At 60.6% G+C, this 54,294-nt stretch carries 49 protein-coding genes, 3 tRNA genes and 3 pseudogenes (1 of these 55 only partly in view); 39 read left to right on the forward strand and 16 right to left on the reverse strand.

The annotated features are described in order from the left end of the window. The 9 genes from ADIAG_RS05110 to thiL form a co-directional block, all read left to right on the forward strand. Positions 1 to 133, forward strand: partial view of a fumarylacetoacetate hydrolase family protein gene (locus tag ADIAG_RS05110; RefSeq protein WP_007270252.1) — the end only. It extends 629 nt beyond the left edge of the window; only the last 133 of its 762 coding nucleotides appear in the window; its start codon lies beyond the left edge, outside the window; its stop codon occupies positions 131 to 133. Positions 134 to 361: 228 nt separating this feature from the next. Continuing rightward, a complete protein-coding gene (gene gltX / locus ADIAG_RS05115) occupies positions 362 to 1,867 on the forward strand; it encodes a glutamate--tRNA ligase (protein WP_007270253.1) in 1,506 nt (501 codons plus the stop codon). A 20-nt stretch (positions 1,868 to 1,887) separates the two neighbouring features. Next, positions 1,888 to 2,640 carry an HAD family hydrolase gene (locus ADIAG_RS05120; protein WP_007270254.1) on the forward strand — a complete coding sequence of 251 codons (753 nt, stop codon included), beginning with the start codon at positions 1,888 to 1,890 and terminating at the stop codon, positions 2,638 to 2,640. Between the two features lie 133 nt (positions 2,641 to 2,773). Continuing rightward, positions 2,774 to 2,845: transfer RNA gene (locus ADIAG_RS05125), tRNA-Gln, on the forward strand. Positions 2,846 to 2,913: 68 nt separating this feature from the next. Beyond that, a tRNA-Glu gene (locus tag ADIAG_RS05130) sits at positions 2,914 to 2,986 on the forward strand. Positions 2,987 to 3,035: 49 nt separating this feature from the next. Next, a tRNA-Glu gene (locus ADIAG_RS05135) sits at positions 3,036 to 3,111 on the forward strand. A gap of 172 nt (positions 3,112 to 3,283) precedes the next feature. After that, positions 3,284 to 5,035 (forward strand): dynamin family protein, encoded by a 1,752-nt coding sequence (locus ADIAG_RS05140; protein WP_007270255.1) that lies wholly within the window; start codon positions 3,284 to 3,286, stop codon positions 5,033 to 5,035. Then, positions 5,032 to 6,672 carry a GTPase gene (locus ADIAG_RS05145; RefSeq protein WP_007270256.1) on the forward strand — a complete coding sequence of 547 codons (1,641 nt, stop codon included), beginning with the start codon at positions 5,032 to 5,034 and terminating at the stop codon, positions 6,670 to 6,672. Before ADIAG_RS05140 ends, ADIAG_RS05145 begins: the two co-directional genes overlap by 4 nt. Next, entirely contained in the window at positions 6,659 to 7,678 is a 1,020-nt protein-coding gene (thiL, locus tag ADIAG_RS05150; protein ID WP_007270257.1) for a thiamine-phosphate kinase, read from the forward strand. Before ADIAG_RS05145 ends, thiL begins: the two co-directional genes overlap by 14 nt. 81 nt (positions 7,679 to 7,759) lie before the next feature. Here thiL and ADIAG_RS05155 read toward each other — a convergent pair whose 3' ends face one another. Beyond that, entirely contained in the window at positions 7,760 to 8,479 is a 720-nt protein-coding gene (locus tag ADIAG_RS05155) for an IclR family transcriptional regulator (protein ID WP_007270258.1), read from the reverse strand. Between the two features lie 112 nt (positions 8,480 to 8,591). Between ADIAG_RS05155 and leuC the strand changes: the two genes are divergently transcribed. The 6 genes from leuC (at position 8,592) to ADIAG_RS05185 (ending at position 15,139) form a co-directional block, all read left to right on the forward strand. Beyond that, complete coding sequence (gene leuC, locus ADIAG_RS05160) at positions 8,592 to 10,049, forward strand: 3-isopropylmalate dehydratase large subunit (protein ID WP_007270259.1); 1,458 nt, start codon at positions 8,592 to 8,594, stop codon at positions 10,047 to 10,049. 9 nt (positions 10,050 to 10,058) lie between these two features. Then, entirely contained in the window at positions 10,059 to 10,661 is a 603-nt protein-coding gene (gene leuD, locus ADIAG_RS05165; RefSeq protein ID WP_007270260.1) for a 3-isopropylmalate dehydratase small subunit, read from the forward strand. Positions 10,662 to 10,870: 209 nt separating this feature from the next. Next, entirely contained in the window at positions 10,871 to 12,199 is a 1,329-nt protein-coding gene (murA, locus tag ADIAG_RS05170) for a UDP-N-acetylglucosamine 1-carboxyvinyltransferase (protein WP_007270261.1), read from the forward strand. Between the two features lie 19 nt (positions 12,200 to 12,218). Then, positions 12,219 to 12,986, forward strand: coding sequence for a lysophospholipid acyltransferase family protein (locus ADIAG_RS05175; protein ID WP_007270262.1), 768 nt, complete (start codon positions 12,219 to 12,221; stop codon positions 12,984 to 12,986). Further along, positions 12,987 to 14,018, forward strand: a complete 1,032-nt coding sequence (locus ADIAG_RS05180; protein WP_007270263.1) for an NAD(P)H-dependent glycerol-3-phosphate dehydrogenase — start codon at positions 12,987 to 12,989, stop codon at positions 14,016 to 14,018. After that, on the forward strand, positions 14,015 to 15,139 hold the full coding sequence (locus ADIAG_RS05185) for a D-alanine--D-alanine ligase family protein (RefSeq protein ID WP_007270264.1): 1,125 nt from the start codon (positions 14,015 to 14,017) through the stop codon (positions 15,137 to 15,139). The genes ADIAG_RS05180 and ADIAG_RS05185 overlap by 4 nt, the downstream gene beginning before the upstream one ends. An 86-nt stretch (positions 15,140 to 15,225) precedes the next feature. Here the strand turns inward: ADIAG_RS05185 and ADIAG_RS05190 are convergent, their stop codons facing one another. After that, positions 15,226 to 15,690, reverse strand: coding sequence for a DUF3515 family protein (locus tag ADIAG_RS05190; RefSeq protein WP_007270265.1), 465 nt, complete (start codon positions 15,688 to 15,690; stop codon positions 15,226 to 15,228). A 149-nt stretch (positions 15,691 to 15,839) separates the two neighbouring features. On the opposite strand from ADIAG_RS05190, the gene ADIAG_RS05195 reads away from it, so the two are divergent. The 4 genes from ADIAG_RS05195 to rsmD are packed head-to-tail and all read left to right on the forward strand — an operon-like array spanning position 15,840 to position 20,681. Continuing rightward, the gene (locus ADIAG_RS05195; RefSeq protein WP_007270266.1) at positions 15,840 to 16,886 is read left to right on the forward strand and encodes an LCP family protein; all 1,047 of its coding nucleotides are present in this window, start codon (positions 15,840 to 15,842) and stop codon (positions 16,884 to 16,886) included. A gap of 22 nt (positions 16,887 to 16,908) precedes the next feature. Further along, positions 16,909 to 17,871 carry a DAK2 domain-containing protein gene (locus ADIAG_RS05200; protein WP_007270267.1) on the forward strand — a complete coding sequence of 321 codons (963 nt, stop codon included), beginning with the start codon at positions 16,909 to 16,911 and terminating at the stop codon, positions 17,869 to 17,871. Then, positions 17,861 to 20,074, forward strand: coding sequence for an ATP-dependent DNA helicase RecG (locus tag ADIAG_RS05205; RefSeq protein WP_007270268.1), 2,214 nt, complete (start codon positions 17,861 to 17,863; stop codon positions 20,072 to 20,074). The genes ADIAG_RS05200 and ADIAG_RS05205 overlap by 11 nt, the downstream gene beginning before the upstream one ends. Positions 20,075 to 20,081: 7 nt before the next feature. Then, entirely contained in the window at positions 20,082 to 20,681 is a 600-nt protein-coding gene (gene rsmD / locus ADIAG_RS05210; RefSeq protein ID WP_007270269.1) for a 16S rRNA (guanine(966)-N(2))-methyltransferase RsmD, read from the forward strand. On the opposite strand, the gene ADIAG_RS05215 is transcribed toward rsmD, so the two are convergent. Both ADIAG_RS05215 and ADIAG_RS05220 read right to left on the reverse strand, forming a co-directional pair. Then, the gene (locus tag ADIAG_RS05215) at positions 20,643 to 21,422 is read right to left on the reverse strand and encodes a spermidine synthase (protein ID WP_007270270.1); all 780 of its coding nucleotides are present in this window, start codon (positions 21,420 to 21,422) and stop codon (positions 20,643 to 20,645) included. The two genes, rsmD and ADIAG_RS05215, sit on opposite strands and share 39 nt — an antisense overlap. 2 nt (positions 21,423 to 21,424) lie before the next feature. Continuing rightward, positions 21,425 to 22,636, reverse strand: coding sequence for an aminotransferase class I/II-fold pyridoxal phosphate-dependent enzyme (locus tag ADIAG_RS05220; RefSeq protein WP_007270271.1), 1,212 nt, complete (start codon positions 22,634 to 22,636; stop codon positions 21,425 to 21,427). A 117-nt stretch (positions 22,637 to 22,753) separates the two neighbouring features. Here ADIAG_RS05220 and coaD point away from each other — a divergent pair, with 117 nt between their 5' ends. The 9 genes from coaD to ADIAG_RS05265 all read left to right on the forward strand — a co-directional run bounded on the left by coaD (position 22,754) and on the right by ADIAG_RS05265 (position 30,480). After that, positions 22,754 to 23,230 (forward strand): pantetheine-phosphate adenylyltransferase, encoded by a 477-nt coding sequence (coaD, locus tag ADIAG_RS05225; RefSeq protein ID WP_007270272.1) that lies wholly within the window; start codon positions 22,754 to 22,756, stop codon positions 23,228 to 23,230. A gap of 48 nt (positions 23,231 to 23,278) precedes the next feature. Continuing rightward, entirely contained in the window at positions 23,279 to 24,175 is an 897-nt protein-coding gene (gene galU / locus ADIAG_RS05230; protein ID WP_007270273.1) for a UTP--glucose-1-phosphate uridylyltransferase GalU, read from the forward strand. Between the two features lie 143 nt (positions 24,176 to 24,318). After that, the gene (locus ADIAG_RS05235; protein ID WP_007270274.1) at positions 24,319 to 25,380 is read left to right on the forward strand and encodes an LCP family protein; all 1,062 of its coding nucleotides are present in this window, start codon (positions 24,319 to 24,321) and stop codon (positions 25,378 to 25,380) included. A 103-nt stretch (positions 25,381 to 25,483) separates the two neighbouring features. Further along, positions 25,484 to 26,356 (forward strand): ABC transporter permease, encoded by an 873-nt coding sequence (locus ADIAG_RS05240; RefSeq protein WP_007270275.1) that lies wholly within the window; start codon positions 25,484 to 25,486, stop codon positions 26,354 to 26,356. Then, on the forward strand, positions 26,340 to 27,203 hold the full coding sequence (locus tag ADIAG_RS05245; RefSeq protein WP_007270276.1) for an ABC transporter ATP-binding protein: 864 nt from the start codon (positions 26,340 to 26,342) through the stop codon (positions 27,201 to 27,203). Before ADIAG_RS05240 ends, ADIAG_RS05245 begins: the two co-directional genes overlap by 17 nt. Further along, positions 27,200 to 28,243 carry a glycosyltransferase family 2 protein gene (locus ADIAG_RS05250; RefSeq protein ID WP_007270277.1) on the forward strand — a complete coding sequence of 348 codons (1,044 nt, stop codon included), beginning with the start codon at positions 27,200 to 27,202 and terminating at the stop codon, positions 28,241 to 28,243. Before ADIAG_RS05245 ends, ADIAG_RS05250 begins: the two co-directional genes overlap by 4 nt. Then, positions 28,243 to 29,067, forward strand: a complete 825-nt coding sequence (locus tag ADIAG_RS05255) for a CDP-alcohol phosphatidyltransferase family protein (protein WP_007270278.1) — start codon at positions 28,243 to 28,245, stop codon at positions 29,065 to 29,067. Before ADIAG_RS05250 ends, ADIAG_RS05255 begins: the two co-directional genes overlap by 1 nt. Before the next feature lie 4 nt (positions 29,068 to 29,071). Further along, complete coding sequence (locus tag ADIAG_RS05260; RefSeq protein WP_007270279.1) at positions 29,072 to 29,965, forward strand: glycosyltransferase family 2 protein; 894 nt, start codon at positions 29,072 to 29,074, stop codon at positions 29,963 to 29,965. Between the two features lie 53 nt (positions 29,966 to 30,018). Further along, entirely contained in the window at positions 30,019 to 30,480 is a 462-nt protein-coding gene (locus ADIAG_RS05265; protein WP_007270280.1) for an adenylyltransferase/cytidyltransferase family protein, read from the forward strand. Between the two features lie 15 nt (positions 30,481 to 30,495). Here the strand turns inward: ADIAG_RS05265 and ADIAG_RS19965 are convergent, their stop codons facing one another. Then, on the reverse strand, positions 30,496 to 31,704 hold the full coding sequence (locus ADIAG_RS19965; RefSeq protein ID WP_007270281.1) for a CDP-glycerol glycerophosphotransferase family protein: 1,209 nt from the start codon (positions 31,702 to 31,704) through the stop codon (positions 30,496 to 30,498). A 130-nt stretch (positions 31,705 to 31,834) separates the two neighbouring features. On the opposite strand from ADIAG_RS19965, the gene ADIAG_RS05275 reads away from it, so the two are divergent. The 3 genes from ADIAG_RS05275 to istB all read left to right on the forward strand — a co-directional run bounded on the left by ADIAG_RS05275 (position 31,835) and on the right by istB (position 35,500). After that, positions 31,835 to 33,196 (forward strand): stealth conserved region 3 domain-containing protein, encoded by a 1,362-nt coding sequence (locus ADIAG_RS05275; protein WP_007270282.1) that lies wholly within the window; start codon positions 31,835 to 31,837, stop codon positions 33,194 to 33,196. A 217-nt stretch (positions 33,197 to 33,413) separates the two neighbouring features. After that, positions 33,414 to 34,685, forward strand: coding sequence for a Mu transposase domain-containing protein (locus ADIAG_RS05280; protein ID WP_200859362.1), 1,272 nt, complete (start codon positions 33,414 to 33,416; stop codon positions 34,683 to 34,685). Further along, a complete protein-coding gene (gene istB, locus ADIAG_RS05285) occupies positions 34,682 to 35,500 on the forward strand; it encodes an IS21-like element helper ATPase IstB (RefSeq protein ID WP_007270284.1) in 819 nt (272 codons plus the stop codon). Before ADIAG_RS05280 ends, istB begins: the two co-directional genes overlap by 4 nt. A 139-nt stretch (positions 35,501 to 35,639) precedes the next feature. Here istB and ADIAG_RS22625 read toward each other — a convergent pair whose 3' ends face one another. Genes ADIAG_RS22625 through ADIAG_RS22635 form a run of 3 tightly spaced genes read right to left on the reverse strand, consistent with a single transcriptional unit; the run spans position 35,640 to position 36,450 of the window. Beyond that, positions 35,640 to 35,795, reverse strand: coding sequence for an IS3 family transposase (locus ADIAG_RS22625; protein WP_161623936.1), 156 nt, complete (start codon positions 35,793 to 35,795; stop codon positions 35,640 to 35,642). 12 nt (positions 35,796 to 35,807) lie between these two features. Then, positions 35,808 to 36,146, reverse strand: coding sequence for a DDE-type integrase/transposase/recombinase (locus tag ADIAG_RS22630; protein WP_407636050.1), 339 nt, complete (start codon positions 36,144 to 36,146; stop codon positions 35,808 to 35,810). Next, positions 36,028 to 36,450 (reverse strand): IS3 family transposase, encoded by a 423-nt coding sequence (locus ADIAG_RS22635; RefSeq protein ID WP_083873942.1) that lies wholly within the window; start codon positions 36,448 to 36,450, stop codon positions 36,028 to 36,030. The genes ADIAG_RS22630 and ADIAG_RS22635 overlap by 119 nt, the downstream gene beginning before the upstream one ends. Between ADIAG_RS22635 and ADIAG_RS22035 the strand changes: the two are divergent. After that, positions 36,449 to 37,486, forward strand: a pseudogene (locus ADIAG_RS22035) (IS4 family transposase); the annotation flags it as partial. The gene ADIAG_RS22635 and the pseudogene ADIAG_RS22035 overlap by 2 nt on opposite strands. A 182-nt stretch (positions 37,487 to 37,668) precedes the next feature. On the opposite strand, the gene ADIAG_RS05300 reads toward ADIAG_RS22035, so the two are convergent. The 3 genes from ADIAG_RS05300 to ADIAG_RS05310 form a co-directional block, all read right to left on the reverse strand. Further along, complete coding sequence (locus tag ADIAG_RS05300; RefSeq protein WP_007270288.1) at positions 37,669 to 38,766, reverse strand: acyltransferase family protein; 1,098 nt, start codon at positions 38,764 to 38,766, stop codon at positions 37,669 to 37,671. Between the two features lie 423 nt (positions 38,767 to 39,189). Beyond that, entirely contained in the window at positions 39,190 to 40,176 is a 987-nt protein-coding gene (locus tag ADIAG_RS05305) for an IS110 family transposase (RefSeq protein WP_007270289.1), read from the reverse strand. A gap of 480 nt (positions 40,177 to 40,656) precedes the next feature. Further along, positions 40,657 to 42,093 (reverse strand): IS1380 family transposase, encoded by a 1,437-nt coding sequence (locus ADIAG_RS05310; RefSeq protein ID WP_007270290.1) that lies wholly within the window; start codon positions 42,091 to 42,093, stop codon positions 40,657 to 40,659. 275 nt (positions 42,094 to 42,368) lie between these two features. Between ADIAG_RS05310 and ADIAG_RS22040 the strand changes: the two genes are divergently transcribed. Both ADIAG_RS22040 and ADIAG_RS05315 read left to right on the forward strand, forming a co-directional pair. Continuing rightward, positions 42,369 to 42,893, forward strand: a complete 525-nt coding sequence (locus ADIAG_RS22040) for a helix-turn-helix domain-containing protein (RefSeq protein ID WP_007270291.1) — start codon at positions 42,369 to 42,371, stop codon at positions 42,891 to 42,893. Then, the gene (locus ADIAG_RS05315) at positions 42,805 to 43,524 is read left to right on the forward strand and encodes a transposase (protein ID WP_235045834.1); all 720 of its coding nucleotides are present in this window, start codon (positions 42,805 to 42,807) and stop codon (positions 43,522 to 43,524) included. The genes ADIAG_RS22040 and ADIAG_RS05315 overlap by 89 nt, the downstream gene beginning before the upstream one ends. A gap of 485 nt (positions 43,525 to 44,009) precedes the next feature. On the opposite strand, the gene rfbA is transcribed toward ADIAG_RS05315, so the two are convergent. Beyond that, on the reverse strand, positions 44,010 to 44,885 hold the full coding sequence (rfbA, locus tag ADIAG_RS05320; protein WP_007270293.1) for a glucose-1-phosphate thymidylyltransferase RfbA: 876 nt from the start codon (positions 44,883 to 44,885) through the stop codon (positions 44,010 to 44,012). Between the two features lie 55 nt (positions 44,886 to 44,940). Here rfbA and rfbB point away from each other — a divergent pair, with 55 nt between their 5' ends. Further along, positions 44,941 to 45,939 (forward strand): dTDP-glucose 4,6-dehydratase, encoded by a 999-nt coding sequence (gene rfbB / locus ADIAG_RS05325; RefSeq protein ID WP_007270294.1) that lies wholly within the window; start codon positions 44,941 to 44,943, stop codon positions 45,937 to 45,939. A 60-nt stretch (positions 45,940 to 45,999) separates the two neighbouring features. Then, positions 46,000 to 47,415, forward strand: a complete 1,416-nt coding sequence (locus ADIAG_RS05330; RefSeq protein WP_007270295.1) for a sugar nucleotide-binding protein — start codon at positions 46,000 to 46,002, stop codon at positions 47,413 to 47,415. Positions 47,416 to 47,660: 245 nt separating this feature from the next. Here ADIAG_RS05330 and ADIAG_RS05335 read toward each other — a convergent pair whose 3' ends face one another. Continuing rightward, positions 47,661 to 49,013: an IS4 family transposase gene (locus ADIAG_RS05335; protein WP_007270297.1), complete on the reverse strand. Its 1,353-nt coding sequence runs from the start codon at positions 49,011 to 49,013 to the stop codon at positions 47,661 to 47,663. Positions 49,014 to 49,067: 54 nt separating this feature from the next. Then, positions 49,068 to 49,292: pseudogene (locus ADIAG_RS21350) on the reverse strand (IS1380 family transposase); the annotation flags it as partial. 274 nt (positions 49,293 to 49,566) lie between these two features. Here ADIAG_RS21350 and ADIAG_RS05340 point away from each other — a divergent pair. From ADIAG_RS05340 to ADIAG_RS05350, 3 genes are read left to right on the forward strand one after another with little or no spacing between them, the layout of a single operon-like run. Beyond that, positions 49,567 to 50,643, forward strand: a complete 1,077-nt coding sequence (locus tag ADIAG_RS05340; protein ID WP_235045835.1) for a tyrosine-type recombinase/integrase — start codon at positions 49,567 to 49,569, stop codon at positions 50,641 to 50,643. After that, positions 50,622 to 51,578: a tyrosine-type recombinase/integrase gene (locus ADIAG_RS05345; protein ID WP_007270299.1), complete on the forward strand. Its 957-nt coding sequence runs from the start codon at positions 50,622 to 50,624 to the stop codon at positions 51,576 to 51,578. Before ADIAG_RS05340 ends, ADIAG_RS05345 begins: the two co-directional genes overlap by 22 nt. Continuing rightward, positions 51,575 to 52,564 (forward strand): tyrosine-type recombinase/integrase, encoded by a 990-nt coding sequence (locus tag ADIAG_RS05350; protein ID WP_007270300.1) that lies wholly within the window; start codon positions 51,575 to 51,577, stop codon positions 52,562 to 52,564. Before ADIAG_RS05345 ends, ADIAG_RS05350 begins: the two co-directional genes overlap by 4 nt. A gap of 108 nt (positions 52,565 to 52,672) precedes the next feature. Here the strand turns inward: ADIAG_RS05350 and ADIAG_RS05355 are convergent. Both ADIAG_RS05355 and ADIAG_RS20770 read right to left on the reverse strand, forming a co-directional pair. Then, positions 52,673 to 53,890 (reverse strand): annotated as a pseudogene (locus ADIAG_RS05355) (IS1380 family transposase); the annotation flags it as partial. A gap of 87 nt (positions 53,891 to 53,977) precedes the next feature. Next, a complete protein-coding gene (locus ADIAG_RS20770; RefSeq protein WP_007270302.1) occupies positions 53,978 to 54,205 on the reverse strand; it encodes a transposase domain-containing protein in 228 nt (75 codons plus the stop codon). Positions 54,206 to 54,294 lie beyond the last annotated feature (89 nt).

Here is a 54,294-nt window from a genome sequence, read left to right on the forward strand (position 1 = left end):
GGCCTTCACGCTGCTTCCCGGCGACGTGATCCTTACCGGCACCCCCGCAGGTGTTGGCCTCGTCACCGAGGGCCAGCGCGTGGAGGTCGAGATCGAAGGCATCGGCACGATGAGCAACACGTTCCGCCGTTAATGAAGTAAACAAGGTCGAATATCCACCTACTATTTATCCCTCATTTTGACGAGTGACTCCCTTACGCTACAGTTTCCGAGTCAGCTTCTTTCTTGCCATCGAAGTTGACACCACACTGTGATTGGCCCCGGTTAGCCGGGGCCAATTGCGTTTAATAGCAGGAAATCGTTCGTTAGCGATTGTCTGCTTGCCGGTTGATCAGGCGCGACGGCATAGAATGGATACATCATGACTGATGTATCCCTCATTCCCACCGTGACCGATGAAACCCCCGTCCGCGTACGTTTTTGCCCGTCTCCGACCGGCACACCGCACGTTGGCCTGATCCGCACGGCCTTGTTCAACTGGGCCTATGCGCGCCACACCGGCGGAAAGATGATTTTCCGCATCGAAGACACCGATGCCAAGCGTGACTCCGAAGAGAGCTACCACCAACTCCTTGACGCGCTGGACTGGCTCGGCATCACCTGGGATGAGGGTGACAACGTTGGCGGACCGCACGAACCCTACCGCCAGTCCCAGCGTGGAGAGATCTACCAGGACGTCATTGCCAAGCTCCGCGCCGGTGGCCACGTCTATGAATCCTTCTCCACCCCCGAAGAAGTTGAAGCACGCCACAAGGCCGCGGGCCGGGACCCCAAGCTGGGCTACGACGGTTACGACCGCACCCTGACCGCGGAACAGATCGCCGCCTTCCGCGCCGAAGGCCGCGACCCGGTGCTGCGCGTGCGCATGCCGGACGAGGATCTGACCTTCACCGACCTGGTGCGCGGCGACATCACCTTCAAGGCCGGCTCGGTGCCCGACTTCGTCGTGGTCCGCGCCAACGGCCAGCCGCTCTACACGTTGGTCAACCCGGTTGATGATGCGCTGATGGGCATCACCCACGTACTGCGCGGCGAGGACCTACTCTCCTCGACCCCCCGGCAGATCGCCTTGTATCACGCGTTGATAGCCATTGACGTTGCCAAGTACATGCCGCTCTTTGGCCACTTGCCTTACGTGATGGGCCAAGGAAACAAGAAGCTTTCGAAGCGTGATCCGGAAGCAAGCCTGTTCCTGCACCGCGACCGCGGCTTCATCCCCGAGGGCCTGTTGAACTACCTGTCCCTGCTGGGATGGTCACTGAGCGCCGATGAAGACATCTTCACCCGCGAGCAGCTCATCGAGGCCTTCGATGTCAGCGATGTGCTCTCGAACCCTGCACGCTTTGACCTCAAGAAGGCCGAGGCCATCAACGGAACCCACGTGCGCATGCTTGAGGCCGCAGACTTCCGTGACCGCCTGGTTCCCTACTTGCAGGCCAAGGGCCTTGTCGGGGAGGAACTAACCGACCGTGAGAACGAAATCCTGAGTGAGGCGGCACCGCTGGTCCAGGAACGCATCACGTTGCTGGGGGAGGCGCCGGAAATGCTCGAGTTCCTCTTCACCGACGACGCAGCCATCAGCCCGGCAGCCGACGCACTGAAGGGCCTTCCGGAAAACACCGCCGAGGTGCTGGATGCCGGACTTGCCGCGCTGGAAGCGGCACCCCAGTGGGACGCCGAGACCATCCAAGAAGTCTTGAAGTCGGCTCTGGTCGAGGGGCTGGGCATCAAGCCACGCCATGCCTTCGGTCCGATCCGCACAGCAGTGGCGGGCAAGCGCGTTTCCCCGCCGCTCTTTGAATCGATGGTGATTCTTGGCAAGGAATCCTCGCTCAACCGCGTGCGCGCTTTCCGGGCCACCAGGTAACCAGGAGCTAGCCAAGCATCGTGAACAACGCGACCAACGCCCTCAACCCCACTCACGCAGTCTTTTCCGTGGCCCGGGTTGAGGGCGTTCTCTTTGATATCGACGACACTCTCGTGGACCTGAACACCGCATCCATCCAAGGTTTCCACCACCTCACGGCCGAAGACTTCCGCGAGGTTCTGGACTCCAAGCGAGAACACGTGGCCAGGGACTATGCGGATGACGGGGCAGGCGCCTACGAACGCTACATGGCCGGCGAACTGACCTTCCTGGGGCAACGCGCCGAGAGGATCCGACGCGCCTACGCGCTGGTGGGCCTGGAGCCCCCTCCGCCGGAGGCGCTTGGTATTTGGAGCGCACGCTACGAGGACGTGGTCCAAGAGCTGTGGGCGCCGTTCCCTGACGTCCATGACTGCCTGGACGCCTTGGATGCACTGTCTATTCCCTACGGGGCGGTCAGCAACAACGTGGAGAGCTACCAGCGCAACAAGCTGCGTCTGGCCGGGCTCGAACGAATCCAGGTCTTGGTGGGTTCGGATACCGCGGGCGCACCGAAACCGGATCCGAGACCGTTTCACGCCGGCTGTACATTGTTGGGAACCAAATTCGCGGCAACTTTGTACGTGGGAGACAACCCGGTGCACGACGTCCAGGGAGCCAACGCCGCAGGGCTGCGCGGAATCCTGGTCGATCGTGCGACAGATCACAAAAGCGATTCTCCCGAAATCCTCCAAAACCTAGGCTCACTAGTGTCGATAATCCGCGGAAACTAGCGGTATTCGCACCCCTGAACCCAGGGGGAGTCCCCGATTTGTACTTTCCTCGAACCCGACGGTATAGTTATTTCTCGTGCTGAGGCGCAGGAAAGCTTCCGAAAAGGAAAGCCGGAAAGCGTATCACACGCTGTGGGGTATGGTGTAATTGGCAACACACTGGTTTCTGGTACCAACATTCTAGGTTCGAGTCCTGGTACCCCAGCGTCACGGTCTTCGCGAAAGCGGAGACCGGTCTTCTTGGAGGGCGTAAGCCCTCCAAGAAGAGCATACGGCCCCATCGTATAGCGGCCTAGTACGCTGCCCTCTCACGGCGGTAACACGGGTTCGAATCCCGTTGGGGTCACGATTCTTGCGAATCGGACGGTAGCAGTCCTAAAACGTTACAGCTATGCGGCCCCATCGTATAGCGGCCTAGTACGCTGCCCTCTCACGGCGGTAACGCGGGTTCGAATCCCGCTGGGGTCACCAGCGCAAAGGTTCCAAGCCAAGGTTTGGAACCCTTTGTATTTAAGCCGCATTTGGCTCTTTGCAAAGCGAATTCAGGGCAAGCTTGCGAATAAAAGACCCAACTCTTTGGCATGATGTAGTGGTGACTACTACTAATGGCTCCGAACCAGAGGGCTCACCTGGTTTCTCCGCCATGCCGGCGGACATGGAAGCCATCAGCCTGCTCACCGATGCCCGCGCCGACCTCGCCGGAAGTAAGCTCCCGCTTGAGATAGCCGGAGCAGCCCTCGCCCGCGAGCACGCCCGCTCCGCCGTTGAACAACTAGATGACTACATCCTTCCGCGCTACCGCAGCCTGGATGCCCCGCTGCTGGCCGTGGTGGGCGGTTCCACCGGAGCCGGAAAATCGACCTTGGTCAATGCGATCGTGGGTCACCCGGTGACTCGGGCCGGAGCCATCCGACCCACCACACGCCAGCCCATCCTCCTGCATCACGAACTGGACCGGGCCTGGCTGGAAAACGACCGGATTCTGCCGGGACTGCGCCGCATCACCGGCAGTGTCGTCGGCGAAGACCAACGGATCCCAGCATCTCAGGCCGGTGCGATACCCGATGCCTCGGTCACCGACTCGATCATCCTGTTGCAGGACGATGCGGTGCCACGAGGCATCGCCATCCTTGACGCCCCGGATGTAGATTCCATCTCGGATGAAAACCGTCGGCTCGCCGGCCAACTACTGGCCGCGGCCGACCTGTGGATCTTTGTCACGACCGCCAACAGGTACGCTGACGCAGTGCCGTGGAAGCTGCTGGCAGAGGCCGCGGAACGCAACGTCACGGTGGCGGTGGTCCTAGACCGCGTCCCGCTCGGCGTCGAAGACGAAGTAGCCAACGACCTGCGCGGCATGCTGCAACGCGGGGGATTGGGTGAAACCGAAATATTTGTGGTCCCCGAACTCGATCTAGACGAGCTGGACATGCTCCCGGCCATCGCCGTTGCCCCGCTCAAGGCCTGGCTGGCAACACTGGCGGCCAACAGCGACTCACGGGCCGCAGTCGCCCGGCAAACCCTGGCCGGTGTCCTGGCGCAGCTTGCCGATCGCGGTGACTCCATCGCTATTGCCATGGGGGAGCAGGACGCCAACGGCAAACGCCTGGCCGGCTACGCAGAAGAGGCCTTTGCCCAGGCCCATGACGGCATCCTTGCCACGGTGCAGGATGGAACGCTGTTACGCGGCGAAGTCCTGGCACGTTGGCAAGACTTCGTGGGCACCGGAGAGTTCTTCAGATCACTCGAGACCGGAATCGGCAGGCTGCGCGATAGGATCGGCGCCTTTTTCACCGGCAAGCCCAAACCCGCCACCCATGTCGAGGCGGCCATCGAAAGCGGCCTGCACGCAGTTGTCGTGGACCAAGCGGCCAAAGCCAGCGAGGCGACAGAAGAACGCTGGCGTGCCGATCCCGCAGGCCAAGCACTGGCCGGTGCCACAGATCTCGGAACTCTCTCGGATGGTTTCTCCGACAGGGTCGCGACCCATGTACGAGCGTGGCAAGGCGACCTGATGGACATCATCCGCACCGAAGGGGCCAACAAACGCATGACGGCGCGCATGGTCTCCTTTGGTGTCAACGGGGTGGCAGTCGCCCTGATGGTGGTGGTCTTTGCCTCCACTGCCGGACTGACCGGCCTGGAAGTTGGAATCGCCGGTGGCTCGGCGGTCGTGGGACAGAAGCTTTTGGAAGCCATCTTCGGCGAAGACGCCGTACGCCGGCTCACCAAACGAGCCAAGGATTCCTTGGCCATACGTTGCAACGATCTCCTCGAGATGGAAAAAAACCGTTTCCTTGATCTCCTGGCGACTGTCCCCACCGAGCAAGATGCCAACCGCATGAAACAAGAATCGGCCGCGATACGCCGACTGGCCAGGGAGCAGGGTGCATGAGCCGCCGCCGTGAGACTACGACCGCCAGCCCACTTGAACTTCGACTCGAGGCACTACAAGAAGCCACCGAGCTGGGAGCCGAGCGCATCGACGCCTCGGTGGGTGAAGCCTCATGGCAGCTCCTGGAGCGGGCCTCGATGAGACGGACCCTGTCGGCCGAGCACACTGTTGTCGGATTCTTCGGGGCCACGGGCAGCGGCAAATCATCGCTGTTCAACGCCGTGACCGGTGAGGACATTGCCCGTACCGCCGCAACCCGGCCCACCACGAGCAAGCCATTGGCAGGCATCTGGGGCCGCCCGGGTTCCGATGCCTTGCTTGACTGGTTGGCGGTCCACGAGCGCCACGTCCTGGACTCTCCCTTGCGTCTGGAGAAAAAGGGAATCTTCGGATCCGAGAAGGAAGCCACGGGTCTGATCCTGCTGGATCTCCCCGACTTCGACTCCACCATGACAGCCAATCGTGAAATCGCAACCAAGCTTGCCGGCAAGGTCGACATCCTCGTGTGGGTCTTGGATCCACAGAAATACGCGGACGCGGCAGTTCATCATGACTTCATCAGGCCCCTGGCAACCCACGGAACCGTGACCCTGGTGGTGTTGAACCAAATCGACAAGCTCAGGGAAAACGAGCGGGGTCCCGTTATCGACTCTCTCCGGTCGATTCTTGTGGCAGACGGATTGGCTCACCCGAAGTTATTGGGAGTTTCGGCACTTACCGGTGAGGGCATCGATGCCTTGCGCCAGGAAATTGCCGGTGTGGTCACCGAACGCGGAGCCACCACACGCCGGCTTTCGGCCGACGTAGCTGCCATAGCGGAGAAAATGGGGGCCGGTTCTTCGTTGGTGGAGCTCAAGCTCCCGGCGGAGCCGACCAAGAAGGCGCTGACCACTGAGTTGGCCGAAGCCGCCGGGGTGGACACCGTGGTCTCAGCGGTGCGCCGCTCCTACAGACTTGACGCGCACAAAAAGACCGGGTGGCCGCTGACTCGCTGGCTTGCCAAGGTGCGCCCGGACCCGTTGCGTCGGCTGAACCTCAAAAGCGCCGATGTGAACCCCACGCTGAATCGCACCTCGTTGCCGATCCCCGGCGCCGCCCAAACAGCTCAGGCCGATTCCGCGGTCAGACGCTATGCCGAGCAAGCAAGCGCGGGTGCTCCCGCGGCCTGGCAGGGTTCGATCCGCAGAGCCTCACGTGCCGGCCGGGAAACACTGCCGGACGAACTTGATCAAGCCATCGCCAACACCGACATCGGGGCTCGCTCCGGGGCCTGGTGGTGGCCGGTGGTCTCGGTCATCCAATGGATCTCCTTGGTCACTGCACTGGCCGGGGCGCTGTGGTTGGGTGCGTTGTTCGCGGCCCAATACTTTCAATTCAGCTTGCCCGAGGTGCCCAAGATCGAAGGGTTCCCCGTCCCCACACTGATGGTGGTCTTGGGAATATTATTGGGAATCGTTCTGGGCTTGGCCATGGGCGTCATCGCACGCATTGGTGCAGCCGGGCGTGCCCGCAAGGCACGCAAGGCCCTGACCAGGGCTGTCGCTACCGTCGCGGCACGTTCCGTCATCGAGCCTGTGGGTGCAGAAATCACGCGACACAACCAGTTCATTGGAGCCTTGGAACGTGCCAGAAAGTAGTTCATTGACCGTCGGATCCTTGGGGGAGAGCGGGTTGCTGGCACGGATCCTGCCCCGGTTGAAAGGCGCGCCGGCGCTACTGGGTCCAGGAGACGACGCCGCCTTGATCGCCGCGCCGGACGGCAAATTCGTCATCACCGTTGACACCCTGGTTGAAAACCAGGACTTCAGGTTGCATTGGCCGAGCGGCTTTGAAAGCAGTGGTTTCGACGTGGGTTGGAAGTCGGCGGCTCAAAACCTCTCCGATATCAACGCCATGGGGGCTTATGCTTCCTCGGCCGTGATTTCCTTGACGCTGCCCCATGAGACGCCGGTTGCGTGGGTTGAGGATCTTGCCGAAGGCTTTAGTGCCGCAGTACGTGATCTCGGTGCATCGTATTGTGCTCTTGCCGGGGGAGACCTTGGTCGGGGAAGTGAGCTGTCGATTACGGCTGCCGTCACGGGAACTTTGGCAACCGATCGTCCCGTCCTGCGCAGTGGTGCCAAGGCCGGAGACGTGGTTGCTGTTAACGGTGTCCTGGGCGTCGCGGCGGCTGGCTTGGCCCTGTTGGAGGAAACACGTTCTCATCGTGAATGGAGTGAAGCAGAGCGGGTGCTGGTCTTTGGGCAGCGTTGCCCGTCGCCGCCGCTGACCGCCGGCCCGGAAGCTGCCCGGTCCGGGGCGAGCGCCATGATGGATCTCTCCGATGGGCTGCTCAAGGATGGACTTCGGATGGCGAGGGCCAGCGGTGTCTGCCTCGATTTTGATTCATCCGCACTTGCCGAAGATGCGAGGCAATTATCCGATGTTGCTGCGCGGCTTCAGAAGGACCCCATGGACTGGGTGCTGGGGGGAGGGGAAGACCATGGCCTACTGGCCACATTCCCACCCTCGGCCATACTGCCTGAGGGATTTAGGCGCGTAGGTGTGGTGAAGGCCATTGCTGGAGAAGGAAACCATGCAAGTGTTTTCGTCGATGGACGGGCGCCCGGCGCCTATCAGGGATTCGACCACTTTGACGGGTAATGTGCCGGCCCCAGACCACGGAACCGAGGCGCCAGGACATGGAGGCAGATCGGGCCCTGGGGATTTCGAAGGCGGGATCGGTTAGTCGCCGGTCTTGCGCAGGGCCTCGCTGAGTGCTGTCGCTGTTTGCACTACCACTTCTTGGTGGGCTCTTCCCGGCTGGCGAGATAAACGTTCTATGGGTCCGGACATGGACACAGCTGCAATGACGCGGCCCGAGGGGCCGCGCACGGGAGCTGAAACCGAGGCGACCCCGGGTTCGCGTTCTCCCAAACTTTGCGCCCAACCGCGCCTCCTCACGCCAGCAAGGATCGTGGGGGTGAAGCGTGCCCCATGCAATCCGTCGAGCAGTCGCTCATGGTCTTCCCACGCCAACAGGACCTGGGCCGCGGATCCGGCTTTCATGGAAAGTTGTGTTCCCACCGGGATGGTGTCGCGCAAGCCAACGGGGCGTTCGGCCGAGGCGACACACACACGGAAGTCTCCCTGGCGGCGGAACACCTGGGTGCTTTCGCCGGTGGAGTCGCGCAGCTGCAGCAGCAAGGGGCCGGCTGCGGCGATCAGTCGGTCTTCACCCGCGGCGGAGGCCAACTCCACGAGGCGTCCGCCGAGTACGAATCTGCCGTGGATGTCCTTGCCGACCAGCCGGTGATGCACCAGTGCTTGGGCCAACCGGTGCACGGTCGGCCGGGATATTTTGGTCAATGCCACGAGCTGAGCCAGGGAAGTGGGGCCCGCTTCGAGGGCGTTGAGGATGAGGGCTGCTTTGTCTATGACGCCAACGCCGCTTGATGTGTCCATACTCTGATATTGCAGTCTCACTATTTGAGATGCAAGTTGGTGTACTGGATATTACGTAGGCGTCAATGGAACAGTTGAGACATAAGACTTTTATCAAGTGAGGGAGTCGGTAATGGCCGCACACCAGGCAGCACAGACGCTGGCCGAAAAAGTATGGAACGCACACGTAGTGCGCAAGGGTGAGGGAACCGGCGGAGCACGCCAGCCCGACCTGATCTTTATCGACCTGCATCTCGTCCACGAAGTGACATCCCCGCAGGCATTCGAGGGGCTCCGCTTGGCCGGTCGCCCCTTGCGCCGCGCCGATCTGACGATCGCCACCGAGGACCACAACACCCCGACTCTCGATATCGACAAGCCGATCGCGGATTTGACCAGCCGCACGCAAATCGAAACCCTGCGCAAGAACTGCGCTGAGTTCGGTGTGCGTCTGCACTCCCTCGGCGACAAGGAGCAGGGCATCGTCCACGTGGTCGGTCCGCAACTGGGCCTGACCCAGCCGGGCATGACGGTCGTCTGCGGAGACTCCCACACTTCCACCCACGGCGCCTTTGGTGCGCTGGCCTTCGGTATCGGTACCTCCGAGGTCGAGCACGTCATGGCAACCCAGTCATTGTCCTTGAAGCCCTTCAAGACCATGTCGATCAACGTCGAAGGGACTTTGAAGCCCGGCGTGAGCGCCAAGGACCTCATCCTGGCTGTCATTGCCAAGATCGGAACCGGTGGGGGACAAGGCTACGTCCTCGAATACCGTGGTTCGGCCATCCGGGCCCTGTCCATGGACGCCCGCATGACCATCTGCAATATGTCCATCGAGGCCGGCGCCCGCGCCGGCATGATCGCACCGGACGCCACCACCTATGAGTTCCTCAAGGGACGCCCGCACGCACCCCAGGGCGCCGATTGGGATGCGGCGGTGGCCGAATGGGACACGCTGTCCACCGATGAGGGTGCTTCCTTCGACGCAGAGGTCTTCCTGGATGCCGATACCTTGGAGCCCTTCGTCACCTGGGGCACCAACCCGGGCCAAGGTGTTTCGCTCTCCGATACGGTCCCTGCTCCTGAGGACTTCGATGACGAGAATGCGCGCGCTGCGTGCGAACGTGCCCTGGAATACATGGACCTGACAGCGGGGACCCCGATGAAGGAAATCCGGGTAGATACCGTATTCCTGGGCTCGTGTACCAACAGCCGGATGGAAGATTTGCGGGCCGCCGCCTCTATCATCCAAGGCCAGCAGAAGGACCCGGAAATCCGCATGATCGTGGTCCCGGGTTCCGCGAGGGTCCGCCTCGAAGCTGAGGCCGAGGGCCTGGACAAGGTCTTCAAGGAATTTGGTGCCGAATGGCGCTTTGCCGGGTGTTCCATGTGTTTGGGTATGAACCCGGACCAGCTGGCCGACGGGGAGCGCTGCGCCTCCACCTCAAACCGCAACTTCGAGGGGCGGCAGGGCAAGGGTGGCCGCACCCACCTGGTGTCCCCACTCGTCGCCGCCGCGACGGCCATCCGCGGGACCCTGTCCTCGCCGTCCGACCTGGACATCGCTTCGACGTCCGCAAACGTAGCCTAAGGATCCATCATGGAGAAAATCACCACCCATACCGGAATCGGCGTCCCGCTGCGCCAAAGCAATGTGGATACCGACCAAATCATCCCCGCCGTCTACCTTAAGCGGATCACCCGTACGGGCTTCGAGGACGCGCTCTTCGCCGGCTGGCGCAAAGATGAAAACTTCATCCTGAACCAGGAACCGTTCTCCACGGGATCGGTCCTGGTTGCCGGCCCTGACTTCGGCACTGGTTCCTCGCGTGAGCACGCGGTCTGGGCCTTGAAGGACTACGGTTTCAAGGCAGTGCTCTCCTCGCGCTTCGCCGATATCTTCCGGGGGAACTCTGGCAAGCAAGGGTTGGTCGCGGCCGAGGTGGCGCAGGGAGATATCGAACTCATCTGGAAAGAGATCGAGAACCACCCCGGTACCGAGATCACCGTTGACTTAGAAGCGCGCACTGTCACGTGTGGTTCGATCATTGCCCCCTTTGACATCGATGACTACACCCGTTGGCGGCTTATGGAAGGTTTGGACGATATTGGCTTGACCCTCCAGCATGAGGAGGACATCACTGCCTTCGAGTCCCAACGTCCAACGTTCAAGCCGACCACCCTTCCGGCTCGTTACTCCTGAGTATTAGCTCACCGCGTAACCCGCTCTCATGTTCCGCTCATAGACGCTGATCACCGATGGTATGCGGTAGTTGCGGGGCGTGCGGCGCGCTGAGACGCGACGGGCATTACACCTTCCATACAGCCCCCGGTCAGGCCGGGGGCTGTATGCTTGCTTAGTCTTTCCTTCGTTTTCGAAGGCCTAACAATTTTGGTGAGGTTCTCAAGTTCATGGCGAAAGTCCTAACGATTCATGGTGGCGTCCCACTCAAGGGGAAAGTGACCGTCAGGGGTGCCAAGAACTTGGTTCCAAAGGCCATGGTTGCCGCTCTTTTGGGTGACTCACCTTCTGTCTTGCGTAATGTCCCTGAGATCAAGGACGTTGCCGTTGTCACCAGCCTCCTGAAGATCCACGGTGTTACCGTCTCCAAGGACGAGGTAACGGGCGACCTGACCATGGACCCCAGTGGCACCAAGACCGCCACCAGCAACGAGATCGATACGCATGCCGGTGATTCCCGCATTCCGATCCTTTTCTGTGGTCCACTGCTTCACAGCCTGGGCGAAGCCTTGATCCCGAACCTTGGTGGTTGCAAGATCGGTGACCGCCCCATTGATTTCCACCTTGATGTATTGCGTCACTTCGGTGCCGAAATCGACAAGGCCGGTCCCTTGGGTACCAGCATCCGTGCACCGCACGGATTGACCGGCGCCAAGATTTCCCTGCCCTACCCGAGTGTTGGTGCCACCGAGCAGGTGCTGCTGACCGCGGTACGGGCCAAGGGCACCACCGAGGTCGAAAACGCCGCCATTGAACCGGAAATCCTCGACCTCATTTCTCTGCTCCAGAAGATGGGTGCCATCATCACGGTGGGCCGCGACCGGGTTATCCGCATCATCGGTGTCGAGAAGCTCAACGGCTACAACCACAAGGCGCTGCCGGACCGCAACGAGTCTGCTTCCTGGGCTTCTGCCGCCTTGGTCACCAAGGGCGACATCTTTGTTGAGGGCGCAGCACAGCGCGACCTCACCGCGTTCCTGCACACCTACCGCCAAATCGGTGGCGAATTTGAGGTCACCGATGACGGTATCCGCTTCTTCCACCCGGGTGGCGACCTGAAGCCCTTGATCCTGGAGACGGACGTACACCCCGGCTTCATGACCGACTGGCAGCAGCCACTGGTGGTCGCCCTGACCCAGGCGACGGGCGTTTCGATCATCCACGAGACCGTCTATGAAAACCGGTTCGGCTTCACCAACGCCTTGGTAGAAATGGGTGCCAAAGTTCAGTTGCACAGCGAATGCCTCGGAGCCATCCCTTGCCGATTCGGCCAGCGGAACTTCCAGCACTCGGCAGTAATCACCGGCCCCACCCCGCTCACCGGCGCCGACGTCGACATCCCGGATCTGCGCGGCGGCTTCTCCCACCTGATAGCCGCGTTGGCAGCCGAGGGCACCAGCCACGTCACGGGGATTGAGCTCATCAACCGGGGCTATGAAAAATTCATGGACAAGCTCACTGACTTGGGCGCGCGCGTCGAGATGAATGAAATCGCCTGATCCGCATAAGCTGGCTGGCATGAAAGAATCTCGCAGCGCCAAAACGGCGTTTGCCATAGCTGCCGGAATCGTTCGGCCGATCTTGAATCTGATGATCAGCCGAACGTGGCGGGACTTCGAGAAGCTCCCCACTGGTGGTTTCATCCTGTGTCCCAACCACGTGACGGAGATCGATCCGTTGGTGGTGGGCCACGCGATCTACAGCAGCAAACGCTACCCCCGGTACCTGGCCAAGGAATCGCTGTTCAAGGTCCCGGTGTTGGGCACCATCCTGCGTCATTCCGGCCAGGTCCCCGTGGCGCGCACCTCCACCGGTGCCTCACAGTCATTGAAGACCGCGCGGAAGGTCCTGGACGCCAACGGCGTAATCATCATCTACCCCGAGGGCACCTTGACCCGGGATCCGGACCTGTGGCCCATGCGCGGACATACCGGCGCTGCCCGCCTCGCCCTGCAAACCGGTGCCCCCGTGATCCCCATGGCGCATTGGGGAGCGGAGGAACTCTTTCCGCGCTATGCCAAGGGCATCAAACTCTTTCCACGCAAACGCGTCACGGTGATTGCTGGTGATCCTGTCGATCTTGAGGATCTGCGCGCCGTGCCCCTGACTCGTACCGTGCTCCAGGAAGCCACCGAAAGAATCATGCGCGCCATCACCAAGGATGTGGCAAGGCTGCGCGGCCAGGAAGCGCCTGCAGTCCTTTGGGACCCGGCCGCCCACGGCCAAGCGTCTCAAGGCAGGGACTTCGACGGCCAGGGGCCCCCGAACACAAAGAAGGGCAAGTAAATGAAACCCGCACCACGGAAGATTGCCGTCATGGGCGCCGGAAGCTGGGGGACCACCTTCGCCAAGGTGCTGGCCGACTCCGGGACCGAGGCAAACACCGAGGTGATGGTCTGGGCTCGCCGCGATGAAGTGGCGGTGGAAATCAACACCCGCCACACGAACTCGCGCTATCTGCGCGAAACCAAGCTCCCCGGCAATATCACTTCTTCCTCGAGCATCGCCGACACCTTAGAAGGTGCCGAGTTGGTGGTCTTGGCCGTCCCTGCCCAAAGCTTGCGCGAACAGTTACGTTCCTTCAAGGAATTCCTTGAACCCCAAGCAGTGCTCATGTCCCTCATGAAGGGCCTCGAGCGTGACACCGATGCCCGCATGAGCGAGGTCATCGCCGCAGAGATTGAAATCCCCGCGGACAGGATCGCTGTACTCTCCGGGCCCAACCTGGCCATGGAGATCGCCCGGAAGCAACCCACAGCCTCGGTCGTGGCCTGCTCCGAACTTGAGACGGCGACATGGATTGCCTCGCTGTGCTCCACCGAATATTTCCGTCCCTATACCAATACGGACGTCATTGGCGTGGAAATTGGTGGCATTGCCAAGAACGTGATCGCCCTGGCCGTGGGCATTTGTGATGGCCTGGGCATGGGAGACAACACCAAGTCTTCAATCATTACCCGTGGCCTGGCCGAGACCACGCGTCTGGCCCTGGCCCTGGGTGGCAGCTACGAAACCCTTGCCGGCCTCGCCGGTCTGGGAGATCTCGTGGCGACCTGTTCCTCGGCGCTGTCACGCAACAACACCGCCGGCCGCCTGCTGGGCCAGGGACTGTACCTGGACGAGGTCAACGACCGGATGTCACAGACCGCCGAGGGCATCAAGTCCGGGCGGGCCGTCTTGGACTTGGCCACCCGGCACAACGTTGAAGTACCCATCACCGAGTCCGTGGTGATGGTTCTGGAAGGCACGCTCAGCGTGGAGAACATGGGAGCACGCCTGCTGGGGCGTCAACTAAAGTCTGAAGGTGAACTCAAATGAGTCAAACGAACACCCACAAACCTCGGGTCATGATCCTTTTTGGCGGCCGCTCTTCCGAGCACTCCGTCAGCTGCGTCACCGCGGCCGGCGTGCTGGAGGCCATTGACCGTGAGAAATACGAGGTGGTGCCGGTGGGCATCACCCGTGATGGTGCCTGGACGCTGGTCGACCAAGACGTTGCCACCTGGTCGCTGGCCAACAGCCAGAAGCCTGAGGTGATCGCCGGCAAGGAGATTCTGCGATTGACCGGGGAACCAGGCAGCCACGAGCTGCTTGCCTCGGATCCGGCGCACGTGGTGCGCAGCCTGGGCGATATCGATTTGGTTTTCCCCCTGCTTCACGGACCCTTTGGCGAAGATGGTTCGCTGCAGGGCATGCTGGAAATGGTGGACGTCCCGTATGTGGGATCCGGCATTGCAGCCAGCGCCATCGGCATGGACAAGCACTTCATGAAGGTAGTCTTTGAAGCCGCCGGATTTGAGGTGGGCCCCTATGTCGTGATCCAGGACAAGGCGTGGGAACGCGACCAGGAAGCGTGCCTGAAGTCGGTAGATGGCTTGGAATACCCGCTGTTCGTCAAACCTGCACGAGCCGGTTCGTCGGTAGGAATTTCCCGAGTGGATAGCCCCGATACTCTCGCCGCCGCAATTGAGGCAGCACGCGTCCACGACCCCAAGGTGATTGTGGAGGCCGGCATTGTCGGGCGTGAAATTGAATGCGGCGTCCTAGAAGGTCGCGGATCCCTGCCACCGCGTGCATCGATGCCGGGTGAAATCGTTGTGGACAACGCAGATCACACCTTCTACGACTTCGAGGCCAAGTACGTTGACGGTGCAGCAGCCCAACTCAGCTGCCCCGCGGCTTTGGAGGCTTCGGCTTCCGAAAAGGTGCGGGAGCTGGCAGCTGAAGCATTTGATGCGGTGAATGCCGAAGGCCTCTCACGAGTTGACTTCTTCTACACGCCCGAGGGCAAGTGGATCATCAACGAGATCAACACCATGCCTGGCTTCACCCCGTCGAGCATGTACCCGCACATGTGGTCCAGGACCGGTCTTGACTACGCGTCGCTGATCGATGAATTGATCCACCTAGGGCTCAACCGGAAGACCGGGCTGCGCTAGACCCAAGGTATTCCAAGCACCGTGGGGTGCCCGGCCAAGGATTCTTCCTGGGCGGGCACCCCACGGTGCTTTTGCATTTCGGCTTCCTACGGGACATCCACCGTTTTGGATACGTTGGAGCAGGTCCGCTCGGCCGGGATCTTCGCTGCGGCAGATGCCAACGTGGCCAAGACGGTGCTTGAAGGGATCACATTGGGGTCAAAGATCAATTCTGTGGCTGGCACTCGTCCATAAGTGGTTAGCGTCCAAGCGTCCTCGCCCTCCTTGGCCAACCAATCGACCCCGTTGACGCTGACGCACGGATCGGTGGACGGTGGCGGGGCAGTGACGCCGCAACGCAGCACCAGTTGCGAAGGCTCGCCCCAGACCGCAGTTGCCTGACTATTGGTCTGGCGCTTCTCCTGTCCTGAGACCTCCGGGGGAAGCACCACCATCATTTCGGCACACAGCGGATTGCCTGCATCGTCGGCCGCCTGCACATTGGCGATTGCCGTACAACCCGACAGGACGAGCAATCCCGCGAGGGAAGCGGCCGCTGTGGCAAATCGCACGTCAAAGGTCCGCCGGACTGGGTTTTGTCTGGGAGCTGGCTGTGAGTTGGTGGTATCTGGGCTACTGAAAATCAATCTGGGCACTTAAACAGCTTACCGGGCGTGGGACATGACTAGGATGTAGTGGAGTATTTGCTTGAGAGGCATGGATGACACATTTGAACGGGTCCTTCGAGGACACTGAGTACCAATCACCAGAGAAGAAGAAGCGTACGGGGCTGAAGATCCTGCTAGGTGCGCTATCGCTGGTGCTGATCGCACTCCTGATTGCCGGTGGGTACCTGTTCTCGCTTGCGCGGAGCTTCGACAACAACACGACCAAGCTCCCCGATGCCTTCCCCGAGGAATCCCTGCGCCCGGTGAAGGCGGAAGCCGCCAAGGATGCGGTGAACATCCTGCTGCTGGGCAACGACACCCGGGCTACGGACCAAGGGGAGGAGAACTTTGCTTCCCTTCCCAACGGTGGACGTTCCGACACCATGATGTTGGTGCACATCCCTGCCAACCGTGAAGGAATCTACGCCACGTCGATCATGCGTGATACCTGGCTGGACATCCCGGGCCACGGCAAGGCCAAGGTCAATGCCGCATTCGCCTACGGCGGGGTATCACTGGCCGTGCAGACTCTCGAAGGCCTGCTTGACACCCGTATCGACCACGTAGCCTCGATCGACTTTGAAGGCTTCAAGGGACTGACCGACGCCCTGGGCGGGGTAGAGATCAACAACCCGATCGCCTTCAGCCCGCGTACGGCGAAAAGCATAAGCTTCCCCAAGGGCGTGCAGACACTTGACGGCGAGGAAGCCCTGTCCTTCGTGCGTGAACGCTACGCGTTCAAGGACGGTGACTACCAGCGCGTGCGCAACCAGCAGCTCTACGTCAAGGCCGTGATGAGCACCCTGATGTCCAAGGAGACCTTGACCGATCCGGGAAAGATTTCCGAGACCGTCAAACAATTTGCTCCTTATGTTGCCGTGGACGAGACCCTCGATGCCGTCAAGGTGGCAAAGCTAGGCGCTACGATGGCCAACGTCCGCTCGAGTGATATGCACTTCTTCACGCTGCCCAACAAGGGAACCGGCCGTTCGGCCGACGGACAGTCCATCGTCATCCCCGACACCGGGGTGATTTCGGACTTCGCAGAGGCCCTCTCCAAGGACAAAGTGGGAGAATTCGTAGAGGACAACGATCTCTAAGGATCCAGTGATCACCCCCACCATGAACCAAAAAATCCACTCCAATTCCAAGGCCATGGCAACGTGGGTCGGGCGAATGGTCAAAAGCCTGGGAAACCATAGCGATCGGCTTAATGCGATCAATATTTTTCCCGTGGCCGATGGGGACACCGGAAGCAACCTCTACCTGACCGCGCGCAGCGCGCACGACGCGATTTCCAGGCTTGAGACCGAAAACATTGGTGAGCTGCTCACCATGGCCTCGAGAGCCGCGATGGAATCAGCGCGCGGGAACTCCGGAACGTTGCTTGCGGTGTTCCTCGCTGGGTTGGCGGAGCCCTTGTGTGGCGTCGAGCGATTAACAGCGCCGGTCCTGGCCACGGCCTTGGAACGTGGCAAGGTCCGGGCCTGGTCGGCTTTGAGCGACCCGGTCACGGGAACCATGCTCTCGGTCATGGAGGTCGTGGCCGCGAGTGCGCGGGAAACACGCCTGCGCAGCGACCTGGAGCCGGAAAGCAAGGCCGCACTCGTCGAAGTGCTTGATGCCATTTGCTTAGCCGCGGAGGAAGCGGTCGTAGCCACGGAGAACGAGCTTGGTGCCCTGCATCAGGCAAAAATCGTTGATGCTGGCGCCGTGGGAATGCTGATCATCCTTGATGAATTGCGTGGTGCCCTCCTGGGCCACACCATCGATCCCGCCGAATATTCGACTCTCCATGGATACGACATCCAAGACCCGCACATCCACCAGGGAGTGTCGAAAGAAACCGGTGTGGAAGTTATGTGCACCATCAGTCTTGACGCCCTCGGTGCGGCAACCTTGCGCGGGCAGCTGGATGTAATCGGTGACTCTGTCATCATGTCTCCGGTGAATCCCACCGAGGACGGCTACCGCTGGCGTGTCCACGTCCACGTACCCGAAGCCGACCATGCCCTGGATGTCATCCGTGGCATCGGTTCACCGGTCAACGTCACGGTGACCGACCTTTGCACCCATGACGGATGACCAGAAAATAACCAGCGACACCCCGTTGGAGACGATCATCGGTGCGGCAACCGCCCGCAAGGTGGAAACAGCCTTCGGTTATGTCACCGTGGGGGAAATGCTCTCGCACTTTCCCCGCCGATATATGGAAATCGGTGAGCTTTCGAAGATAACCGAGCTACCCGTAGGGGAAGATGTCACCATCGTCGCCGAGGTCCGAACTGTTAACCAGCGGCGTATGCACTCCAGATCCGGATTCCTGCTTGAAGTAGTCGTCAGCGACGCGCTGGGACCGGAACAATCACAGCTCCGGATGACCTTTTTTAATGGCTATGAGGCCAAGCGAGACCTGCAGGTGGGCTCAACGGCGATGTTCAGCGGCAAGGTCGGAATGTACCGCGACCACCTGGAACTGACACATCCGGAGTACTCCGTGCTCGACACGGCGCAGGATGCCGATCCTCGGCCCATTCCGATTTATCCGGCAACGGCAAAGTTCCCCAACAAGAAGATCAGGGACGTCATCGAGCTGCTGCTGGCCAAGGTCGGTAGCAAGGTGTTCAAAGAATTTATCCCCGGGCAGATCCTAGACAGTCAAAGAATCCCACCACGGGACTTAGCCCTTGAAAACATCCACAGGCCACAAACCGTTGCCCAAGGCTATGCTGCGAGAAAACGATTTGCTTTTGAAGAAGCATTCCTACTTCAGTTGGCGCTGGCTCAGCGCCGCGTCCACCGGATGCAACAGCCTGCGGTGGTTCGCCACGGAACTCCTGCCGGACTGCTCTGCGCATTCGATGCATCGCTGCCCTTCACCCTCACCGAGGGCCAGGTGGTGGCCGGCGAGGAGATTGCCGGGGATCTGGCCCGCGGACATCCCATGAACCGACTGCTTCAGGGCGAGGTCGGTTCCGGCAAGACCTTGGTCGCGCTGCGAGCCATGCTGCAGGTGATTGATTCGGGCGGGCAAACGGCATTGCTGGCCCCGACCGAAGTCCTGGCGCAGCAGCACCACCAGTCGATCAAAAGAATGCTCGGCTCCCTGGGCAACGGGGGAGAACTGGGTTCTGACCCACGAGCTACCCGCGTAGATGTGCTGACGGGCTCCGCCAGTGCCGGCGCACGCAAGCGCGCGCTGCTGGGAGCAGCCTCGGGGGAAACCGGGATATTGATCGGTACCCACGCGTTGCTCTCGGACATGGTCAACTTCGTTGACCTGGGGTTGGTAGTTGTTGATGAACAACACCGGTTCGGTGTCGAACAGCGTGACGCACTGCGCTCGAAGGCAGAGACTCCGCCGCACATGCTCGTGATGACCGCTACGCCGATCCCACGCACCGTGGCGATGACGGTTTTCGGGGACCTGGAAGTCAGCCTCATGAAGAGCCTGCCCGCCGGTAGGGCGCCCATTGTCACCCATTTGGTGCCACTTCAGGTGCCGCAAATGCAGGAGCGGCTCTTCGCCCGGATCGCCGAGGAAGCAGCCAAGGGACACCAGGTCTACGTGGTGTGCCCGCGCATCAGCGAGAAGTCCGTCGAGGATGACTTCATGCCGATGCCTGCCGAGCCTGGTGCCTCCGGAACCGGCGGTGAGGCAAACACCAAGCCGCCATCTATGACCGTCGAGAACATGATGGAAATCCTCGAAGCCATGCCAGCCTTCGCCAACACCGAGATCCGAGCCCTGCACGGACGCATGGCCAGTGATGAGAAGGCTGCGGCCATGGACGCATTCGACAAAGGAAAAGCCTCCATCCTGGTCTCCACTACGGTGATCGAGGTCGGGGTGGACGTCCACAACGCCACGCTCATGGTGATCATTGATGCAGAGAACTTTGGGATCTCGCAACTGCACCAGCTGCGTGGCCGTATCGGCAGAGGCGGTTTGCCCGGTACCTGCCTGATGACCACCTGGTTGGACGCCGAACATCCCTCGGTCCTCAGGCTGCGTGCCGTGGAATCGACCACCGACGGATTCCTGCTGGCCGAGTCGGATCTGAACGAGCGCCGCGAAGGCGACATCCTGGGGGCCAGCCAGTCAGGTTCTCGCTCAACGCTCAAGGTGCTGCGCGTGATGAAGGATGCAAAGCTGATCGCCCAAGCCAGGAACGCCGCCGAATCCGTTGTGGCCAATGGTGAAGGGCTCGGCGCACTTCCCGCGCTGCAAGCGGCAGTCGAAGACTGGGTTGATGAAGATATGCAAGCATTCCTGGAAAGGGGATAAAGCCAGTATGAGCCGCATCGTGGCCGGGGCAGCAGGAGGCCTCACAATTAAGAGCGTGCCGGGTGACTCCACCCGGCCGACCACTGATCGGGTCAAGGAAGCATTGTTTTCCCGTCTCGAGAGTTATGACGTCCTAGCCAATGCAAGGGTCCTTGACCTCTATGCTGGTGCAGGCTCCCTCGGCATCGAAGCCGCGAGCCGCGGAGCGCGATCGGTGCTCTTGGTCGAAAATGCCCCCAAGGCCGTGGCCGTATGCCAGGTTAATGCCAGCCTCGTCAACAAGGCGCTACGCAAGGAACTGGTCGATGTCCGCCGTGGGTCGGTCGATTCGGTGCTCGATTCCTTTGCACCGGTTCCCGGCGGCAGCTCCGGACGGACCTGGGATGTGGTCTTCATGGATCCGCCCTACCCGCTTACGAATGAGGAACTAGCCAAGACCTTGGAAAAGGTAGCCATGGTTCTTGAGCACGGTGCGATGGTGGTTGTGGAGCGCTCCTCCCGGACCGCAGAACCCCTCTGGCCTGCCAGCATGGAAAAGTTTGCCGAGAAAAAATACGGCGAGACCCGGCTATGGTTTGCCGAACCCGTCGAGGTCGCCGCCGAATAATACGGTGCCCGGGTGTGGACCGGCGGCCCGCAACCGATCCACCATCTCCATATCGATCCGTGATTGGGTGCCGGCCAGAATCATGTTTCCCGGATACTTCCGCGAAAAAATCTCGGTGGGAGCGCTGGCCATGACCGTTCCAAAGATTTCCGACATGGCATGGATCTGCGTATCGGCAAAGGCAAAGGGCGGATCGTCGCCCACATTGACCAAGACCATTCCTTGGGGGCGCAGCAAAGAATTCATCTCCGCGTAAAACCCTGGGACCGTCAGATGCTCTGGTGCACCTGAACCGCTGAAGATGTCCAACACAATGAGGTCAAATTCTTCGCCGGCCAATTGTGCGGTCAGCACTTGGCGTGCCTCCCCAATAATGGTGGTCAGGTTTCCTGGATCTCGCATGGGCAAGGCATCGAGCACGAAATCAAGGAGTTCGCGTTCCAGATCGACCGCGACCTGGACGCTGCCCGGACGTTCGTGTTCGATGTATCGGGCGAGGGTTAGGGCGCCGGCTCCAAGGTGCAACACTCTCAAGGGTTCACCAAACTGCCCATGTTCGTCCACGTGATTGGCCAGTCTGCGCAGGTATTCGTAAAAAATGTCCCCGGGGTGTTCGACATTGACGTGTGACTGCTCTGCCCCACCCAACGACAAGACCCACGAGCCGGGCACAAAAGTGTCTTTCTCTAAGTTGGCGTGTGCCCCCAAGTTGCTCAGCCATCGGCTCGCGCGTTCCACCATGCTCAGGCACCATGCCTTGCAACGAGCTTGGACAGGCGCTGCGAGGCCTCGGTGAGTAATTCTCGTTTTTTGCAGAAGGCAAAGCGCATCAAAGTCCGGGTTCGCTCCGCACCGTCTTCGTGGCAGAAAACCGACAAGGGGATTCCCGCTACGCCGATCATCTCCGGCATCTGGCGTGCAAGCTCCAGGGCGTTATCAAAACCCAGGGGCGCAACATCCGCGACGATGAAATAGGTTCCCTGGGGGCGATACACCGTCATGCCGGCAGCCTCAAGTCCTTGGGCCAGCACCTCGCTGCGCTCTCCTAGGTCATTGGCGAAATCGCTGAAGAACCCTGTATCGGCGGCCAACGCCTCTGCTACGGCAGGCTGAAAGGCTGTCCCGGAAGAGTAACTGAGGAACTGCTTGACGGAACGCACGGCCGCTACCAGCTCGGCGGGGCCGGTGGCCCACCCAACTTTCCATCCGGTAAATGAGAAGGTCTTGCCTGTCGAAGAAATCGTCAGCGTTCGATCCCATGCCCCAGGCAGCGTCGCAATCGGAATGTGGGAGACACCAAAGGTGAGGTGCTCGTAAACTTCGTCCGAAATGATGATGCAATCATGCGCCATTGCCAAGGCAACGATTTCGGCCAGCAGTTTCTTGCCAAAAGTAGTGCCGGTGGGGTTATGGGGGTTGTTGAGCACCACCAAGCGGGTACGTTCACTGAAAGCACTTCTGAGCGCTTCGATATCTGGCTGGAAATCTGGTGCGTTCAATGCCACGGTCTTGTGGGTGCCCCCGGCCAAGCCGATAGCTGCCCCGTAGGAGTCGTAGAACGGTTCAAAGGTGATGACTTCGTCTCCGGGGTTCACGAATGCGAGGATCGCCGCGGCGATGGCTTCCGTGGCCCCGGTAGTGACAACTACCTCGTTGGCCGGATTGACATCGAGATCGTAGAAGCGCTTCTGGTGATCCGAGATGGCCTGGCGTAGGGCTGGAATGCCAGCACCCGGTGCATATTGATTCAGATCGCCGGAGACTCCCCGAGCGGCGATATCTTTGAACACCTGTGGCCCGTCGGTGTCGGGGAACCCCTGCCCTAGGTTGATGGCTTGGTGCTTGACCGCGAGATTGGTGATCTCCTCAAAGATGGTGACACCAAGCGAACCCGTGGGGGAGAGAAGATTTGCGCCTGCGGCCATGCGTTGCCACGGAAATTCGAATGAGGACATGGTGCCATTATCCCGCCATCGTCCAGATTCAGAGCCCAAGGCATCAAAAGCGACACGGTGTGTCGTGCTGCGGCTGGAAATGATCCACCGGGATTACGAGTTGGTAGATTGCAAGGTATGCGTCGAGCCGTCTGCCCCGGGTCCTATGACCCCATCCATAATGGGCATGTAGAAATCATTGCCCGTGCCAGCAACCTCTTTGACGAGGTCATTGTTGCGGTGTCAACCAACTATGCCAAGAAATATCGCTTTGAAGCCGAGGAACGCCTAGAAATGGTCCGGGAGACCATTGGGGGACTACGTGGGGTTACCGTGGCGCCCATGGGGGACGGGCTGCTGGCCGACTTCTGCAAACTCCACGGTGCCGATGCCATCGTCAAGGGATTACGTTCCACGGTTGACTACCAGTATGAGACGCCGATGGCCGTGATGAACAGGCACTTGACCGGGGTGGAAACCGTCTTCCTGGCAGCGGACAACCGCTATACACACTTGTCTTCCTCGCTTTTGAAGGAAGTCCAATCGCTTGGAGGCGATGTGGCTGACTATTTGCCGCGCACGGTCCTCAAACGGCTACGAAACAACGATGAATAGAAGAAAACGTTTCGATGTTTATGCATTCCATGAAGTAAAGTCGAACCCATGACTCAAAGTAGGCGTGTAATAAAGGCCGTTATCCCCGCGGCAGGATTGGGAACCCGTTTCCTCCCGGCGACCAAGGCCATGCCCAAGGAAATGCTGCCGGTTGTCGACCAGCCAGCTATCCAGTACGTTGTGGCCGAGGCTTCAAAGGCAGGCCTCACGGATGTATTGATGATTACGGGCCGCAGCAAGCGTGCTTTGGAAGATCACTTTGACCGCGTGCCATTTTTGGAAGCGACGCTTGAAGCAAAGGGCGACACCGAAAAGCTGCGTCGGATCCAGGAAGCAACAGAGCTAGGCGAAATCCACTACATTCGTCAGCGCGACCCCAAGGGGCTCGGACACGCGGTGCTCTGTGCCAAGCAACACGTGGGTGACGAGGCTTTCGCCGTCCTGCTGGGCGACGATCTCATTGACGAACGTGACGAATTGCTCTCGATCATGATTGACGTGCAGGAAAAGACCGGTGGTTCCGTCATTGCTTTGATGGAGGTAGAACCGTCGCAGATCAGCGCCTACGGGTGCGCCGACGTGTCGTCGGTTGACGGGGAAGACTACGTCAAAGTCAACGGATTGGTGGAAAAACCAGCGGTCGAGGATGCCCCGTCAAACCTAGCGGTCATTGGCAGATATGTACTTCACCCCCGCGTTTTCGACGTTCTCGAAGAGACGAAGCCCGGACGTGGTGACGAAATCCAGCTCACCGACGCCCTGGAAACCTTGGCTGCAGCTGAGGGTCCAGGCAGCGGTGTCCACGCCGTCGTCTTCCGCGGACGTCGATACGACACCGGCGATAAGCTCAGCTATTTACAGGCGGTCATTTCTTTGGCATCCGAGCGAGACGACATCGGCCCTGCACTTATGCCGTGGCTCAAAGAATTCGTGGCGGGCCGCTAACTCGGTAGCTTGAAGACAAGGCCAACCCAGCGTCCTCACAGGGTCGCTGGTTAGCCTTGTTTTTTGTTTGTACGAAAGTTGTCGACTGAAATATTCCCTTAAGTCGTCCATGACTTCTCGTTCTGGTCGTATGGAGACGTTGAGTGATTGAGAATAAAGAATTAGACGGCGGCTACACACCGCGTCGGCTGGCCCGAGGCAAGAAACGTACCGGCCTCGTTGTGCTTCTGAGTGCGATTGCTGTGGTAGTCGTGGCAGCGGTTGTTGCCAGTACCTACCTAGGCAGTCTGGCCCAAACATTCAACACCAAAACTCAAGTGATCGGCGAGGCGTTCCCTGATGAGGATTCGAGGCCGATCAAGAGCCCCGATGACGGATCGTTGAACTTCTTGCTGCTCGGCGTTGACCACGGTGCCGACGGGACCGAGACTTCGGACTTGTTGGAAGGCGGGGGGACCGACCAACGATCCGACTCCATGATGCTGATGCACATTCCAGAGGACCGCAAGGGCGTCTACGTCATGTCGATCGTGCGGGACTTGTATACGGACATCCCGGGCTACGGCAGCCAAAAGATCAATGCCACCATGGCCCTAGGCGGTGTACCGCTTGTGGTTCAAACAGTCGAAGGCATGCTTGATACCAAGATTGATCACGTGGCCATGATTGATTTCGATGGCTTCAAGGAACTCACTACAGCGCTGGGTGGGGTTACCGTGCACAACGACATCGAATTTTACTCGACGGATAACAAGAAGTATCACTACCCAGTTGGCGACATCGAACTCAAAGGAAACCAAGCATTACGGTTCGTTCGTGAACGAAAGCCGTTCGTGGACGGCGACTACCAAAGGGTGCGTAACCAGCAGAAGTTCATTAGTGCAGTCATGGACGAACTTCTCTCCAAGGACACGCTGACCAACCCAGCGACAATATTTGAGGTGATTGACACGGTCTCACCGTTTCTTTCTCTCGACAACGGCTTTGATGCGGCCACAGCAGCCGGGCTGGGATTGCAACTGAAGAACCTACGATCCTCCGACATCGAAATGTTCACTTTGCCAACTGCAGGTTCCGGAACATCGCCTGACGGACAGTCGATCGAATTACCCGACGAACAAGCACTTGTCGAAATTGGCGAGGCGCTGCGAACAAACACGTTTAAGCAGTACTTGGACAGGGTCAATCTCCAAGATCAAGAATGATGCATAAATCACACATCGACCGATGGATGGCTCCCACCCCTTATTCAGCACCTGCATCTACTAGACTTCAATAGGTTCGTCGGCGACAGCAGGCGAGGAAACCGTGATCAACGAGGTAACGAAAACTATGACAGCTGCTGATTATGCGGCACAGTACGGCCTGAATAGGGTCGGTGCTCGTCCAAGCTTAGTGAGCTATCTGAAGCAGGCATGGGGAAGGCGCGACTTCGCGTACGAACTCGCCAAAAGCAGGCTGCAGTCTTCGAACCAGCGCAATCGCCTCGGCATGTTGTGGGTAGTCATCAAGCCAACAATGAACGCTGTGATGTACGGGTTCATTTTCGGAATCCTCATGGGCGGGAGTCGGGGTGCTGACTTTCCTGTCTTTGTTGTGATCGGTGTATTTCTGTTTGAATTCTTTTCGGGATCCGTATCTTCCGGTGCGAAGGCAATTACAGGGAACGCCGCGTTGGTGCAATCGCTGGCTTTCCCACGCATCACGCTGGTAATTTCTGCGGTAATCCAGCAATTCCTTACCCTGGTGCCCATGCTTGTGGTCATGTACCTGTATTGCACGATCTTGGGTACGTATCCGCGGTGGAGCTGGCTCATGCTCTTTCCCTTGCTGGTCCTCTTCACGATGTTCAACACCGGTATGGCGCTGATCTGCGCCAGGTTGACTGTGCACATTCGGGATTTCACACAGATCCTCCCGTTGATTGTGCGGATGCTCTTCTTCACATCCGGTGTGCTCTTCGGAGTTGACCGAGTTTTGAACGCATTTCCCGGCCTCGTGCGCATGTTTGACTTCCATCCGATTTATCAGACTTTGCAGATCGCCAGAGGATCGATCATGAACGGAGTGGAGTACCCATCCTTCTACTGGATAGTTTTGGCTGTCTGGGGAGTTGTCGCACTCGTTGGCGGCACCATTTACTTCTGGGCTGCGGAGGAGCGTTATGGTCGAGTTGACTAGCTTCGATGATCTGATCAACCCGCGACTACACGGGAAATTCGAAGCTGAACCGGTATTCGAGGTGGAACAGAGTGCCGAACCCGAAGCCTCAACCCTCACTGTCGATGAAACCCGCACGCCGGTGGTCATCGTCGATGACTTGCACGTTAAGTACCAGGTGTATGCGAGTGGTAAGGCCGCAGGGTCGGCTGGAGCCAGACGACTGCTACAGGCATCGGCTCGGGGTATCCGGGAGGTGCATGCAGTCAAAGGTGTTTCCTTCGTTGCCTATGAAAACGAATCCATCGGGATCATCGGCTCCAACGGGTCGGGCAAATCAACGCTGATGCGAACAATCACTGGGCTTACGTCCCCGGCGTCCGGATCGGTCTATGCTTCCTCGCGCCCGAACATGCTTGGTGTTGGCGCCGCATTGATCCCTGATCTCTCCGGTGACAAGAACATCATGTTGGGTGGGTTGGCGCTTGGTTACAACCGCCAAGAAATCAATGACATGCGCGAAGACATCACTAAGTTCGCGGAACTCGAGGAGTTCATTGACTTGCCCATGCGTACTTATAGCTCCGGCATGTCTGCACGCCTGAAGTTTGCGATTGCGGCTTCGAAGCAGCACGACATTCTCATCGTAGATGAGGCCCTTGCCGTTGGTGATGCCCGCTTCCGCAAGCGCAGTGAGGCCAAGATCCGTGAAATTCGAGAGAATGCAGGCACAATCTTCCTGGTATCGCACTCCATGAACTCGATACTGGACACCTGCAACAGAGTGATCTGGATTGAAAAGGGAGTCTTGACGATGGATGGCGACGCCAAGACGGTCGTCGATGCCTATAAAGGCAAGAAAAAGTGATTGATGCGCAGACCTTGGGCGTTTCCTATGTCATGCCCGTGCTGAACGAGGCCGACTACCTAAGGGCCGCTGTCTTAAGTGTTCTAGGCCAAGACTACGCCGGAGACAAGGAAATCGTTCTCGCACTGGGACCCAGTAGCGACTCCACGGATGTTGTTGCTGCTGAGCTTGCACGCGAAGATCCGCGTGTGAAGCTCGTGCACAACCCACAGGGACGCACCCCCATCGGCCTGAACCTTGCTATCAAGGTCTCGCAATACCCGATAGTTATTCGGGTGGATGCCCACAGCGAACTTGCGCCAAGTTACACCGCTCGTGGCATTGACACACTGTTTCGGGTCGACGCACATGATGTCGGCGGACTCATGGACGCGCGTGGAAAGAATCCCCTTCAGCGTGCCGTTGCAACTGCGTACCATTCTCCCTGGGGCTTGGGCGGGGCGGCATATCACAGCGGCGCGCCCGAGGGGCCGGCAGAGTCCGCCTACCTCGGAATTTTTCGCCGAGAGATTTTTGACGAGGTTGGCTATTACGACGAGTCGCTGCATCGTGCTCAAGATTGGGAACTTTGCTTACGCATCCGCCAGGCGGGTCACAAAGTTTGGTTCGACCCGGAACTCAAAACCGGCTATTTCCCTCGGGACAAATATCGGGCATTGGCCGAACAGTCCTATGCCTCCGGGGTGTGGCGGGGCGAACTGTCCCGGAGGTACCCCGACGGCAAGTCCATCCGGCACGATCTGCCGCCCTTGATGGTCGTAGGAACCTCGCTCGGTCTCGTTTCTTGGGTGATTGATCCGTGGCTGACTTCCGAGTCGTCCACCCTGGTCCGTATTGCCCTGAAGGCACTCAAGCTGGCTCCCGTGACATATGCGGGCCTCGTGGTCTATGCAACCCTCTCGGGAAAGCGCACCACGCTGAAGGAAAAGCTGTTGATGCTCGGTGTCTTCCCCACCATCCATTTCCCTTGGGCCGTGGGCTTCGTCAAGGGCCGCACGCGCGGCGCTCGAGGAACGCTGGACAAGGGGCGTGTTCGGTAATGGCCCAAGAATCTTCACGACCCAAGAACCCCACGCTCGACCAACTCAGGGCCGTGTGCCAGCCCCCAGAGGTCAAAGCACGCCGGAATGCCGAGCACTGGACCGCGGAGCTATACCTGCGACATATCTCCATCTACCTGACTTCCGTGTTGGTGCGCACCCGCATCAGCGCCAACGGAGTCACTGGACTAATGATCCTGGCCGGCTGGCTCATGTCCGTGGCACTGTTGCTCCCCGGGATCTGGGGGCCGCTGCTGGCGGTCGTCCTCTCCCAGGTTCAGCTCTACTTTGATTGCAGTGACGGTGAAGTCGCCAGATGGCGAGGGACGCAGTCGCCGCGCGGTATCTTCATCGACATGGTGGGGCACCACACCACCGAAGCATTGCTCCCCATTGCCTTGGGCTACCGCGTGTTCCGGGAACTGCAGACCCAGGGCGCAGACGCGTCCCAAGCTTGGCCTACGCTGTTCCTTGCCGCGGTACTGTCCGTGCTCTTGGTACTGAACCGTTCCCAAAGCCTTATGGTCCACGCCGCTCGTGGCATGGCCGGACTGGGAAAGCTCCCCGACACCGCCGAGGCCAGGGCGGTTTCGCAGACGTCATTGGTTGGCAGGCTGCGTTCCGCCGCCCGGTTCCTGCCCTTCCACAAGATGCTCCACGCGGTCGAGTTGAGTCTGGTGATCCTGGCCCTGTCCATCGTCTCAGCCATCATCGGCGTCCCCGGGGTGGCGGAAAAGTGGCTGATCTGGATCTTGATGCCGGCTGTCGTACTGGTCAACATCGGCCACTTTGTGGCGTCCATGGCCTCATCGCGATTGCGCTGACCCCATGACCCAGAGAAATCCACACCTTCCCACCATCGGCGTCGTGGTCCTCACCATGGGCAACAGACCCCCCGAGCTCAACCGTGCCCTGCAAAGCCTGCTTAACCAGCAAGAAGTGGAACTGGATGTCGTGGTGGTGGGCAACGGCTGGGATCCCGTCGGATTGCCCGCAGGCGTGCGTGGCCACTATCTGGAGCACAACCTGGGCATCCCTGCTGGCCGCAATGCGGGCGTCCCGCAGGTCACGGGGGAGTACCTGTGCTTTCTCGACGACGATTCATGGTTCCTGGATAACGATTTCCTGGAGGAAGCCATCTCCCGGTTCGAAAGCCATCCCAAAATGGGACTTTTGCAGCCGCGGATCACCGACCCGGCACGCGACGATGACCCGACCCGGTGGATCCCGCGGCTGAACAAGCGCACCGCCGGCGAATCTAGCCGCGTCTTTCATGTAGGCGAAACCTGCCTGTTGATGCCCCGGAAGATTTTTGACGAAACTGGTGGGTGGGCCGGCGGATTCTGGTACGCGCACGAGGGCATCGAGCTCGCCTGGCGGGTCTGGGACACTGGGCACCACGTCTGGTACGCAGGTGATCTGCGGATCGGCCATCCGGTGGTCGATCAACGCCGGCACGAAGAGTTCTACCGCCTCAATGCGCGCAACCGCGTGTGGCTTGCCAAACGCAATCTGCGCTGGCCCTTTAGCTGGATCTACGTCTCCAGCTGGGCACTACTCGAAAGCGCTAGGCTGCGCAAGGAACCCGGCGCGGTGAGACAGTATTTTGGCGGGTGGCTCGCGGGATGGCGGGAAAGCCCATGGTATTCAACACCACGGCCTAAACTAAAGTGGTCCACCCACCTACGGATGATGCTGGCTGGTCGACCGCCAATCATCTAGATCGATAAATTTCTGCGCCGGTTTGGCGCCAAAAGCATCAGTTGGAGTTGAACATGGCAAAAACAGTTCTCACCTACGGCACCTTTGATCTCTTCCACGTCGGGCACCTGAACATCCTGCGGCGCCTGAAGGAAAAAGGCGACCGTTTGATCGTCGGCGTGTCGACGGACGAATTCAATGCAATCAAGGGCAAGAAGCCCATCGTTCCCTTCGAGCAGCGTCTCGAGATCGTCCAAGCCATCCAATACGTTGATGAGGCCATCCCGGAGGACAACTGGGACCAGAAGCGTCTGGACATTGCCAAGTACGGTGTCGATGTCTTTGGCATCGGAGAGGACTGGAAGGGCAAGTTCGACGACCTGGGCGACAAGGTCGAGGTCGTGTACCTTCCGCGGACCTCTGGCATTTCAACCACGGAACTGAAGCGGGTTCTCAGCGCCTTTGACGAACGCCATGTCGCCAAGCTGAAGGACACCCTCGATAGCTTGAGCCAAATCGTCAAAGAGCTGAGCTAACAGGGGGTGTGGCCCTCATCGCATGATCTTCTTGACTGCATCTATGAATCGCGAGGTTCCGGATCCCAGTCCAGGATCTCCGAAGATTGCGATGCGATAGTCCGCCTGGCTGGCGGGGATGCCCGAGGCTACACGTGCTGCAACTAAGTCGGGGAACCTGCCCTTGAAATCGGCAAAGACGGTGGGTATTTCGGTGTAGAGCCGGGATTCAGAACCACGTCCAACCCTTTCGCCTGGTTTGTTCTCTGGGCTCAGGAGAATGAGGTTTTTATCAAGGCCGATGGCATCCATGGTCATGGCCGAGACATCCGCAATGACTATGTCACTTCCGAGGATAGTCCGGACCGGGTCTTCTGAATCATCAATTCCATGCCTTGAACCGGGGTCGTCCCTTGCGGCCTCCTTCACGAGGCCGACAATGGTTCTAAGCGCGCCTTTTGCCTCTCGGGACCAGCTTCCCGACTTGGGATGCGGTCTGAACAATAATGTGAATCGATCGTCAGCGAGTAGTTCCTGCACCAAGCGAACGCCCACGGTCGTGAGGGAGCTATAAGCCATGTCCTTGCTGTCGCCTTCCCACGTCGGTGCATAGAGAACCGTGATGCGTTGATGATTCGACGCTTTCGGTTCCGTAACCAGCGGGACGTCGAGTTGGGGCCTGCCGATGTGAACCAGATGTGAGCGGTCAAACCGCTTGATCTCGGCCGCAATCCGACCCTCGGCCGCATCTCCGGCAATGAAGGCATAGTCGTAGGCCTTCAACTGATTCGAGACCATAGAGCTCTTCTCGCTTTCCCCATGGTTGAGGTGTACGTGCACGGGCGACTTCATTCGAAGGGCTGTGAAGTTCGATTGCGAGTTGTTTACGTAAAAGACACCTCGGATGTTTTTGTCGGCCACAAATTTTTCAATTTCCGCCATGGACCTGGTTAGCAAAATTGGAAGCCACGTTTTTTTTCGAAGCTCTCGCGCAACTAACGGGTCCATGATCACAAAGGCCACGACATGTCCGGCGCCGCTGAGCCGTTCAAACGGGGTAATCCACTGCGTCATTTGGTACTGGAGGTCGGCCGAATCGGCAAAAAAGGCGGCCAGCTCTGGATTGACGCGATGTGGCGAGTGCGTGGCTTCGAGGGACTTCCTTAGTCGGGGTTCCCATAAGATGGATGCGGCGCGGTTTCGGACTTTCCGCACTTTTCGAGAGACAACCGATAAATCCTTCATTCTCCAAGCCTAGCTGTGCGCCGGCAGGATCTGGGCCCGGCGGGTGGCAGCATTCACTAGACTGTCATGGGGGTGGGACGCAAAGGCGCTAGGCCATGAATGAATACATGAATCATAGGAGTGTAAGTTAATGGCAGGACTACGGGGCAGCCTAGCGAGGATCTTACCGGATATTGGCTGGCGCAAAATCATGGATTTATCTGATCGGCTACCCCGGCGGTCTGCTGCCACGATCGGACAATTGCGAGACCAAGAGATAGCCAAGTTCCGGAACCTGTGTTCAGGGTTGGAATGGGCGGCAATCAACGAATCCGGTGTGATCTATTCCACGCCCTCCGAATCGGCGCAACTCCGCAACTTATTTCATCACTCGGATGCGACCGTCCACGCATTGAACAGATCGGCGATCTCCGCGAACGTCCTCAGAGGCTGGGTAATTGTATCGCGGGACCTCGCCGGACGTCGTCGAGATCTGGCCGAGGCCGTAGGAATTAGGATCTTGGAGGTCGGATCGAAATCCGAACCACTGGAACCCAATGCTCTCGACTTTCCGGGGCCCGTCGATCTGGTCTACACGTGGGTTGATGCCGCAGACAGCGAATGGCGCAAGAACAGAAACCGAGCTGTCCGCGAACAAGACGAAGAGGCCCTACCGACGGCTTCTGATGAAGCTCGTTACACTTCTAACGATGAGCTGAAGTACTCCCTGCGTTCCGTCGAGTCGTTCCTTCCGTGGGTCAACCACATCTATCTGGTGACAGCGGGACAGGTACCGACCTGGCTGAACGTGGACCATCCCAAAATGACGTTGGTTTCACACGAGGACATTTTCAGTGCGGTGTCCGACCTCCCGACCTTCAATTCACATGCGATTGAGTCGCAAATCCACCACATCCCCTCACTCGCGGAACACTTCGTGTACGTCAATGACGACGTCTTCTTCGGTCGTGAACTACGACCTGAGACCTTTTTCACCGCTGCAGGTCTGGCGCGCTACCAGGTTTCCGACCGCCTGTTCCTAACCGACGCCATCAATGGCTTGCCCGTTAACGTCGCCGCCCAAAACAATGCGGACCTGCTCAGGAGACGCTTCGGCGCGATTGCCACCCTCAAGTTCAAGCACGTCGCCCACGCCCTACGAAAAAGCGTTCTGGAACAAATTGAAGCTGAGAACTCCGATGCTGTCGCCATGACGGCGTCGGCGCGTTTCAGAAGTCACACGGATCTCTCAGTTCCCTCGTCGCTCGCGCACCACTACGGTGCACTGCTGGGAAAGGCCGTGCCGGGTTGCGCGACTTATAAGTACATAGACTTGGGCTCCGCTCAGGCCCAAGTCGAACTGGCGAAGACCTTCTGGTCTGACCGCCAGCAGATGATGTGCCTGAACCAGGTTTCCGGACCGATTTCGGACCTCGGTCGCCAGATGAAGATGGCCGTGCACTTTCTCGAGAAAATGTATCCCTGGCAATCGTCATTCGAGCGAGATAACTAGCTTTTGGACTTTTAGTCTGGTGTCCCAGTGATCGCGCTCATCGAAATTCCCCACTGTTGCTCATCGAAATTCCCCACCCCGTGTTGATTCGCCCATGAGGGCGGGCCTTCCCCGAAACTGATGGTCTCTGACCACACACCAGTTCTCGAGAAAGGCCCGCTCTTCCATGTTGACACGGAGGGAAGACGTGGACATCCACGCGTTGAAAAGAAACGGAATGACCATCAGTGAGATCGCCCGGCGCACGGGGCGTGACCGCAAGACCATTCGTGCGTACCTCACCGGGGAACGGGTGGTCGGGCAGCGGCAACGGGCCGCCGACCCGTTCGATGCGTTCGAGGAATACGTAAAGGCCCGGCTGGTCGAGGACCCGCACCTCTGGGCACAAACCCTGATGGACGAGCTGCTCGGGCTGGGGTTCGGGCTTTCGTACCAGTCCTTGACCCGCAACATCCGTGCCCGGAACCTGCGCCCGGTTTGCCAGGCCTGCAAGACTGTCCTGCAACGGCCCAACGCGATCATCGAGCACCCGCCTGGTGAGGAAACCCAATGGGATTGGCTGGAGCTGCCGAACCCGCCCGCCGGGTGGGGAGCCAGGAAGGGAATGCTGTTGGTCGGTTCCCTGCCGCATTCGGGCAAATGGCGGGCCGTGCTGGCACCCTCCATGGGCCAACCGCACCTGTTCGAGGCGATGATCGCGGTGTTGGGAATGCTCGGCGGGGTGAGCAGGGGCTGGCGCTTTGACCGGATGGCCACGGTCTATGACAACTCCAGCGGGGACGTGAATACGGAGTTTGCTGCCTTTGCCAAGCACTACGGGGCGCAGGTCGCCGTTTGCCCGCCGCGCTCCGGGCACCGCAAGGGCGTGGTGGAAAAGAACAACCACACCGCTGCCCAACGCTGGTGGCGGACCGTGCCCGATGAGACGACCTTCGAACAGGCCCAGGCCTCCGTCGCCCGCTTCGCCACCGGCCAGGATTCCCGGGAACGGCGCACCCCGGAAGGGAAAACCACCTGTCAGGCCATGGCCGCCAACGAGAACCTGGGCCCGCTGGCGGCCCCGTACCCGGTGATCCTCACCGAGGAACGCATTGCCACGCGCCAGGCCCTGGTCGCCTGGCGCGGGAACCACTACTCGGTGCCGCCTGAACTGGCCGCCGCGAAGGTCAGCGTCATCCACCGTCTGGGCACCAGCCACCTGGACATCGCCGCGGTGGACGGCACCGTCATGGCCCGGCACCAGCGTGCCGCCAACGGGTTGGGCGCGACCCTGCGCGAGAGCGGGCACGTGGTCGCGTTGAACCAGGCGGCGATGGCCGGGGCGAACACCCTCAAGCCGCACGGGCGCAAGGAACGGATCCCGCCGGGAACCGAGGCCCTGGCCGCCGCCGCGATCCTGCGCGGAACACCCGAAACCGTGCCGGCACCCGCGGCGAATCCCTTGGCCGTCTATGAACGCGCCGCCCTGGAAAGGACCCACCTGGCATGAACACCGAAACCACGCCCAGCAACGCCAGCATCTACCAGCAGCTGCGGTCGCACCTGGCAGAGCTCAAGCTCACCGCGGCGGCCGAGGCCCTGCCGGGCCTGCTGGACGAGGCCGACACGGCCGGATGGTCCACCACCGAAACCCTCGCGCGGATCATGTCCGTGGAGGTCGACCAGGCCGCGGCCCGGAAACTGGCAGGGCGCCTGCGCTTCGCCAACCTTCCCACGGAGTCGAGGCTGGAAAACTTCAACCTGGACTATGCCAAGGGCATAGACCGGTCCCTGCTCAACGAATTGGGGACCTGCCGGTGGATCGACACGGCCACCAACGTCCTGCTCATCGGTCCGCCCGGTGTCGGCAAGACGCACCTTGCCGCCGGCCTGGGGCGTGCGGCGGTAGAGGCCGGATACCGGGTCTATTTCACCTCCGCGGCCGAGCTGGCTGCACGTTGCCACAAGGCCGCCCTCGAAGGGCGCTGGTCATCCACGATGCGCTACTACTCGGGACCAACGCTTCTGGTCATCGACGAGCTGGGCTACCTCGCGCTGCCCGGCGAGGCGGCCTCGGCACTGTTCCAGGTCATCAACCAGCGGTACCTGAAAACCAGCATCGTGATCACGACAAACAGGCCGGTGGGATCGTGGGGAGAGATCCTGGGCGACACCACCGTCGCCGCAGCCATGCTCGACAGGCTGCTGCACCGTTCCGTGGTGCTGAACCTTGACGGGGAATCCTACCGGCTGCGCAACCACTACGACGCGGCCGAGCAACTCCGCAAGGCCACTACCGGCACCCCGGCAAACCTGCTAACTTAGCTCACGCGGGCTGGGGAAAACCGGTGAGCAGAACTGGGGAATTTCCCTGAGCGCAATCACCAGTATGAGCAGGGCCCGTAACCCTGCAATTGTGAACTGCGCCCCGAAAGTTGGACCCGGTAAATATGAGTCTACGCAGTCAGTACTCGGGACGATATTTCATCGGGCTCAGGCACCGGAGCGGAAATGAGATGCGGTCAACGTTGTACCAGTGGATGTAGTCGCCCCGCTCTGCGATGAACTCCTCGAAGCTGGTGTTCGTCTTGGTGGAGAATCTCTTCCTGGAGGTGCCCAAAGAAGCTATCCATCACCGCGTTGTCCAAGCATCTCCCTTGGCCCCGACGGAGGCGACCTCCTCGGCTAGGCGAGACGCTCGGTATGGCGGACGGCGCACTCCTCTGTCCGAGTGGTGCACGAGCCGTGAAACATCTTTTCGATCACGCCGCCGGGTACATAATCCCATCTCCAACGCGTCCAGCGCCAGGGCGGTGTGCATGGTCGCGTACGGCTGCCAGCCGACCACGCGGCTAGAGAACACATCGAGCACGAACGCTGCGTAGACCAAGCCGAAAAAAGTTGTGATATACGTGACATCCGTGACCCACAGGCAGTGCGGTGCCGGCGCGGCGAAATGCCTGCGGACCAGATCTGTCGGCCGCTCCGGCAGGGGCCGTAGCACGGTCGTGAGGGGCCCCTTGGCCCGCCGCACACCGTGCACCGGTACGGCGCATCAGTCGCTCCACTGTGCACCGCGCCAACTTGTGGTCGGCGCGATTCAGGGTTGCATGGACCTTCCCGGCCCCATAGACACCGTAGCCGTCCTGGTGCACCCCTTTGATCTTCGCCGTCGTTACGGCGTCGCTGGGCGCCCACTTGAAATCGGCGCGGGCCTTGGCTGCGTAGAAGGTGGAAGGGTCGATCGTCAGTTGCTTGCAGATGGGCTCGACCATGGTCTACTGCGTGATGGCGTTGGCGATGTTCTCCTCCGGTTCCTACGAGGAGGTCATGCGCTCGCTGCTGGCCGGGATGGAATGGATCACCGGCCGGTTCAGGGAATGGACGATGCCGACGAAGGCCTCGATCTCCAAGGCCCGCACCCGCCTGGGGTCGACGGTGATGATCGACCTGTTCGATACCGGCGCCAAGCCGGTGGCTGCCGCGGGCGGGCCCGGTTTTTACCGGCAATGGCGGTTGGTGAGCATCGACGGGACCGTTCCGGACATCCCCGACACCGCGGACAACGAACGCACCTAGGGGCGCCCCGGAAGCATCGCCGAGGCCAAGAGCGCCTGCTCGCACGCCCGCGTCCTGGGCTTGGTCGAATGCGGAACCCACGCGGTGATCGGGGCGGTCTCCGGGTGCGACACCGCCGAGCAGACCATGTACCCGGGGCTCCTGCACTGGCTCCGGCCGGGCATGCTGGCGATCGCGGACCGGGGCTTCTTCAGCTATGGAGCGTTCAAGCTAAGCATCGAAACCGGGGCCCAGCAGTTGTGGCGGATGAAAGGCAATGCGGTGCTGCCCGTGCACGAGGAATTCGCCGGCGGGTCGTTCCTTTCGGCCGTCTATGAGGGCACGAAGCATCGGCGCCACAACACGGAGCCGATCCCGGGTGCGCGTGAACGAATACACCGTCACCACGGTCAGGGGGGAGATTGGGGATTTCCTGTTGATCACCACCATCTGGGACCCGGCCGATGCGCCGGCCCAGGACCTCGCCGAGGCCTATGCCCAATGCTGGGAAATCGAGTTGTGTTTTGGTGAGCTCAAGACCCACCAGCGTGGTCCTTCCCTGGTATTGCGCTCCAAAACCCCCGACGGGGTCCTGCAGGAAATCTACGGCTATCTCTGCGTGCATTACGCCCTGCGGTCCCTCAGCGGCGAAGTCGCCCGCGACCTCGCGAGGACCCCCTGCGCATTTCCTTCGCGCGGGCCCTCCGGGCCGCACGGCGAACACTGGCTGCGCGCCCGGCTTTTTTCCCCTAAAAAGCATGCCGCAGCCTTCGTCGTTTTCTGCCGGAAATTTTGCCCGGCCTTCTGCCGCCTCGCAGGCAACGCAGCAATCCACGCGTCGTGAAACGCAAGATGTCCAACTGGTCACTCAAGCGCGTTCCCAAAAAGTTTAAGTAAATCGTATTGGGGCTAGGGTTGACAGGTTTCGGTGAGATTTAGGAGACAAGAAATCGTTCTTTAGAAGAGTCCGACAGGTTATTTTTAAGAACCCGAGTCAATATCGGGCGGAGTGGTCGCTCCACTAACCGCTCAATGGCTGCAGCAAGCGCGACACTGACCAGAACAGCTAGCAAAAGAGCCGACCACTTACCAGCGACAGGGTAAACCGACTGGATGATCCACCAGCCCCAAGCTTCGTGAACCAAGTAAATGGGGTAAGTGAGTGCGCCTGCGTAAGTGAGCCAGCCAGGGCCCATTCCCTTGAGCGGCGTCACTGTCGCCAACGCCACCAACGCAAAGAACCCAAGGATGATCGCGATGCCAACAGTCTGGGACAATTGCTGACCTGTAGCTCGTGACATGATGCCTGACACGTAGCCGGTCGCCTGCTGGCACGCGACGAGCGCATTGAAGATGACAACAAGCCAGCGTGCCGTGTTGTGCCCATGCGCGTGGATTAAGTAGAGGCCCATACCCCCAGCGAACAAGGCCGCATACTTAGGCGACAAAAGCAGCGTCAGAAAACCGCTCTCGGATTGCTGGCCGATCACTGCAATAATCGGCCACAGGATGGCGAACCCCATGATCTTGCGTTCCGTGGGTTTGATGCAGATTAAGCCGCAGATCAGAATGTAGAACAATAACTCAACCCAAAGTGTCCAATACACGCCGTCAATGTTTTTCACGCCGAGGCCTTGCTGGGCCATGGTCAGATTCGCCAGGATGTCCCCGCCTGAAATCGGCGTGAACATCCCAGGGGCGATGACCAAGTACAGGAATACCGCGGCCAGCACCGCAAACCAGTATGCGGGGAACAATCGCGATATACGGGATGCGACGAATTCGCCCACTGTGCGGCTTTGTGCGGACATGAGTATGACGAATCCGCTAATAATAAAGAAGAGGTGCACCCCAAGCGCGCCATACGCGGCGACAGGTGCCAGATGTGGAAATAGCTCTATGGGTGGAACACCCCACCGGGTGTGCGAGTAAGCGATGTAGTGGTATGCGATGACTGCGAATGCGGCGAAGAATCGCAAGCCGTCGAGAAGTCGGAATCTAACTCTTGCTGGCTTTTCGATTAGTGCTTGCATATTTGTGGCTCCTTGCCGCGAGTGGCTTCATTTCGTTTTGCGGCAGAGTTGTCCACAGGTGAGAAACGGGTTGTCATTGATACTCTATCGGCATGCCATATGGCCCTCAAGTTCCGTATTTGTGCGTCGCTTGTCAAGCCCTTCTGGCTTAGAGGGCACTGAGTTCCTGGTTCACGGCTGATGTCGCCCGTCGTGTTGATTGGCGATGCTCGTGTTACAGGGGTTGACGGTGATTCGCGGACAAAAAATTCTCGGCCGCCGCTCTTTGGCATCGGTTGTCTTGCTGACGGCGCGGTCGTCGGCGGTGCCCGGGGGTACTCACTGTTCTCGGTTAGTGTGGATTGCGCGGCGACCTTTCCGGCGATGCTTTTGCTGCCAGCATGATCGGCGATCAGCACGGAAACCATGACCCTTCTATATCTGTCAAGTGGGACTCGTGGCTGTAGTCCCGGCGTTCAGGATTCGGTAGACCTTTCTGGAGAGGTACCGGTTGATGCACCTGCGGATCTCTTTGGTGGTGCGTCCTTCCTGTGTGCGTTTGTCGGTGTATTTTCTCGTTTCCTCATCATGGGTCATACGGACCATCGCAACAATGTGCAGGGCCTTGTTCAATTGCCGGTCCCCTCCACGGTTCAGCCGGTGCCTTACGGTATTGCCCGAGGAAGCTGGGATGGGTTTCACCCCGGCCAGGGACGCGTAGGCGGCTTCCGAGCGCACCCTGCCGTGGTGGGACCACGTGGTCAGGCAGACCGCTGCGGTGACCGGCCCGAATCCTGTTTCCTCCAACAACGCTGCGGCCTCACTGACAGAGACCAGCTCGGTGATCCGGGTAACGTTGGCTTTCAACTGGTCGTCGAGGTCGATGATGCGTTTGGCCAACCGGATCGCTTCGGCCCGGGCCGTGGCCTCGGCCAAGGCCTCATCGCGTTCACGCCACTTAGAGACCGCGATGATCTTTTCTCCGGTCATTGAATCGCGGGCGGTCAGCAGCACCCGCAGAGCGGCGCGGACTCCCTCGTTCAACCGGGGTATGCGCAGTTGATCGGCAGGCAGTGGCAAGGCGGCGGTGGCGATACGGCGGGCGTCCAGCGGATCGGACTTGCCGACCCCGTGGCGGGCCTTGGCACTCATCCTGGGTGCTTCGGTGACCCGGTATCGCGCAGTGGAGACGGTGCCGGCCAGGACTGCGCCGTAGGAAGCCGTGCCTTCGATGACCCAGAGTGTTTCGGCGTCTCCGCCGGTGCGCTTGCCTGCCCAGGTGATTGCACGGTTGATCCCGGCAACGGTAGTGGGGAAATCGCGGGTATCGAGGTGTTCGCCGGTGGCGGCATTGATGATGGCATAGACATGATTTTTCGCGTGAGTGTCAACCCCCACGACAAACCCGTAGGTTGGCGAGACAATGGACATTGCGGTTCCAAACTCTTCTCTTAGCGGACAGGGGGCGGCGACCGTTTACGGCCGGCACCGGTCCGGGGAGAAGTCACTTCGGAACAATACTGTGATGAGCCACGCCGCCACTGGCGGCGGGCAGCCTTCTGATCAAGTTACCGAGGTGGGCCGGGCAGGCGCCGGCCGGCCACCCCATGGTCGGACAAGTCAAGACAAAGACACCTTGCGGGTCAGATCCGGTTTGAGCCACGACCACGGAATGGACGGCTGGCTCCTACTCTGCCAGCTGATCCCAGACCAGCCAGTTCAAGACTCACAGATCCGGTTGCCTCGTAGATTGCAATGTTGGCCCCGGCGGAGAAAAACGTGCCTGATCGGGCCCCAACTGCTAGCCCTGATTTTTCATGGAACGCCGACGGGCCGCCGGCCGGGGGCGTCGGGTTCCATCTTCCGAAAGGGCTTGCTTCTGTCGTTTCGAAGGGGTCGCGGCAGGGGGTCCTATGCCGCGAGGTGTCCGTTGCGCCAGCGTTCGCGCAGCCGGGCGGTTCCCTCGACGAGGGTGAAGAAGAGTGGTGATTCGGGGGCGGACTCGGGGATCAGCAGCCTTTTCTGCCGGGCGCTGCTGATGATTTTTCCGGCAATCGAAAACAACCGGTAGCGCCACCGCTTCATGTCCCAGGTACCGGCGTCGTGGCCGGCGGGCAGGATCGCCAGTGGCATCCACGCGACGAGGTTCATCGCGAGCATCGCGAGGTCCGTCCAGAGCTGGTTCGCCGAAGCCCGGAAAAAGGGCAGCTTCCCCATGCCACTGTTCTTGAGCGTCTTGATGCGGTTTTCGCACCGTCCCCGGGCGCGGTGCCCGGCATCAAGGAACGCGACGTTCCAGCGCGGGGCGTTGGTCAGGAACGCGGTCACCCGGTGCCCGTCGACGTCGAAGATGGAGGCCTGGGCCCCGGGATGCAAGGGTTCGGCCCGGAGATACAGACGGGTTCCTGCCGGGTAGCCATGCAGCTTGATGACCTTCGTTGCATCGATGACCCACGCGTCGCGGCGTTCGTACCCGTCCTGCTCAATGACCCGCTCCCAGAGGTCCTTGTCATTGATCCAGTGGACGAAGCGCTCGTTGGGAACCGGCAGGGTGTAGGAGGTGGAGAACTGCAGTCCCAGGGAGTGCAGGTGGTTCAGGAACTCGCGAGACGCCCCGGCGCTGTCGGTGCGCACCAGGATCCTGTCGGCATGCAGTTTCCCGTGCTCGTCGCGCATCGAGTCGGGCAGCTGGGCCAGGGCCTTGTCGAGCACACGGATGTGGTCCTTGGCGCTGTTGGCACCCTGGTTGCCGGCCCGCAGTTCCGCGGCCAGGACCTCTCCGGTGCCGTTTCCCCTGCCGTAGTCGAGGCTGGCAACGAACGGGGAATGCCCGAAACCGCGCTTGTAATGGCCGGTGGCCAATTCCTTCTCGGAATGCGCGTCCACGAGGGTGGCGTCAAGGTCGATGATCAGCGGGTCCAGCCTGGTGGCCAGGGTGGCGGGGTTCCGTGGGCCGGCGGCCTCCCAGATCCTGGAGCGCAGGGCCTTGGCGACCGCGGCGAAGCCCAAGGTGAAGGCCTCGGGCTCCTCGGTGGCTCGTTCCACGAAGCGGGAGACCGTCGCGTTGGAGGCGACGGGGCCGAACAGGTCCGGGCTGTCGCGCAGGGTGTCGAGGTCCGAGACGTGTTCGCCGCCGTCGGCGAGCATCACCGCCAGGGAGCCGAGGACCCGTCCCGGGCGGTGGGTGGCCGTCTCGGGAACGAACCCGGCCAGTTGCTCTTCGCACAGGGCGCCGAAGCCGGTCGCGTCCAGGAAGGAGGTGAGCACGTTCAGGCCGGCGTGGGAAACCAGCGACTGGCCGGTCGGGGCTGCCGGGAGGGACGGGAAAACACGGGTATCGTTAAGCATCGAAAAGGTGAGCCCTGTTCTGGTGGATAAAAAGGTGTGGTACCTCTATTTTCCCAGATCAGCTCACCTTTTCGACGTTAAAGGCACTTAATGACGCCCCGCTTCATGAAAAGGCCGGGCTAGATGAGCCTGAACTTTGCTTGCTTGAGTGGCTAGTACCGCGGCTGGCAAAGTTTGCTCCTCCGGGGTGACCGGCCGATCCGGTTCCCGTTGCGCGCGTGATGCATTCGGCGCACGCTGGTAGTGCGGGATTCCGCCCGTCCCAGGAGGCTTCGATGACACACCGCGTGATGGTCCGAGAAATCGACAACGACGAGGAAACGCAGTTGCTGCAGATCGTGCGCCGCGGCGGGTCCGGCCCGGTGGTCACCTGGCGTCGGGCACAGATGGTGCTGCTCTCGGCCCGGGGCATGGACGTGGCGGCGATCGCGGAGGTCGCCTTCACCAGCCTGGACCGGGTCCGCGACGTGCTGCACAACTTCAACACCGACGGCTTCGACTCGCTTCACCCCCACTACGCCGGCGGGCGTCCCCCGAAATTCGACCCCGGGCAACGCGAGAAGATCAAGAAGATCGCCCTGGACCGCCCCGCCGACCACGGCCTGCCTTTCTCCACCTGGTCCCTGTCGAAACTGGCAGATTTCCTGGTGGACCAGGGGGTGGTGGAGGACATTTCCCATGAGGGACTGCGCATGCTCTTGCGCGAACAAGGTGTCTCCTTTCCAGTCCATCAAAACCTGGAAGTCCAGCAACGACCCAAACTACGAGGCCAAGGCCAGGCGCGTCCAGGAACTCTATGACATCGCCGACGGCAAGGCGGTTCCCGGGGAGGGGGATCCGGAGGTCGTCATCTGCGTCGATGAATTCGGGCCGTTGAACCTCCAGCCCCACCCCGGGCACCAGTGGGCCCCGGCCGCCACCGGGCCCGGGGACCAGGATGCCCCGCGCCGGCGCCGACGGCGTGCGACCTACAAGCGCCCGCACGGGGTGCGGCACCTGATGGCCGCCTACGACCTGTCCACCGACAAGCTCTACGGGCACGTCAAGGCCCACAAGCGCAGGGGCGAGTTCCTCACCTTCGTCCGCTACGTGCGTTCCCTGCACCCGATGACCCAGCGGATCGCCATCGTCATGGACAACTACGGACCGCACCGCTCCACCAAGGTCGACACCCGGGTCGGGGACTGGGCCGCGGCAAACAACGTCGAGCTCGCCTACACACCCTTCTACAGCTCGTGGCTGAACCGGATCGAGCCCCAGTTCACCGCCCTGCGCTACTTCGCCCTGAACGGCACCGACCATCCCAGCCACCAGGAGCAGGGAAGCATGATCCGCCGGTTCATCCTCTGGCGCAACCACCACACCACCGATCCCAAGCTGCGCAAGGTCATCCGCAGCGCCTCACTCATCAAGCGGGCAAAGGTTGCCTGACGGGGTACTAGGTTCATGCCGGTTAAGGTTACAGTGAGGCGGGTGCTGGCGCGTTGGCTCGGTTTAGCCATAACGGCCGTCTTCAATTGACTGCGAAGCATTTCTTGCCCGTGAACAGTAGCGCGGAGCGCGAGCCGGTACCGCTACGGTTAGTGCCCATACGCCGTCAATCGGGTTGGGTCATCCTAAGCCGGCGCGCCTCAACGCTCTATCCCTACTGTCGGGATAGATAGACTCATTCCTATGCGCTTGCCGGACGTCGTCTCGCCGGTCGGTGGCACGAGCGTGAGGCTGGAATCCGGCTGTCTCGTACCACAATAATTCCGCGAAATAGGGTGAAATAGGGTAAGGATGAGTTCCAAGGATGGCAGGGGTCCGGATCCGAGAACAGAACGAAGTCGAGTACACGGAGGAACGCAGTACTGCTGGGCCCACACCTCGGGTCCGAATCTCGACTCTTGTCATTGGGCAACAAGCGGGGGACACTAGTCCGTTAATGCTTCCATACCCAGTGTCCCAAGGTATTGGCCGTACCCACTTTTGGCCAGGGTGGCAGCATGCTTTCCCAGCCGCATATCGGTGATGTAGCCGTTGCGCCACGCGACTTCCTCGGGGGACCCGATTTTTTGTCCCTGGCGGGCCTCGATGGTGCGGATGTAATTGGAGGCGTCGTTGAGGGAATCGAAGGTTCCGGTGTCCAGCCACGCGGTGCCGCGGGGCAGGACCGAAACCTGCAATTGGGCGCGTTCGAGATAGGTACGGTTGACGTCGGTGATCTCCAGTTCCCCGCGTGGCGACGGCTTGAGGTTCCGGGCGATGTCGGTGACCTGGTTGTCATAGAAATACAGGCCGGGGACCGCGTAGTTGCTCTTGGGAACGGACGGCTTTTCCTCGAGTGAGATAGCATTCCCGACCTCGTCGAACTCGACCACGCCGTAGGCTGTTGGGTCTGCAACGTGGTAGCCGAAGACCGCTGCTCCCTCGATGTCGGTCAGCTGGTTGAGCTGGTGCCCCATGCCCGGGCCGTAGAAGATGTTGTCGCCGAGGACCAAGGCGACCTTGTCGTCACCGATGTGGTCCTCGCCGATGATGAATGCCTGGGCGAGCCCGTCGGGAGAGGGCTGGGTCTTGTAGCTGAGGTTGATGCCCCACTGCGAGCCGTCGCCGAGCAGTCGCCGGAACTGGTCGATGTCCTGCGGGGTCGTGATGATCAGGATGTCCCGGATGCCGGCGAGCATCAGGGTCGACAGCGGGTAGTAGATCATCGGCTTGTCGTAGACGGGCACCAGCTGCTTGCTGATGCCGAGGGTGATTGGGTGGAGACGCGAGCCGGTACCGCCGGCGAGAATGATGCCCTTCATAGGATGAATCTTCCCAGTTTAGGAAGCCCATAGTCCAACCAGTAGTCTTTTGGGTGTGAAACATGTTCTTGTGACCGGCGGCGCCGGCTTTATCGGTTCGAACTTCGTGCATTTCCTCATGGAGAAGACAGACGTCTCCGTGACGGTGCTGGACAAGCTGACCTACGCGGGAAATCGGGCCTCGCTGGCGGGAATGGACTCCGCCCGAATGCAATTGGTGGTCGGCGACGTCTGCGACACGACACTGGTGGACTCACTGGTGTCTTCGGTGGATGCGGTGGTGCATTACGCGGCGGAGTCGCACAACGACAATTCGTTGCAAGATCCGCGCCCGTTCCTGGACACCAATATCATCGGCACCTTCGCCTTGATCGAAGCGGCCCGCAAGCACGGTGTGCGCTACCACCACATCTCCACCGACGAGGTATACGGGGACCTGGCACTCGATGACCCGGAACGGTTTACCGAGTCCACCCCTTACAACCCCTCCAGCCCGTACTCGTCGACCAAGGCCGGATCTGACCTTTTGGTGCGGGCGTGGGTGCGCTCGTTCGGGCTGGCCGCGACGATCAGCAACTGCTCGAACAACTATGGCCCGTACCAGCACGTGGAGAAGTTCATTCCACGGCAGATCACCAACGTGATCGACGGCGTGCGGCCCAAGCTGTACGGGGCCGGGGAGAACGTGCGGGACTGGATCCATGCCAACGACCATTCCTCTGCAGTGTGGGCGATCCTCGACCGTGGCCGCCTCGGGGAGACCTACCTCATCGGCGCGGACGGGGAGAAGAACAACAAAGACGTGATCGAGTCGATCCTCGCTGCGATGGGGGAGCCGGCGGGCTCATACGAGCACATTGTGGACCGCCCGGGGCACGACCTGCGCTATGCCATCGATTCTACCAAGTTGCGCACCGAGCTCGGATGGACTCCGGACTACGCCGACTTCACCGCCGGACTCGAGGCCACGGTCACCTGGTACCGAGAGCACGAGGCATGGTGGCGCCCGCAGAAGGCCGCGACCGAGGCCAAATACGTGGCCCAGGGCCAGTAACCCTTCCAGCACGTTCCACCAATACACCACGACAACAAATAGAGGCGGGCAGTCACACACATGGGTGTTGAATTCTCCAAGCAGTTGCGGGCAGATCCCGTCGCGGCCATCCCGGGGATGGTGGTCGTCCACCTCCCGGTGCACGGCGACAACAGGGGCTGGTTCAAGGAAAACTGGCAGCGCGAGAAAATGATCGCCGCCGGGCTTCCGGACTTCGCCCCGGTGCAAAACAACATTTCCTTCAACGCGACCGCCGGAACCACCCGCGGCATCCACGCCGAGCCCTGGGACAAGTATGTCTCGGTGGCCACCGGACGCATTTTCGGCGCCTGGGTCGACCTGCGAGAGGGCCCCAGCTTCGGCAACTCCTTCACCGTCGAGCTGGACTCCTCCACGGCAGTGTTCGTGCCCCGCGGCGTCGGGAACGCATTCCAGACCCTGGAGGATGGCACCGCCTACACCTACCTGGTCAACGATCATTGGTCGGCTGAGGCTCAATCCCAGTACACGTTCCTGAACTTGGCCGACGAGACGGCCGCCATCGAGTGGCCCATCTCGCTCGCGGATGCCGAACTCTCGGACAAGGACCGCCAGCACCCTCGGCTGGAGGACGTTGTGCCCATGGGACCGCGCAGGACCCTGGTCCTTGGGGCCGCCGGCCAATTGGGACTGGCCTTGCGTGAAGCATATGCAGGTGTGGAACACGTGGACTTTGCCTCGCGTAGCGGATTCGACCTGGCGAACCCGGAACACTACGCAGGAGTGAACTGGCGGGACTACGACACCGTCATCAACGCCGGCGCCTACACTAAGGTCGACGAGGCGGAAACCCCGGATGGGCGCAAGGAGGCTTGGGCGGCCAACGTCACCGGGGTGGCACTCCTGGCCAAGACCTGCATACGGCACGGCCTCACGCTGGTGCATGTCTCCAGCGACTACGTCTTCGACGGAACCGAGGCACTGCACACCGAGGAGGAACCGGTGTCGCCGCTGGGCGTCTACGGCCAAACCAAGGCTGCCGGCGAGGCCGTGGTCTCCACCGTGCCCCGCCACTACATCGTGCGCACCAGCTGGGTCATCGGGGAGGGGAACAACTTCGTTTCCACGATGCAAACCCTGGCCGCCCGGGGCATCACGCCCAGCGTGGTCAACGACCAGATCGGCCGGCTCACCTTCACCAACGATCTCGCGGCCGGCATCAAACACCTCCTGGACGCACGTCCCGAATACGGCCTCTACAATCTCTCCAACGGCGGTGAACCTGAAAGCTGGGCCGACATCGCCCGACTTGTCTACCAACACGCAGGGCGCCTCGCGGAGGACGTTGCCGGAGTCACCACCGCCGTCTACTTCCGAGGCAAAGAGACTGCCCAACGCCCGCTCAACAGCACGCTGGACCTGACGAAAATTATTGACGCCGGCTTCACCCCTGCTCCTCAGCGAGAAGCATTGCGTCTCTACTTGGACGCCCGTTAGGAAGGTTTATCGCAGATGCAGCTGGCCGGTGCATTAGGAGCACACAAGAAGCCTGCCACGCAGATCGGATTCGACAGCGGTGGATCCATAACCTACCGTGATCATTAGCCCGGCGTTTTCATGAGACGGGGCGTCATTAAGCGACTTTGGGCTCTCCACTTTGACGGACTAAAATTTGGATGTGGAGAGGCCTGTCGCCGGCCATGACTACCCACGGTCGCTGGGATAGTTCCAATGCCGTGAAGTTAAGCTGCGATCGCGTTTGGCAAGCCTGGCGTGGGGGCCATGATCTCAACGACCAGGGTCGCCGGCAGCGTTGGGGTGTGCGGCTTGCCTGCCCGGGCCTGGAACTTTGATATCGCCCGCTTGACGGTCCGCGACCCGGTCCGGAGCCTGCGCGGCGGGAGCAGCCGGTCCAGGACCTCGTCGCCGATGCGCCCGGCCAGGGCCCGCCAGCCCGAACGTTCCCCGTTGGCGGGGTGCCCGAGAACGACCAGGTCCCTGGCCATGGCCAGCGCTACCGTGTAGCTGGCCCGGTCCGGGTCCAGGTCCGGGACCGCGTTGGTAGCCTCGCTCATCACCGTGCGCAGCAGCTGCTGGACGATCAGCAGCGCATAGATTTCCTGTTCGACCAGCAGCACGCTCCTGGAACGCAGCACCCGGCCCTGCAGCAGGGTGGACTTGATTTCCCGGAACGCCGTTTCGATCTCCCACCGCTGGTGGTAAAGCTCCATCAAATCCAGGGCCGTGCCCTCCTGCGGGTCGGTGAGGGAGGTGACCAACCGGTAGGTCTCGCTGTGGTTTCGGGCCTTGGTGTGCAGGGTGATGGTGGCGTCGAGCACCCGCACCGGAACCCCGGCAAGGATTGAGAGGTAGGACCCGTCGGCCAGGGACCGGTGCACCGGAAGGTTTCGCCGGTTTTTCACCCGCACCAGAAAGTGGGCCCCCTTTCCACTGATTTGGTGCGGCAGCCTGGCGGAGGCGAAGTTGCGGTCGGCCAGGACCAGCATGCCCGGTTCCATGGACGGCAGCAGGGCCGGGGTGTAGATGGTTTCCCCGATGCTCGTCGGTCCGAAGACCGCGTCGATGATGCTGCGGGTGCCGCAGGCGACCAACGCCAGCACCCGGGCCTGCGGGTACCCGGTCCCGCCGTGGTTTCCGCGGTGCTTGGTGTATTTGGTGAGGATCTGCGGGGAATCGGGCAGCGTGAGGACCATCCCGTCGATCGCGCAGATCCGGTACTTGCCGAAGAAGGAACCTTCGCGGGTGGTGGTCGGGGCCGGGCCGCGCAGCATCTCGAAGAGCCACCGCAACGGAGCGGCCCTGATGCGGCGTCGCGCCTGGGTGAGCGCCGACTCGGTGATCCTGGCGATCACGGTGGTGTGCAGGCAGAGTTTGATGAACACGTTCCGGTAGCCAAGTTGCGGGAACAACGCCAGCGCCAACACGAAATACACGACCACCCGGGAGGGTAGCCTCGATTTTTCATCGACTTCCAGCAGGCCGTTGATTCCGTGATTTTTCCGGGATCGGCGGCCTGATTCGTTTTCGGGCATACCAAGTAGGGCCATGTCGCTGACCTTGGTGCCGGGTTCCATCTCCCGAAAAGGGTGTCTTTCGTATTGAAGGGAGCTCGTACGCGGCGCGAGTGTTTATGCCGCGAGGTGCCCGTTTCGCCACCGGTGCCGCAGATGCTTGGTTCCTTCGATGAGCGAGGCAAAGAGCTGCGATTCGGGTGCTGCCTTGGGGATCAGTAGTCGTTTCTGTCTGGCGCTGCTGATGAGTTTCCCCGCAATCGAAAACAGTCGATAGCGCCATCGCTTCATGTCCCAAACCCCGGCAGGATGGCCCGCAGGCAGTACCGTCAGCTGCATCCATTATGTAGAGGCCGCGGTTATGCAGAAAACGGATGCCGCGTGGAGTGAAGTCCTGCGCTTTCCCGGCGTGGTTTCACTTCCTGTTTCTACATAAGAACGTGGGGCGCATGCTTGTCTTCCCAACGAACGAGGGAAGGCGAGCAAGATGGTGAACCACTCACCGGGGTCCATGGGAGGTCCCCTTTCAACCTACATAGAGGGATTTCGCGAGGCCCTGAACGATCGAGGGTATGCCGAATCGAGAATCCGCCAATTGACGGTCTTGGCAAGGCGATTGGACCGATGGCTGCAGCACAAGGGCCTGGATGTCGCGTCGCTGGATGATTGCGAATTGCACGTGTTCCTTGACGCCCTGAGCGCAGAGACCTCGAAGCGGACCCCAACGGCGGCTTCGTTCACATTCCTGCTGGAGTATTTGCGCACCGCCGGCGCAACCCCGTGGCCCGCGGCCTCGACGGAACCGGCGAATCCCGAGCAAGCCGTGATTGATGGTTTTGGGCACTATCTCATTGTTGAACGGGGGCTGGGCGCCCGGTCAATCGCCAGCTACGAGAAGACGGCCGGTTCCTTCGTGGCCTGGCTGGACGGATCTGCCAAGACACTCCAATCCATGGATGCGTCGGATGTCATTACCTTTGCGATGGACGTCTACAGTGCCCAAAAAAGTCTTCACGCGAAAAAAGAGCTGACGGGGCTGCGGTCATTCCTGCGGTGGGCCTACCTGGAGGACCTGACGGAGCGATCTTGGGCGGATGTAGTTCCCTCCGCCGCGGGCCATGGCACAAACCTGCCAAAGGGTTTGACGCAGAAGGAAGTCGACGCCTTGCTGGCCACGTGCGACCGCGGGACCGTGACGGGCCTGCGGAACTACGCAATGTTGGTCCTCATGAGCAGGCTGGGATTGCGAGCCGGCGAAGTATCGGCTTTGCTGCTGAAGGACGTGGACTGGCGGGCCGGGGAAATCCTGGTCCGTGGCAAGGGGTCCTGCCAGGAGAAACTGCCGTTGCCGCACGACGTAGGGTCCGTCTTGGTTGACTACCTGCGCCATGGGCGTCCCCCTGGCTGGGGAAACGCCATGTTCTTGAAGCTCTACGCACCATTGAAGGGCATCACTTCGGGCGATGTCGTAAACGTCGTGCTGGTCGCTGCGCAGCGCGCGGGAATTCCGGGAGCTTGCGCGCACCGACTCCGGCATACCGCCGGGACGCAGCTCCTACGTGCCGGCTCGTCGCTGGCCGAGGTCGGGCAGGTCCTGCGTCATCGCAGTCCCGCCAGCACCGCCCTTTATGCAAAGGTCGACGACGCTTCCCTACGGGGTTTGGCGTTGCCATGGCCGCAGACCGCACCATGAGCTCCACCGGCCTTGATATCGCACTGATGGTCGATCAATACCTGCGCATGCGCCGAGGCATGGGATACACGCTGCATGGCCAAGGCCAGCGGCTCCTGGACTTCGCAAGGTTCTTCCAAAACACCGGGGCCGAGCACGTCTCCACCGCCATTATCCTGGACTGGGCAACCCTGCCCTCGAACGCGGATCGGACCTGGTGGTACGCGCGTCTGGGCGCTGTCCGGCCTTTCGCCCAGTTCCTCCAGGCCTTCGACGCGCAGACCCAGGTACCGGAGGCCTCCGCGATCAAAGACGGGGACCACAGGGTCCGACCCTTCATCTTTTCCGAGGCGGAACTTGCCCGGCTGCTCGCGGCTGCGGACAAAATCCAGCCCGCATTCCGGGCACTCACCTACCGGACCTATATCTCGTTGGTGGCGGTGACCGGGATGCGGCGCAGCGAAACAACGAACCTTGATCGTAGTGATTTTGATTGGGAGAACGGCGCCCTGACCATCCGGGAAGCAAAATTCCACAAGACGCGCCGGCTGCCGCTGCACCCGAGCACGATTACCGCGTTGGACGACTATGCACATCAACGGGACCGGGAATTCGGTACGACAGAGCAGCCCGCATTTTTCCTCTCTTCCCGGGGAACCAGGCTCTCTTCCAGCTCTGTCGGCCAAGTTTTCGCCGGCCTGGTCCAAGTATCTGGGCTGCCACGGCTGGAGACGCGTCACCAACAAAGTTTGCACGATCTAAGGCACACCTTTGCGGTCAGGACACTCCAGGGCTGGTACCAATCCGGTGCTGACGTCGGCCCACTGCTGCCCCTGCTATCAACGTATCTCGGTCACCAGAATCCGGATGCCACCTATTGGTATCTGAGCGGAACACCGGAATTGATGACCTTGGTTTCTGAACGAGTACGCACCTATTTGCAGGAGGAATCATGACCGCGTTGGCGCCCATCCTGGAAGCATTCTTTGCCAAGCGACTCATGGGCCAGCAACGGGCCAGCGCAAACACTGTTGCCTCGTACCGGGACGCCTTCCGATTGTTCTTGCGATACGCACACGAGACGCTTGGGAAGGCACCGCAGGAACTGGACTTGGAAGATCTCGATGCGAGAATTATTGGCGGTTTTCTGGCGTGGTTGGAGAACAGTCGCGGATGCAGCATCCAAACACGGAATGCGCGCCTGGCCGCCATCCGGGCCCTGTTCCGCTACGCGTCCTTCGAATATCCAGAGCACGCCGAACTCATCCAGCGAGTCTTGGCGATTCCGGCCAAGCGCACGGAGAAGGCCATCGTCGCCTACCTGACAGAGACCGAAACGAACGCACTGATCAATGCCCCCACCACGGCAACCTGGAGGGGACGTCGAGACAAGGTCTTGTTGCTGGTGGCCGTGGTCACGGGGCTGCGCGTCAGTGAATTGGTGAACCTCACTGTTGCCGACGTTGAGCTGGGGCCTTCCTCGCATCTGCTCGTTCATGGCAAAGGCCGCAAGGACCGCATCACACCTTTGTCTGCCCAAGCCCGCAGGCACCTGACAGCTTGGTTCAAGGAACAAAACCCTTCCCAACCTGACCCGGTGTTTCCCGGGACCAAAGGCAACCGACTGACACGTGACGGGGTTGCAAAAATCCTTGCACGGCATGTTGTCGAGGCTTCGACAACATGCCCGTCCCTGGCGGTGAAGAACATTTCACCCCACACGCTGCGGCACACCTGCGCCATGAGGCTTCTTCAATCCGGCGTGGACATAGCCACGATCGCGCTTTGGCTTGGCCACGAGAATATCCGCACCTCGGGAATCTATCTGCACGCCGACCTCGCCCTCAAGCAGCGGGCCTTGGACCGGACCAGGCCACCGGATGCCAAGGCCGGCCGGTACCGTGCGCCCGATACTCTCTTGGCGTTTCTGGAAGGGCTGTAATTATGCAGAGTTGACCCATCCATAAGGTTTATCAGGACGCCACTCGGTGAGTGTTTTCTGCATAACCGCGGCCTCTACATAATGGATCCAATGCAGAATTCTGCATTAGATCCACGACACCAGATTTACGGCGAGCACGGCCAGATCGCACCACAGCTGGTTCGCTTCGAACGCCGTGAACGGCAGTTTCCCGAGCCCGGCATTCTTCAGCGTTTTGATGCGATTTTCGCACCTGGCCCGGGCGCGATGCCGAGCGTCAAGGAAGGCAACGTTGTAACGCGGGGCATTGGTGAGGAACGCGGTCACCCGGTGCCCATCAACGTCAAACAGCGAGGCTTTCGCCCCTGGATGCAGCGGTTCGGCCCGCAAGTACAGGCGAGTGTTTTGGGGGTAATCCTTCAGCTCGATGACCTTGGTCGCGTCGATGACCCACGCGTCATGGCGCTCGTTTCCGTGCTGGTCCAGGGCCAGTTCCCAGTGGTCCTTGTTGTTGATCCAGTGAATGAAGCGTTCGTTGGGGACCGGGAGTGCGAAAGAGGTGGAGAACTGCAGTCCCAAGGAGTGCAGGTGGCGCAGGAACTCGCGGGAGGCTCCGGCGCTGTCGGTGCGGATCAGGATCCGCTTGGTGTCCAGGTTTCCGTGTTCGTCGTGCATGGAGTCAGGTAGCTGAGAGAGCGCGTCGTCGAGGACTCGGATGTGGTCGGCCGCGGAATTGGCGCCCTTGTTTCCCGGCCGCAGCATGGCGGCCAGGATTTCCCCGGTGCCATTGTCTTTGCCGTAATCGATGCTCGCGATCATCGGGGAAAATCCATATCCGCCCTTGTATGTCCCTGCGCTTCCCTCTTTGTCGCTGTGCGTAGTAACGAGAGTGGCGTCGAGGTCGATCGTCAAGGGATCCAGCCGCGTGGCCAGCACGGAGGGGTTCCGTTTTCCTGCGGCCTCCCAGATCCGGGAACGCAGTCGCCGGCTCAGGGTGGTGAATCCGTGCGAGAAGGCCTCGGGCTGATCTGGGGCCCGAGCCACGAACCTAGACACTGTCGCATTCGAGGGAACGGCTCCGAAGAGTCCTGGGCTGTTGCGCAGGACATCCAGGTCCGAGACGTGTTCTCCACCGCCGGCGAGCATGAGTGCGAGGGATCCGATGATTCGTCCCGGTCGGTGGATGGCTTGTTCGGGAACGAACTGGGAGAAGCGGTCTTCACACAAGGCGGCGAAACCGGTCGCGTCCAGGAACGCGGTCAGGACGTTCAGTCCGGCATGGGAAATCAGTGACTGGTTGGTGAGGGCTGCCGGAAGGGACGGAAAAACTTGGGTATCATTAAGCATCGAAAAGGTGATTCCTGCTCTGGTGTGAAATTTTGTGTGGTAACTCTATTTTCCCAGATCAGGGCACCTTTTCGTCATTAACGACGCTTAATGACGGACGGCCTCATGACGGCAGGGTAGCTTGCGGATGCGACGCTCCCGGGTACCGGTCGCCTCCAAGGCCTTATCGACCAGGCCGGCCGGGAGGTGCTCGGTCAGGGCGCCCAGGTGCGCGGGGGCCCAAACAGGGGTGTCATGCCCGCGATCGGCCGCCGGGGATCCTGTCCCGGGAGTGCCGGGCTGGCCAGCGGGGGCAGGGAAATGAGAGGATGGCATGTAGGAACTCCTGTGCGGTCTGTGTGCTTGAACACTCACATCCTTGGCAGGAGTTCCTCCGGATTAAAAGGGTTTTCGGGACCCGTCTT

Origin of the sequence: Paeniglutamicibacter gangotriensis Lz1y (assembly GCF_000348945.1) — a bacterium.
GTDB lineage: Bacteria > Actinomycetota > Actinomycetes > Actinomycetales > Micrococcaceae > Paeniglutamicibacter > Paeniglutamicibacter gangotriensis.

What these genes read in the sequence shown, in the direction of transcription:
- ADIAG_RS05140 (WP_007270255.1), top strand. Translation starts at nt 3,284, where the DNA reads ATGCCGGCGGACATGGAAGCCATCAGCCTGCTCACCGATGCCCGCGCC.
- ADIAG_RS22635 (WP_083873942.1), bottom strand. Translation starts at nt 36,450, where the DNA reads ATGGTCGAGCCCATCTGCAAGCAACTGACGATCGACCCTTCCACCTTC.
- ADIAG_RS22040 (WP_007270291.1), top strand. Translation starts at nt 42,369, where the DNA reads ATGACACACCGCGTGATGGTCCGAGAAATCGACAACGACGAGGAAACG.
- ADIAG_RS05145 (WP_007270256.1), top strand. Translation starts at nt 5,032, where the DNA reads ATGAGCCGCCGCCGTGAGACTACGACCGCCAGCCCACTTGAACTTCGA.
- ADIAG_RS05215 (WP_007270270.1), bottom strand. Translation starts at nt 21,422, where the DNA reads ATGGTGGAACGCGCGAGCCGATGGCTGAGCAACTTGGGGGCACACGCC.
- ADIAG_RS20770 (WP_007270302.1), bottom strand. Translation starts at nt 54,205, where the DNA reads ATGCCATCCTCTCATTTCCCTGCCCCCGCTGGCCAGCCCGGCACTCCC.
- ADIAG_RS19965 (WP_007270281.1), bottom strand. Translation starts at nt 31,704, where the DNA reads ATGAAGGATTTATCGGTTGTCTCTCGAAAAGTGCGGAAAGTCCGAAAC.
- rsmD (WP_007270269.1), top strand. Translation starts at nt 20,082, where the DNA reads ATGAGCCGCATCGTGGCCGGGGCAGCAGGAGGCCTCACAATTAAGAGC.
- ADIAG_RS05260 (WP_007270279.1), top strand. Translation starts at nt 29,072, where the DNA reads ATGACCCAGAGAAATCCACACCTTCCCACCATCGGCGTCGTGGTCCTC.
- ADIAG_RS05310 (WP_007270290.1), bottom strand. Translation starts at nt 42,093, where the DNA reads ATGCTTAACGATACCCGTGTTTTCCCGTCCCTCCCGGCAGCCCCGACC.
- ADIAG_RS05175 (WP_007270262.1), top strand. Translation starts at nt 12,219, where the DNA reads ATGAAAGAATCTCGCAGCGCCAAAACGGCGTTTGCCATAGCTGCCGGA.
- ADIAG_RS05245 (WP_007270276.1), top strand. Translation starts at nt 26,340, where the DNA reads ATGGTCGAGTTGACTAGCTTCGATGATCTGATCAACCCGCGACTACAC.
- ADIAG_RS05180 (WP_007270263.1), top strand. Translation starts at nt 12,987, where the DNA reads ATGAAACCCGCACCACGGAAGATTGCCGTCATGGGCGCCGGAAGCTGG.
- murA (WP_007270261.1), top strand. Translation starts at nt 10,871, where the DNA reads ATGGCGAAAGTCCTAACGATTCATGGTGGCGTCCCACTCAAGGGGAAA.
- ADIAG_RS05300 (WP_007270288.1), bottom strand. Translation starts at nt 38,766, where the DNA reads ATGCAAGCACTAATCGAAAAGCCAGCAAGAGTTAGATTCCGACTTCTC.
- ADIAG_RS05265 (WP_007270280.1), top strand. Translation starts at nt 30,019, where the DNA reads ATGGCAAAAACAGTTCTCACCTACGGCACCTTTGATCTCTTCCACGTC.
- ADIAG_RS05350 (WP_007270300.1), top strand. Translation starts at nt 51,575, where the DNA reads ATGACCGCGTTGGCGCCCATCCTGGAAGCATTCTTTGCCAAGCGACTC.
- ADIAG_RS05185 (WP_007270264.1), top strand. Translation starts at nt 14,015, where the DNA reads ATGAGTCAAACGAACACCCACAAACCTCGGGTCATGATCCTTTTTGGC.
- leuC (WP_007270259.1), top strand. Translation starts at nt 8,592, where the DNA reads ATGGCCGCACACCAGGCAGCACAGACGCTGGCCGAAAAAGTATGGAAC.
- leuD (WP_007270260.1), top strand. Translation starts at nt 10,059, where the DNA reads ATGGAGAAAATCACCACCCATACCGGAATCGGCGTCCCGCTGCGCCAA.
- gltX (WP_007270253.1), top strand. Translation starts at nt 362, where the DNA reads ATGACTGATGTATCCCTCATTCCCACCGTGACCGATGAAACCCCCGTC.
- ADIAG_RS05330 (WP_007270295.1), top strand. Translation starts at nt 46,000, where the DNA reads ATGGGTGTTGAATTCTCCAAGCAGTTGCGGGCAGATCCCGTCGCGGCC.
- ADIAG_RS05205 (WP_007270268.1), top strand. Translation starts at nt 17,861, where the DNA reads ATGACGGATGACCAGAAAATAACCAGCGACACCCCGTTGGAGACGATC.
- galU (WP_007270273.1), top strand. Translation starts at nt 23,279, where the DNA reads ATGACTCAAAGTAGGCGTGTAATAAAGGCCGTTATCCCCGCGGCAGGA.
- ADIAG_RS05220 (WP_007270271.1), bottom strand. Translation starts at nt 22,636, where the DNA reads ATGTCCTCATTCGAATTTCCGTGGCAACGCATGGCCGCAGGCGCAAAT.
- ADIAG_RS05335 (WP_007270297.1), bottom strand. Translation starts at nt 49,013, where the DNA reads ATGGAACCCGGCACCAAGGTCAGCGACATGGCCCTACTTGGTATGCCC.
- coaD (WP_007270272.1), top strand. Translation starts at nt 22,754, where the DNA reads ATGCGTCGAGCCGTCTGCCCCGGGTCCTATGACCCCATCCATAATGGG.
- ADIAG_RS05345 (WP_007270299.1), top strand. Translation starts at nt 50,622, where the DNA reads ATGGCCGCAGACCGCACCATGAGCTCCACCGGCCTTGATATCGCACTG.
- ADIAG_RS05200 (WP_007270267.1), top strand. Translation starts at nt 16,909, where the DNA reads ATGAACCAAAAAATCCACTCCAATTCCAAGGCCATGGCAACGTGGGTC.
- ADIAG_RS05305 (WP_007270289.1), bottom strand. Translation starts at nt 40,176, where the DNA reads ATGTCCATTGTCTCGCCAACCTACGGGTTTGTCGTGGGGGTTGACACT.
- ADIAG_RS05155 (WP_007270258.1), bottom strand. Translation starts at nt 8,479, where the DNA reads ATGGACACATCAAGCGGCGTTGGCGTCATAGACAAAGCAGCCCTCATC.
- ADIAG_RS05195 (WP_007270266.1), top strand. Translation starts at nt 15,840, where the DNA reads ATGACACATTTGAACGGGTCCTTCGAGGACACTGAGTACCAATCACCA.
- ADIAG_RS05280 (WP_200859362.1), top strand. Translation starts at nt 33,414, where the DNA reads ATGACCATCAGTGAGATCGCCCGGCGCACGGGGCGTGACCGCAAGACC.
- istB (WP_007270284.1), top strand. Translation starts at nt 34,682, where the DNA reads ATGAACACCGAAACCACGCCCAGCAACGCCAGCATCTACCAGCAGCTG.
- ADIAG_RS05255 (WP_007270278.1), top strand. Translation starts at nt 28,243, where the DNA reads ATGGCCCAAGAATCTTCACGACCCAAGAACCCCACGCTCGACCAACTC.
- rfbA (WP_007270293.1), bottom strand. Translation starts at nt 44,885, where the DNA reads ATGAAGGGCATCATTCTCGCCGGCGGTACCGGCTCGCGTCTCCACCCA.
- ADIAG_RS05275 (WP_007270282.1), top strand. Translation starts at nt 31,835, where the DNA reads ATGGCAGGACTACGGGGCAGCCTAGCGAGGATCTTACCGGATATTGGC.